50 protein-coding genes and 1 other RNA gene (1 of these 51 running past the window's edge) are annotated in these 57,671 nt (G+C 50.2%); 47 read left to right on the top strand and 4 right to left on the bottom strand.

Features of this window, described 5'->3' with window-relative positions:
- The 3 genes from PGL02S_RS19245 to PGL02S_RS19235 form a co-directional block, all read left to right on the top strand.
- Positions 1-261 carry the end of a 16S rRNA (uracil(1498)-N(3))-methyltransferase gene (locus tag PGL02S_RS19245; protein ID WP_006209010.1) on the top strand. It extends 510 nt beyond the left edge of the window, so 261 of the gene's 771 nt are visible here — the last part of the coding sequence; its start codon lies beyond the left edge, outside the window; it ends in the stop codon at positions 259-261.
- Positions 262-263: 2 nt separating this feature from the next.
- Positions 264-1,607, top strand: coding sequence for a tRNA (N(6)-L-threonylcarbamoyladenosine(37)-C(2))-methylthiotransferase MtaB (gene mtaB / locus PGL02S_RS19240; RefSeq protein ID WP_036644465.1), 1,344 nt, complete (start codon positions 264-266; stop codon positions 1,605-1,607).
- An 87-nt stretch (positions 1,608-1,694) separates the two neighbouring features.
- A complete protein-coding gene (locus tag PGL02S_RS19235; protein ID WP_006209012.1) occupies positions 1,695-2,150 on the top strand; it encodes an NUDIX hydrolase in 456 nt (151 codons plus the stop codon).
- Here the strand turns inward: PGL02S_RS19235 and PGL02S_RS19230 are convergent.
- Positions 2,147-3,118, bottom strand: a complete 972-nt coding sequence (locus PGL02S_RS19230) for a Na/Pi cotransporter family protein (protein WP_036644463.1) — start codon at positions 3,116-3,118, stop codon at positions 2,147-2,149. The two genes, PGL02S_RS19235 and PGL02S_RS19230, sit on opposite strands and share 4 nt — an antisense overlap.
- Positions 3,119-3,432: 314 nt before the next feature.
- Here PGL02S_RS19230 and PGL02S_RS19225 point away from each other — a divergent pair, with 314 nt between their 5' ends.
- The 30 genes from PGL02S_RS19225 to PGL02S_RS19080 all read left to right on the top strand — a co-directional run bounded on the left by PGL02S_RS19225 (position 3,433) and on the right by PGL02S_RS19080 (position 40,719).
- Positions 3,433-4,806 (top strand): class I SAM-dependent rRNA methyltransferase, encoded by a 1,374-nt coding sequence (locus PGL02S_RS19225; RefSeq protein ID WP_036644461.1) that lies wholly within the window; start codon positions 3,433-3,435, stop codon positions 4,804-4,806.
- 308 nt (positions 4,807-5,114) lie between these two features.
- Positions 5,115-8,645: a helicase-exonuclease AddAB subunit AddB gene (gene addB, locus PGL02S_RS19220; protein ID WP_036644460.1), complete on the top strand. Its 3,531-nt coding sequence runs from the start codon at positions 5,115-5,117 to the stop codon at positions 8,643-8,645.
- A gap of 5 nt (positions 8,646-8,650) precedes the next feature.
- On the top strand, positions 8,651-12,763 hold the full coding sequence (gene addA / locus PGL02S_RS19215) for a helicase-exonuclease AddAB subunit AddA (protein WP_036644590.1): 4,113 nt from the start codon (positions 8,651-8,653) through the stop codon (positions 12,761-12,763).
- A gap of 51 nt (positions 12,764-12,814) precedes the next feature.
- The gene (locus PGL02S_RS19210; protein ID WP_036644458.1) at positions 12,815-13,993 is read left to right on the top strand and encodes an exonuclease SbcCD subunit D; all 1,179 of its coding nucleotides are present in this window, start codon (positions 12,815-12,817) and stop codon (positions 13,991-13,993) included.
- Positions 13,994-17,443 carry an AAA family ATPase gene (locus PGL02S_RS19205; protein WP_036644456.1) on the top strand — a complete coding sequence of 1,150 codons (3,450 nt, stop codon included), beginning with the start codon at positions 13,994-13,996 and terminating at the stop codon, positions 17,441-17,443. It begins immediately after the preceding gene.
- Positions 17,444-17,725: 282 nt separating this feature from the next.
- The gene (locus tag PGL02S_RS19200; RefSeq protein WP_036644454.1) at positions 17,726-18,085 is read left to right on the top strand and encodes a histidine triad nucleotide-binding protein; all 360 of its coding nucleotides are present in this window, start codon (positions 17,726-17,728) and stop codon (positions 18,083-18,085) included.
- A gap of 184 nt (positions 18,086-18,269) precedes the next feature.
- Positions 18,270-18,443 (top strand): 30S ribosomal protein S21, encoded by a 174-nt coding sequence (rpsU, locus tag PGL02S_RS19195; RefSeq protein WP_005547957.1) that lies wholly within the window; start codon positions 18,270-18,272, stop codon positions 18,441-18,443.
- A 17-nt stretch (positions 18,444-18,460) separates the two neighbouring features.
- Entirely contained in the window at positions 18,461-18,901 is a 441-nt protein-coding gene (locus PGL02S_RS19190) for a GatB/YqeY domain-containing protein (protein ID WP_006209020.1), read from the top strand.
- 268 nt (positions 18,902-19,169) lie between these two features.
- Entirely contained in the window at positions 19,170-20,531 is a 1,362-nt protein-coding gene (locus tag PGL02S_RS19185; RefSeq protein ID WP_006209021.1) for an NfeD family protein, read from the top strand.
- Between the two features lie 96 nt (positions 20,532-20,627).
- Positions 20,628-21,635 carry a flotillin-like protein FloA gene (gene floA, locus PGL02S_RS19180; RefSeq protein WP_006209022.1) on the top strand — a complete coding sequence of 336 codons (1,008 nt, stop codon included), beginning with the start codon at positions 20,628-20,630 and terminating at the stop codon, positions 21,633-21,635.
- A 19-nt stretch (positions 21,636-21,654) separates the two neighbouring features.
- A complete protein-coding gene (locus tag PGL02S_RS19175; protein WP_036644451.1) occupies positions 21,655-22,245 on the top strand; it encodes a hypothetical protein in 591 nt (196 codons plus the stop codon).
- Positions 22,246-22,375: 130 nt separating this feature from the next.
- A complete protein-coding gene (yqfC, locus tag PGL02S_RS19170) occupies positions 22,376-22,669 on the top strand; it encodes a sporulation protein YqfC (RefSeq protein ID WP_006209024.1) in 294 nt (97 codons plus the stop codon).
- Positions 22,666-23,859 carry a sporulation protein YqfD gene (yqfD, locus tag PGL02S_RS19165; protein WP_036644449.1) on the top strand — a complete coding sequence of 398 codons (1,194 nt, stop codon included), beginning with the start codon at positions 22,666-22,668 and terminating at the stop codon, positions 23,857-23,859. Before yqfC ends, yqfD begins: the two co-directional genes overlap by 4 nt.
- Before the next feature lie 6 nt (positions 23,860-23,865).
- Positions 23,866-24,837 (top strand): PhoH family protein, encoded by a 972-nt coding sequence (locus PGL02S_RS19160; protein ID WP_006209026.1) that lies wholly within the window; start codon positions 23,866-23,868, stop codon positions 24,835-24,837.
- A 14-nt stretch (positions 24,838-24,851) separates the two neighbouring features.
- Positions 24,852-27,128 carry an HD family phosphohydrolase gene (locus PGL02S_RS19155; protein ID WP_036644448.1) on the top strand — a complete coding sequence of 759 codons (2,277 nt, stop codon included), beginning with the start codon at positions 24,852-24,854 and terminating at the stop codon, positions 27,126-27,128.
- Positions 27,129-27,152: 24 nt separating this feature from the next.
- On the top strand, positions 27,153-27,650 hold the full coding sequence (ybeY, locus tag PGL02S_RS19150) for an rRNA maturation RNase YbeY (RefSeq protein ID WP_036644446.1): 498 nt from the start codon (positions 27,153-27,155) through the stop codon (positions 27,648-27,650).
- On the top strand, positions 27,650-28,033 hold the full coding sequence (locus tag PGL02S_RS19145; RefSeq protein WP_036644444.1) for a diacylglycerol kinase family protein: 384 nt from the start codon (positions 27,650-27,652) through the stop codon (positions 28,031-28,033). The genes ybeY and PGL02S_RS19145 overlap by 1 nt, the downstream gene beginning before the upstream one ends.
- A 33-nt stretch (positions 28,034-28,066) precedes the next feature.
- Positions 28,067-28,480, top strand: coding sequence for a cytidine deaminase (cdd, locus tag PGL02S_RS19140; RefSeq protein WP_006209030.1), 414 nt, complete (start codon positions 28,067-28,069; stop codon positions 28,478-28,480).
- Positions 28,481-28,547: 67 nt separating this feature from the next.
- Positions 28,548-29,450 carry a GTPase Era gene (gene era, locus PGL02S_RS19135; RefSeq protein WP_036644442.1) on the top strand — a complete coding sequence of 301 codons (903 nt, stop codon included), beginning with the start codon at positions 28,548-28,550 and terminating at the stop codon, positions 29,448-29,450.
- Between the two features lie 138 nt (positions 29,451-29,588).
- A complete protein-coding gene (locus tag PGL02S_RS19130) occupies positions 29,589-29,729 on the top strand; it encodes a YqzL family protein (RefSeq protein WP_006209031.1) in 141 nt (46 codons plus the stop codon).
- Between the two features lie 36 nt (positions 29,730-29,765).
- Complete coding sequence (gene recO, locus PGL02S_RS19125) at positions 29,766-30,521, top strand: DNA repair protein RecO (RefSeq protein WP_036644439.1); 756 nt, start codon at positions 29,766-29,768, stop codon at positions 30,519-30,521.
- Between the two features lie 366 nt (positions 30,522-30,887).
- Positions 30,888-31,775 (top strand): glycine--tRNA ligase subunit alpha, encoded by an 888-nt coding sequence (glyQ, locus tag PGL02S_RS19120; protein WP_006209033.1) that lies wholly within the window; start codon positions 30,888-30,890, stop codon positions 31,773-31,775.
- Positions 31,768-33,843, top strand: a complete 2,076-nt coding sequence (gene glyS, locus PGL02S_RS19115) for a glycine--tRNA ligase subunit beta (protein ID WP_036644436.1) — start codon at positions 31,768-31,770, stop codon at positions 33,841-33,843. The genes glyQ and glyS overlap by 8 nt, the downstream gene beginning before the upstream one ends.
- A 233-nt stretch (positions 33,844-34,076) precedes the next feature.
- A complete protein-coding gene (locus PGL02S_RS19110) occupies positions 34,077-34,550 on the top strand; it encodes a YaiI/YqxD family protein (RefSeq protein ID WP_006209034.1) in 474 nt (157 codons plus the stop codon).
- A 41-nt stretch (positions 34,551-34,591) separates the two neighbouring features.
- Positions 34,592-36,409, top strand: a complete 1,818-nt coding sequence (gene dnaG, locus PGL02S_RS19105; RefSeq protein WP_006209035.1) for a DNA primase — start codon at positions 34,592-34,594, stop codon at positions 36,407-36,409.
- Positions 36,410-36,450: 41 nt separating this feature from the next.
- Complete coding sequence (gene rpoD / locus PGL02S_RS19100; protein WP_006209036.1) at positions 36,451-37,581, top strand: RNA polymerase sigma factor RpoD; 1,131 nt, start codon at positions 36,451-36,453, stop codon at positions 37,579-37,581.
- 266 nt (positions 37,582-37,847) lie between these two features.
- A complete protein-coding gene (locus tag PGL02S_RS19095) occupies positions 37,848-38,606 on the top strand; it encodes a tRNA (adenine(22)-N(1))-methyltransferase (RefSeq protein WP_036644433.1) in 759 nt (252 codons plus the stop codon).
- Positions 38,582-39,697 (top strand): Nif3-like dinuclear metal center hexameric protein, encoded by a 1,116-nt coding sequence (locus PGL02S_RS19090; RefSeq protein WP_036644431.1) that lies wholly within the window; start codon positions 38,582-38,584, stop codon positions 39,695-39,697. Before PGL02S_RS19095 ends, PGL02S_RS19090 begins: the two co-directional genes overlap by 25 nt.
- A gap of 130 nt (positions 39,698-39,827) precedes the next feature.
- Positions 39,828-40,232, top strand: an RNA gene (rnpB, locus tag PGL02S_RS19085) — RNase P RNA component class A.
- Positions 40,233-40,443: 211 nt separating this feature from the next.
- Positions 40,444-40,719 carry a hypothetical protein gene (locus tag PGL02S_RS19080; RefSeq protein ID WP_036644428.1) on the top strand — a complete coding sequence of 92 codons (276 nt, stop codon included), beginning with the start codon at positions 40,444-40,446 and terminating at the stop codon, positions 40,717-40,719.
- Positions 40,720-40,801: 82 nt separating this feature from the next.
- On the opposite strand, the gene PGL02S_RS19075 is transcribed toward PGL02S_RS19080, so the two are convergent.
- Positions 40,802-42,727 carry a S8 family peptidase gene (locus PGL02S_RS19075; protein ID WP_081742875.1) on the bottom strand — a complete coding sequence of 642 codons (1,926 nt, stop codon included), beginning with the start codon at positions 42,725-42,727 and terminating at the stop codon, positions 40,802-40,804.
- Positions 42,728-42,983: 256 nt separating this feature from the next.
- On the opposite strand from PGL02S_RS19075, the gene PGL02S_RS19070 reads away from it, so the two are divergent.
- The 6 genes from PGL02S_RS19070 to thiI all read left to right on the top strand — a co-directional run bounded on the left by PGL02S_RS19070 (position 42,984) and on the right by thiI (position 47,686).
- On the top strand, positions 42,984-43,490 hold the full coding sequence (locus tag PGL02S_RS19070) for a YpuI family protein (protein WP_006209041.1): 507 nt from the start codon (positions 42,984-42,986) through the stop codon (positions 43,488-43,490).
- A 138-nt stretch (positions 43,491-43,628) separates the two neighbouring features.
- Positions 43,629-43,853, top strand: coding sequence for a DUF1540 domain-containing protein (locus tag PGL02S_RS19065; protein ID WP_006209042.1), 225 nt, complete (start codon positions 43,629-43,631; stop codon positions 43,851-43,853).
- A 73-nt stretch (positions 43,854-43,926) separates the two neighbouring features.
- Positions 43,927-44,292 carry a hypothetical protein gene (locus PGL02S_RS19060; protein ID WP_006209043.1) on the top strand — a complete coding sequence of 122 codons (366 nt, stop codon included), beginning with the start codon at positions 43,927-43,929 and terminating at the stop codon, positions 44,290-44,292.
- Positions 44,293-44,432: 140 nt separating this feature from the next.
- Positions 44,433-45,119: a lytic transglycosylase domain-containing protein gene (locus PGL02S_RS19055; protein WP_036644586.1), complete on the top strand. Its 687-nt coding sequence runs from the start codon at positions 44,433-44,435 to the stop codon at positions 45,117-45,119.
- Positions 45,120-45,290: 171 nt separating this feature from the next.
- Positions 45,291-46,451: a cysteine desulfurase family protein gene (locus PGL02S_RS19050; protein WP_036644426.1), complete on the top strand. Its 1,161-nt coding sequence runs from the start codon at positions 45,291-45,293 to the stop codon at positions 46,449-46,451.
- Positions 46,448-47,686, top strand: a complete 1,239-nt coding sequence (thiI, locus tag PGL02S_RS19045) for a tRNA uracil 4-sulfurtransferase ThiI (RefSeq protein ID WP_036644423.1) — start codon at positions 46,448-46,450, stop codon at positions 47,684-47,686. Before PGL02S_RS19050 ends, thiI begins: the two co-directional genes overlap by 4 nt.
- A gap of 111 nt (positions 47,687-47,797) precedes the next feature.
- Here the strand turns inward: thiI and PGL02S_RS19040 are convergent, their stop codons facing one another.
- Complete coding sequence (locus PGL02S_RS19040; protein ID WP_036644421.1) at positions 47,798-48,490, bottom strand: TerC family protein; 693 nt, start codon at positions 48,488-48,490, stop codon at positions 47,798-47,800.
- 128 nt (positions 48,491-48,618) lie between these two features.
- On the opposite strand from PGL02S_RS19040, the gene PGL02S_RS19035 reads away from it, so the two are divergent.
- The 6 genes from PGL02S_RS19035 (at position 48,619) to PGL02S_RS19010 (ending at position 53,994) form a co-directional block, all read left to right on the top strand.
- Positions 48,619-49,281: a TerC family protein gene (locus tag PGL02S_RS19035; protein ID WP_036644419.1), complete on the top strand. Its 663-nt coding sequence runs from the start codon at positions 48,619-48,621 to the stop codon at positions 49,279-49,281.
- A gap of 251 nt (positions 49,282-49,532) precedes the next feature.
- Positions 49,533-50,045, top strand: coding sequence for a hypothetical protein (locus PGL02S_RS19030; protein ID WP_036644418.1), 513 nt, complete (start codon positions 49,533-49,535; stop codon positions 50,043-50,045).
- A 152-nt stretch (positions 50,046-50,197) separates the two neighbouring features.
- Entirely contained in the window at positions 50,198-52,039 is a 1,842-nt protein-coding gene (gene typA, locus PGL02S_RS19025; RefSeq protein ID WP_006209051.1) for a translational GTPase TypA, read from the top strand.
- Positions 52,040-52,079: 40 nt separating this feature from the next.
- On the top strand, positions 52,080-52,373 hold the full coding sequence (locus tag PGL02S_RS19020; protein WP_006209052.1) for a YlaH-like family protein: 294 nt from the start codon (positions 52,080-52,082) through the stop codon (positions 52,371-52,373).
- Between the two features lie 166 nt (positions 52,374-52,539).
- The gene (locus PGL02S_RS19015) at positions 52,540-53,637 is read left to right on the top strand and encodes an LCP family protein (RefSeq protein ID WP_036644416.1); all 1,098 of its coding nucleotides are present in this window, start codon (positions 52,540-52,542) and stop codon (positions 53,635-53,637) included.
- A gap of 36 nt (positions 53,638-53,673) precedes the next feature.
- A complete protein-coding gene (locus tag PGL02S_RS19010) occupies positions 53,674-53,994 on the top strand; it encodes a hypothetical protein (protein ID WP_218029251.1) in 321 nt (106 codons plus the stop codon).
- Positions 53,995-54,099: 105 nt separating this feature from the next.
- On the opposite strand, the gene PGL02S_RS19005 is transcribed toward PGL02S_RS19010, so the two are convergent.
- Positions 54,100-54,738 carry a YhcN/YlaJ family sporulation lipoprotein gene (locus PGL02S_RS19005; RefSeq protein WP_379431993.1) on the bottom strand — a complete coding sequence of 213 codons (639 nt, stop codon included), beginning with the start codon at positions 54,736-54,738 and terminating at the stop codon, positions 54,100-54,102.
- A gap of 138 nt (positions 54,739-54,876) precedes the next feature.
- Between PGL02S_RS19005 and PGL02S_RS19000 the strand changes: the two genes are divergently transcribed.
- Together PGL02S_RS19000 and PGL02S_RS18995 are read left to right on the top strand one after the other, a co-directional pair.
- Complete coding sequence (locus PGL02S_RS19000) at positions 54,877-56,208, top strand: PhoH family protein (RefSeq protein ID WP_036644409.1); 1,332 nt, start codon at positions 54,877-54,879, stop codon at positions 56,206-56,208.
- 194 nt (positions 56,209-56,402) lie between these two features.
- Positions 56,403-57,665 carry an extracellular solute-binding protein gene (locus tag PGL02S_RS18995; RefSeq protein WP_036644406.1) on the top strand — a complete coding sequence of 421 codons (1,263 nt, stop codon included), beginning with the start codon at positions 56,403-56,405 and terminating at the stop codon, positions 57,663-57,665.
- Positions 57,666-57,671 lie beyond the last annotated feature (6 nt).

Below are 57,671 nucleotides of genomic sequence, written 5' to 3'. Positions count from 1 at the left end.
TATGAGAAAGAGCATGGTTCCCAGTTAAGGGACGTGCTCAAGCCATTTGTAGAGCAGGCGCTGCCGGAGTCCGGCTCCCAAGCCTGCTTGCTGCTGGTCGTTGGGCCTGAGGGCGGATTTACGGAAGAGGAATGCCGGGCTGCCGAGGATGCGGGAGCCGTGTCCGTCGGACTGGGAAGGCGGATTCTCCGCTGCGAGACTGCCGGCATGACCGCGCTTGCCTGCGCACTATACGAATCTGGAGAAATGGGGGGCGTTTGAACATGCCATCCGTAGCGTTTTATACGTTGGGTTGCAAAGTCAATTTTTACGATACCGAGGCCATCTGGCAATACTTCAAAAATGAAGGCTACGACCAGGTGGACTTCGAACAAACCGCTGATGTTTATTTGATTAACACTTGCCACGTTACCAATACAGGGGATAAAAAGAGCCGTCAAATGATCAGACGCGCGGTTCGCCGCAATCCTGAAGCCATCGTGGCTGTAACGGGCTGTTATGCCCAAACCTCGCCTGCCGAGATTTTGGATATTCCAGGCGTGGATCTTGTAATCGGAAACCAGGATCGCGATAAAATCATGGATTTCATTCAGGATATTGAAAAAACGCGCCAGCCGATTAATGCCGTGCGTAATATTATGAAGACCAGAGTGTTCGAGGAGATGGACGTTCCGGATTTTGCCGAGCGTACACGTGCATTCCTGAAAATTCAGGACGGATGCAACAACTTCTGTACGTTCTGCATTATTCCTTGGTCCCGCGGACTGTCGCGCAGCCGGGATCCGAAGAGCATTATCCAGCAAGCTCATCAGCTGGTAGGGGCAGGATATAAAGAAATCGTGTTGACCGGTATTCACACGGGCGGATACGGCGACGATCTCGAGGAATACCGATTGTCCGACCTGTTGTGGGACCTTGACCGGGTTGACGGTCTGGAACGCATTCGCATCAGCTCCATTGAAGCCAGCCAGATCGATGAGAAGATGCTGGACGTTCTGAACCGTTCCAGTAAAATGTGCCGTCACCTCCATATTCCGCTGCAAGCTGGAGATGATACGGTGCTGAAACGGATGCGCCGTAAATATACGACGGAAGAGTTCTATAACAAGATGGGCTTGATCCGCCAAGCGATGCCGGATGTCGGCATTACCACCGACGTCATCGTTGGATTTCCAGGAGAAACGGATGAGATGTTCCGCAACGGCTATGATCTGATGAAGGCCATTCAATTCTCCGAGATGCACGTGTTCCCTTATTCCAAGCGTACCGGTACGCCGGCAGCACGCATGGAGGATCAGGTGGACGAGGAAGTGAAGAACACCCGTGTCCATGATCTGATCGACTTGTCGGAGCAGCTGCAGCTTGCTTATGCGGAGCAGTTTGTAGGCAAGATTCTGGACGTGATACCGGAGCGGGAATACAAGGGTGCTCCCAAAGGCGGAAAGATGCAGGGTTACAGCGATAACTACCTCCAGCTCATATTCAATGGCTCGTCTGATCTCGAAGGCAAATTGTGCCGCGTAAAAGTGACCAAAGCCGGTGTAAATGAATGCGAGGGCGAACTCCTCAGCGTCATGGATCATGGACTTAAGGCAGCTGCCCAGTAATTCCAATAGCGGCCATACCAGACAAGGATTTCATTTCCTAGCCATTTGGAAGTGGAATCCTTGTTGTACATGAAGGAGGAACAGGACATGACATATACACAAATTTCCGCAGGCGGCGTTGTATACCGTCATTATGAAGGGGCGCTTCAGATCCAGCTCATATTGGACCGTTACGGAAAAACCTCGCTTCCCAAAGGCAAGATGGAAGCAGGTGAAACCGTCGAGCAGACGGCACTCCGAGAAATATGCGAGGAGACAGGTATAGTCGGATCCATCACCTCTCCAGTGGACATCATTGCATATAAATACCATCATCCCGAATTAGGCCAGGTGGACAAGGAAGTTCACTACTACCTGGTAAAGGCAGAAAAGGGTGTTTTGAAACCCCAGGTCGAAGAAATTAACGGGGTGGATTGGTTTGAGCCTCTTACCGCATGGAGGAAGCAGCGCAGTAACGGTTACAACAATAATGATGTTATCCTTCGCAAAGCGCTTACGCTACTTGATATCAGCATTCCTGTAGACGAAGATATTCAGATTTAGGTCTGAGCCCGTTTGTTCCAGAATGGCAGATAGCACAGCGGAAGCGCGATAAGAGAGCAAACGACATTAAACAAGGTTTGTGCATGGGCGATCTGACCAGCCGGGTCTGCGGCAAACCAGCCCGATACCATCGTTAAACCTGCAATCAAGGGCGTAAAGAGAAGAACCCCGCCGATATTGAGACTCATGTGGGACCAAGCCACAAATCGACCGGCCCGGGTGCTGCCAAGCGCAGCTATTAAAGCTGTCACGCAGGTCCCCACATTAGAGCCCAGCACGATGGCGACGCCAATCTCGGGAGGCAGCGCTCCGCTGGCTGCAAGGCCCATTGCCATGGCGATGACTGCAGCACTGCTGTGCATGAGCGCGGTCAGCAGCGTACCGGCGGCAATGCCCCAGAGGACGCTTCGCGAAGCATGGTCGAGAAACCATTGGAACACGCCAAGGCTTTGAAGGGTGGGGCCGATGGATTGCATGAATTGAATGGCGAGCAGCACAAGCGAGAATCCGGCAACCGCCAAGCAGAGAAACTGACTGCGGATCAGCTTCTCTTTTAATTTGTCATAGCTGGAAGGTACGCGTTCGCTGACGAGTACAGCTCCAATCCATAACATCAGGGAGAGGACAAGGAGGGGCATGGCTGCCTGTCCGATTTGAAGACTGATGAGCTCCGTGGTAACCGTTGTGCCGATGTTGGTGCCTAGAATGATGCCCAGGGTTCCGGCAAAACTCAACAGGCCGGCATTCGCGAATCCTATCGCTAGTACGGTTACAGCGGTGCTGCTCTGGAGCAGTGCTGTTACCGCAGTGCTGGCGATCATGCCCTTGATGGGTGTGGATGTCGCTTGGTGGAGCCACTTATGCAACAGGGGACCGGCCCAGCGCTGGAGGGCTACCTCCATGACCTTCATACCGAACAGGAACAGAACAAGACCATAACAGATGGGAAACCAGAGTGAGGATAGCATGATGTTCTCCTTTTCTGAGGAATAAAGTGTGAGATAATAACGTCGGCCGCGGCGGAAGGACTTGACCGGATCTCTTCGGTAAGACCTCCATCGGTGCTTTTCTTAAGATTATGGAATTTATAACAGTTCACCGAAGCTGAGCGAATTCGATAATCGCAAGAAAAACATCCTTTACACGCTGTCTGTCTTATGGAAAAGTCTGTCTTACGCAAAAAACACGTCGGTAGACGCTTTTCTTATTACGTATATGACCCCTGGCGGACATGCATGCCTATAGATATGGCGCAGGGGATAACTTAAGGAGTGAACATACAGTGCCATCGGTTATTTTGGAGCGCAGTCGAAAAAAGAGATTGGAGCAGGGGCATCCCTGGGTTTATAAAAGCGAGATTGCCTCAGTTGAGGGAGAGCCGAAACCGGGGGATCTGGTTTCTGTGTTAAACCACCAAGGGCGGTTTCTTGCCTCGGGTTATTACAATCCGCAGTCTCAAATCACGGTACGCACCGTTTCCTACGAGCCGGTTGAGTTGATGAATCGGACTTTTTTTGCCGCCCGTTTTCAGGAGTGCCTGAAGCACCGGGAACGGTTTATCGGGGAAGAGAACGCCTACCGGCTGGTATACGGAGAAGCCGATTTTTTACCCGGTTTGATTGTAGACCGTTTCGCTGACGTGCTGGTTGTGCAGCTGCTGACGCTGGGTATGGATCGCTGCCGTGAAGAGATTGTGAGTGCGCTGGTTGAGGTTATGCAGCCAAAAGGGATCTATGAGCGGAGCGACGTATCCGTTCGTGAGCTGGAGGGACTTGAGCTGCGCAAAGGGGTCCTCTACGGAGAGTGTCCGCGCCACGTAACCGTGACGGAGAACGGCCTCAAGATTAAGGTTGATATCGAAGAGGGACAGAAGACGGGATATTTCTTTGACCAGCGTGAGAATCGGGCTTCCATTAAACCGTTAATGACCGGCTGGGGAAGCCGCAGCGGAATTGCGCTTCAAGCAGTGGAATCGGGTGGTGAGCTGAAGAAGGTGCCTGTGAACAAGAGTGGAAAAGAAGTTACTTTTCCATATTGGGACGGAGCCACGGTGCTTGAATGCTTTTCCCATACGGGCAGCTTCACCCTGCATGCTTGCCAATATGGCGCCAAGAAAGTTACCTGCCTCGATATTTCGGAGCATGCAATAGACAGTGCCAGAGAGAATGTCGAACTGAACGGATTTCAGGATCGGGTGGAGTTCGTCGTGGATGATGCCTTCCAATATTTGCGGAACCAGGTAAAAGGACTGGATGAACGTGAACAGCGGGCCAAAGGGGATCAGAAGGTAGACACCTCCAAACCCCTGACAGCAGGAGGCGGCCGTTCCTGGGATGTGGTAATTCTGGATCCACCGGCATTTGCCAAAACCAAGTCAGCCGTCAAAGGGGCTTGCCGCGGATACAAGGACATCAATTTGCATGGCATGAAACTGGTGAACGAGGGCGGTTATTTGGTTACGGCTAGCTGCTCGTACCATATGCGGCCGGATTTGTTCCTGGAGACGATCCAGGATGCGGCCCAAGATGCAGGCAAAATTCTGAGATTGGTGGAATGGCGTGCCGCTGGTAAAGATCACCCCCAAATCCTTGGGGTGGACGAGGGGCATTATTTGAAATTCGCTGTGTTTGAAGTGCGCAGCAAATCAAGACTATAGAGTGCTGCCGAATCGTATGGATAAGAAGGATCTTCCAAGTGGTGGGTAAACCATGAGGGGAGGTCCTTTTTCTTATGCACACAATATTTTGGAATGGCAATGAAATCCAAACGTATGTTCCATCAAACCGCACTTATGTTATACTAGGAATCAGCATCTTTTTTGATAGAGTGCTAACAATTACAATGGATTTTACATCCTTTTTGGTCAAATAAATCATAGATTCAAGGGTATGATTTCATCGGAACGATATCGTGTTCTCTGGTGAAGGAGTACCCTTTGGCAGACACTGTGGAAGGGGGCATAGCATGAGCGTTCAATTTGTGATCGGAAGGTCAGGCAGCGGCAAGAGCACATTGATCCGTCAAGAGATGATGGATCAACTGGAGCGGGATCCCAGGGGGAATCCGATGATTCTGATCGTTCCGGAGCAGGGGTCCTATGAAGCCGAACACGCACTCGTGAATGCGGGAGGCATACGGGGCATGATGCGTGCGCAAGTGCTCAGTTTCCGCCGATTGGCCTACCGGGTCATGCAGGAGACTGGCGGAGCAGCGAAAGTGGCGATCAGTGAAGAAGGAAAACGCATGCTGATGTATAAAATTTTGCGGAGGCGCAAAGAAGAACTGCAGCTATTCGGCGCCTCAGGCGAGCAGCTCGGTTTTGTCGGTAAGCTGAGTGAGCTCTACACGGAAATGAAGCGATACTGCATTGACGCTTCCTGTGTGGAGGAGCAGCTGAGCCAGATGATGTCGGGCTCCGGAAATTCTCCGATGCTTCGCCGAAAGCTGGAAGATATCGTAACTGTATTCCGTGATTTCGAACTCGAGATATCGCGGCTGTACACGGATGAGGAAGACACACTCGCCTCACTGGCGGAGGGCGTGGCGGACTCAGAATACATCAAGCGTGCCGACATCTGGATCGATGGCTTCCATGGCTTTACCCCGCAGGAGTATCGGGTGCTCGGGGAGCTTATCCATCATGCCAATCACGTCACGATAGCTCTGACACTCGACAAACCTTATATGGATGGGGCTGTTCCACATGAGCTGGATTTGTTTCATCCTACCGCGGTGACGTACATAAAGCTGAAAGGAATTGCCGATGAGTTGGGAATGGATGCGGAACACCATATGCTGCATCCTGAAGTGCCGCCGCGGTTTCAGGATTCCCCGGTGCTGGCGCATCTTGAGCGCGGTTATGACCGGAAGAAGCGCTGGACGGGAGCTTATGGAGACGGGAATCATGAGGACAAGGAGAACGGCCGCAGAGAAGGGCTGCTTCTTCATGCTGCCAGCCATCGCCGGGCCGAAATCGAAGGGGCACTTCGAGAGATGCTGCGCTTGGCGCAGGAGGAAGGAGCGAGATTCCGGGAGATGGCGGTATTCGTCCGGAATATGGGAGATTATGAGCATCTGGTAGGCCCGTTATTCAAGGAATACGATATTCCTTATTTTCTGGATCAGAAGCGGAGCGAACTGCACCATCCGTTAGTTGAATTCATTCGCTCGGCTCTGGATGTCATTGGGCGAAGATGGCGTTATGAGGATGTGTTCCGCTGCGTGAAGACGGATTTGCTGCTTCCGCTGGACGGCTCCCTGAACCGGGAGGATATGGACCGGTTGGAGAATCATGTGCTCGCTTCCGGGATTCATGGTTACCGCTGGACGGATGGCCGTCCGTGGAAGGGGATTCCAAGTCTCTCTCTAGAGGATGGAGAAAACGAGGTGCTCAATCTCGACGGCATGCAGGCTATTGAATACGCAAGAAGGGTCATCGCAGAGCCGCTTCATGCGTTCGAGAAACGGATGAAAAAGGCTGCGACCGCCATGGATCAGAGTACGGCAGTTTATCGCCTTCTGGAGGAGTGCGATGTACCTGAGAAGCTGGAGCTGCTCAGCCGGGCCGCGTTGGACGCAGGACGTCCAGAGGAAGCCAGGGAGCATCGCCAGGTATGGGGAGCCGTGCTTGACCTGCTTGACCAGATTGTGGAGATGATGGGTGCAGAGAAGCTGAGCACGGAATTGTTTACAGGGGTGCTGGATACGGGTCTCACTGAAATGAAGATGGCCCTTGTACCACCCTCTCTGGATCAGGTGCTTATCGGAAGCATGGACCGGACACGAACGGGCGGGGTGAAGTATGCTTTTCTGCTCGGCATTAACGATGGCGTTCTTCCAGCCCAGTTTCAGGATGACGGCATTTTGACAGAGCCGGAGCGGCTCCATCTCGAAGATCGCGGGTTGGAGCTTGCCCCGAGTATATCCCGCAGACTGCTGGATGAGCGCTTCCTGATCTACAACGCGCTTACTTCAGCCAGCGAGCAGCTGTGGGTCAGCTATCCTGCTGCAGATGATGAAGGCAAGACGTTATTGCCTTCCGAGGTGATCCGTCATCTGAAGCTGATGTTCCAGATCGACGAGACACCCCTGTATCCAAGGCCGCATGCCGGGCAATCGGTTCCCGAACAGGAGCGTTATGCGGCCCGCCCGGACAAGACGCTTGCATATTTAACGGGCAGGCTTCGCGACTGGAGGAATGGAGAGGACATTCCGCACATTTGGTGGCATATGTACAATTGGTTTGCTCAGAAGCCGGAATTTCGGCCGCGTCTGGAATCGATGCTCTCTTCATTGTCCTATCGGAATGAAGCGCAGCCTCTTAAGGAAGAGACCAGCAGGCAATTGTATGGAACGAAGCTGCGGACAAGCGTATCCCGGATGGAGCGGTTTGTAGCCTGTCCATTTTCACATTTTGCATCACATGGATTAAAGCTGAGAGAGCGGCAGCTGTACCGACTGCAGGCTCCTGACATCGGACAGCTGTTCCATGCTGCCTTGAGCAGCATGGCAGTGAAGTTTCAATCGGAGCATCGAAGCTGGGGAGACCTGTCGGCAGATGAGTGTCTGCGTGAGGCGGAGGCTACCGTGGATCGGCTCGCTCCGATGCTGCAGGGCGAAATCTTGTTGAGCTCCAAACGGTATGGATATATCTCCCGGAAGCTGAAGAATATCGTGGGCAGAGCTTCCGTTATTTTGGGTGAACAAGCCCGGCGCGGCAAATTCGAGCCGATCGGCCTTGAGCTTGACTTCGGTCCCGGCAAACCGCTGCCGCCGCTGACGTTTGAACTGCTTAACGGGGTGAAGATGGAGGTTGTCGGTCGTATTGACCGGGTGGATATGGCACGTGGCGAGCATGGGATCATGCTTCGGGTCATTGATTATAAATCCAGCCAGAAGGATCTGCGATTGCATGAGGTCTATTACGGATTGTCCTTGCAGATGCTGACCTATCTGGACGTGCTGCTGACGTTTGCGGAGGATTGGCTTGGCGAACAGGCATTGCCTGCAGGAACGCTGTATTTCCACGTTCATGATCCGGTATTGCAATCCGCAAACGGCATGACGCCGGAACAGGCGGCAGAGGAACTGCTCAAGCGCTACAAAATGAAAGGTCTGCTGCTTGCAGACCGTGAAGCCGTTTCCCTCATGGATTCATCCCTTGAAAAAGGCCATTCGGCTATTCTGCCCGTTGCCGTCAAAACAGACGGCAGCTTCTACAGCAGCGCAGCCGTTGCGACGCCGGATCAGTGGGAGACTTTGTTATCCGCAGTGCGGGAAAATATGCTGACGATCGGCTCCAGAATTACCGGCGGCGATGTAGCGATTGAACCTTACCGAATCCAGCAGGAAACAGCTTGCACGTACTGTTCCTACCGGCCGGTGTGTCAGTTCGACGATGCGATTGAGGGCAGCGACTACCAGCTGCTGGGCAAGCCGGGACGCGATCAGGTCTGGGATCTGCTGGGACATTCGAAGGGAGGAGAGAGTCGGTGAGGGAGATGATAGCAAAGCCTGAGGGCAGCATGTGGAGTGATGACCAATGGAAGGCCATTGCACTTTCGGGTGATGACATCCTGGTTGCAGCCGCAGCAGGCTCAGGAAAAACCGCCGTGCTCGTTGAGCGGATCATTCGCAAAATCCTTGACGACACCACAGGGTTCAGTGTGGACCGGCTGCTTGTGGCTACCTTTACCAAGGCAGCGGCAGCCGAAATGCGCGGTCGGATTCGGGAAGCGCTTGAACGCGAGCTGGACCGTGACCCGGACAACGAGCATATCCGGCGCCAGCTCGCTTTACTCGGCAGGGCGTCGATTACAACGCTGCACTCCTTCTGCATGGAAGTCATCCGCCGGTATTATCAGCTGATCCCGCTGGATCCGGGGTTCCGCATTCTGAATGAACATGAGGCGGATTTGATGCGGCAGGATATGTTGGAGGAGCTGTTCGAAGAGAAGTATGGTGAAGTAGAGCAGGACCAGGGCAGTACGTTTCTCCGTTTGGCTGATTGGTTCAGCGGGGAGAGAACGGACGATGCACTGTATCGTCTCGTTCAGCGCCTCTACGATTTCTCGCGCAGTCATTCATGGCCGGCAAGCTGGCTGCGAGACACAGCGGCAAGCTTCCAGGTAGCGGATACCGAGGCGCTCGGACAAACAGCGTGGGTTCAGAGTGTATTGGCTGATGCACGTTTAGCATTGAACGGAGCTGCAGGCCTGCTATTGCAAGCGAAAACCATCGCTATGCAGCCCGGGGGGCCAGCACCGTATGTGGATAATCTGAATGAGGATTTGTCGCTGGTGGCCTCTTTGCTTGAAGCCATCGATTCTTCACCGTGGGAATCGTTATACGGTATTTTTCGCGAGGTTTCTTTTGGCAAGCTGAAATCGGTCAGGAAGGACGATGTCCTGCCTGAGCTGCAGGAACGGGTCAAGGAACTTCGGGACCATGTGAAGAAGACCGTAAATGAGCTGAAAAGCGCCTTGTTCGGCCGACCGGCATCAGAATTTCTGCAGGAGCTGCATACGGCTGCGCCGCTGATGCAGGAACTGGCCGAGACGGTTGTTTCCTTTGGCGAGCGATACCGGGAGGCCAAGGCATCAAAAGGCTTGGTCGACTTTAACGATCTGGAGCATTACTGCCTACATATTCTTCGCCATCCGGATTCCGTGCCGGGTCATATGATGCCCTCCGATGCGGCGATGGAATATCGCGAGCAGTTTGACGAAGTGCTGCTGGACGAATATCAGGATACAAACAGTGTGCAGGAAGATATCGTACGATTGATATCCAGAGAAGCGCCGGGAAATCGGTTTATGGTTGGAGACGTCAAGCAGAGCATCTACCGTTTCCGCCTGGCAGAGCCGGGACTTTTTCTTGATAAATACAAAAAATTCTCCTCGGACGTCAACACGTCCCTTGTGGGCATGCGGATTGATCTGGCTCGAAATTTTCGAAGCCGGATGGAAGTTGTGAATGCTGTTAATGTGCTGTTTCGACAGATCATGAATGAATCCGTAGCGGAGATCGCCTATGACGAGCGCGCGGAGCTGATATCCGGCGCTTCCTTTCCCGAACGCGAGGATACAGGGGGCATGAGTCCTTATACGCCGGAATTGCTTCTCATCGACCGTCTCGGAAAGGGTGCGGAGGAACCGTCCGAAGAATCGGCTTCGGAAGAGGACGGGGGCATGATGGAGGTTGAGGTGCTTGAGATGGAAACCGCCCAACTGGAAGCTCGTGCCATTGCCCGCAGAATCCGTGAGATGACCGGCGAAAGCGGAAAGCCGCTCATGGTTTACGATAAGGCACTGAAATCGATGCGGCCCGCCGGGTATGGAGATATGGTCATTTTGCTGCGTTCTGCCATGGTATGGGCGTCTCTAATCATTGAGGAGCTGCGACAGGAGGGAATTCCGGCGTTCGGCGAGCAGAACAAAGGATACTTTCAGGCAACCGAAGTGGAGATTATCTTATCGCTGCTGCAGGTAATCGATAACCCTCGGCAGGATATTCCTCTGGCATCGGTTCTGCGATCGCCCATTCTCGGTTTATCGGAGGAAGAGATGGCACAGGTCCGCCTGTGCGCCAAAGGTACTTATTACGATGCGCTTAAGGCAGCTGCTGCGTTAGGTGGACTGGCGCCGGTATTGGATTCAGAACGTTCATTAGGTCTCGTTGACGGGAAGTGGACTCCGGGCACAGAGCTGGAAAGTATGGCAGAAGCGGCGGCAGGCCATGAGCTGGTTGCAGGCAGCTCTTCAAGTGCTTCGATGCGGATGAACGGCCCGAATGTTGAAATATCAACGGAGCTGGGCACAAAACTGGGGTTGTTCATGGACCGGCTGCGGCGCTGGCGTCAGGAGGCCCGTCAGGGGAGCCTGAGCGAGCTGATCTGGGGGATCTACAGCGAGACCGGTTACTTGGATTGGATCGGCGGTTTGCCGGGAGGCAAGCAGCGTCAGGGAAATCTGACAGCCTTGTATGACCGTGCGGTGCAGTATGAGCAGGATACTTCCTCAAGGGGACTCTTTCGTTTTCTTACCTTTGTTTCAAGGCTTCGGGAGCGGGGGGGAGATCTTGGGACTGCCGGCGGAACGGACAGCCAAGGAAACGCTGTACGTCTGATGACCATTCACAAGAGCAAAGGGCTGGAATTCCCGGTCGTTTTTGTGGCGGGGTTGTCCAAGAATTTCAACCAGCAGGATTTGAACTCGCCCTTCCTCATGCATAAGGAGCTTGGATTTGGACCGAAATTTGTAGATGAGGGCATGCGGGTCAGTTACCCCACCCTGCCTAATCTGGCAATCCGCCGCAGATCGCAGCTGGAGCTGCTGGCCGAAGAGATGCGAGTGCTCTACGTTGCGCTCACACGACCGAAGGAGAAGATGATCCTGGTCGGTACGGTGAAGGATTTGCCGAAAAAAGTGTCTGCATGGGCGCAGGCCGATCATAATCCCGAGCTGCTGCTGCCGGATTATGTCCTTGCCCGAGGCCGGAGTTATTTGGACTGGATCGGTCCTGCCGTGATCCGGCACCCTTCCGCGACCTTGCTCCGTGAAATGGCAGGGTTGCCCGTAGAGGGGAATTTGGGTGTGCTGGCTGAGGATCAATCAGAGTGGTTGTTTTCGATAGAGACACCGGAATCTTTGGCGCAGGGCATGAGTGGAATTGCGGATGATGTACAAGCAGACAGTCTGGATCGAAAGAACAAATTAAAAGCTCTTCACAAGCTTGAGCCGGTAGAACTGGATTCAGCGACGGCGCAGCAGGAGGAGGCTGTGTCCGATCACCAGCGGGAAGCCATTGACCGGCGCTTGTCTTGGAGCTATCGCTATGAAGCGGTCAGTCAAATTTCCGCCAAAACGTCTGTGACGGAGATGAAGAAACTCTTGACGCTTCAGGACAGTCCCTCCTTGGATCTGATAGAGGAGCAGGCCGTGAAACGCCAGAGCCAGGAAGATATAGGACTTGGCGCTTCCTTCACACTGAACCTGAGGCGGCCAAAATTCATGGAGTCTGCGAAGCTGACACCAGCCGAGCGGGGAACGGTCTACCATACGATTATGCAGCACTTGCCCCTTCAACGATTGGGGGGAGCTGCTGAACAGATTTCCGAGATTGAACAAACCATCCGCTATCTTGTGGAGAAGGAAATCATAACCGGAGAGCAGGCTGCCGTCGTGGAGCCGGCGGAAATCAGCAGCCTTTTTGATTGTGCAGTTGGGAAGCAGCTTTTGGAAGCAGAAGATACATGGCGTGAAATGCCGTTCTCCTATGCACTGCCTGCAGCGGAAGCCTATCAAGGGCTTGCTTTTATAGACCAAATCGCGGAACAGACGGCGAGCGATCACCCGCATGTTCAACTGCTTCAGGACGAGACGGTGCTGATCCAGGGGGTTGTAGACTGCTTATTCCGGCACAATGGAAGACTTGTGCTGCTGGATTATAAAACGGATCGGGTGCTGGAGCACCGCGGCGGCATTCCGGCTTTGGCGGAACAGTACCGTTTTCAACTGGATTTGTATGCAAAGGCGCTGGAAGACATTTTAGGCGAGCCTGTATATGAGAAATGGCTGTACTTTTTTGATGGGGGACAGGCCGTTCAGGTTTAACCCATTGTAGTGAGTTTGAGTTTGTTGGAAGTTTGGGAGAGGAGATTTGCGATGCGTATTTTGCACACCGGAGACTGGCACTTGGGGCGAACGCTTGAAGGACGGAGCCGGCTGGCGGAGCAGGAGCACTTTCTGGATGAGGTGGTTGAGCTGGCTAAGGATCAGAAGGCAGACCTGATCCTTATGGCGGGAGATGTCTATGATTCCGTAAATCCGCCTGCGGCAGCGGAGCAGCTGTTTTATGATGCGGCAGCCAGGCTGACAGAGGGAGGCCGCCCGATGGTGGTCATTGCCGGCAATCATGATCAGCCGGAGCGTGTGGCATCCATCACGCCGCTTGTTTCGACCAGGGGCATTACCCTCATTGGAACTCCTATCGCCAATGCCGTGACTGTTTCGGCGGCACGTACGGGAGAAACAGCCAAGATAGCCGCTCTTCCCTATCCCTCGGAGGCGCGGTTGAATGAACTGCTCTCGGTGGATGGGGACGAGGACCAGCTCCGCCGTGCTTATAGCGAAAGAGTAGGGAAACTGATGAGGATGATGGCACGGGAGTTTTCCCCGCAGACGATTAACCTGGCTATGAGCCATATTTATGTTCTTGGCGGCGTTGAGAGCGATTCTGAACGACCGATACAGGTTGGCGGAGCTTATACGGTCGATCCGTCCGCACTCTCTGTCGGCGCAGCCTATACGGCGCTGGGTCATTTGCATCGCTCTCAGGCTGTGAAAGGGGAGGGGATCATCCGCTACAGCGGTTCACCGCTGGCTTACAGCTTCTCGGAAGCTGGGCAGGCCAAATCTGTGACGATGGTTGACGTGTCGCCAGGTGGAGTCCCCGTGATTGAGGAGCTGTTTCTAAGCAGCGGTCGTTCGCTAGTTCGCTGGAAGGCAAAGGGCGGCTTGGAGGAAGTTTATCAGTGGCTTGATGAGGGTCGTGATCCAGATGCCTTTATCGATCTGGAGGTATCCTTGACGGAGGCCATGGGGCTTGCGGACATCCAGCGCCTGCGCAAGAGCAGGGACGGGATTGTTCACATTCGCCCGGTATATCCGGAGATGGAGGCGCTGGAGCTGGAGAATGAGCGTTCCCGACTGCCGCTACCAGATCTGTTCCGCAAGTTCTATCAGCGGCAAACCGGCGGGGCGGAGCCCGAGGACCATCTGGTTGATTTGTTCCTGGAGCTTGTAGAGGAAGAGGAACCCGACGGGACGGAGGTGAAAGCGTAGATGAAACCGATTCTGTTGAAGTTATCCGGTTTGCAGAGCTACCGCAGTACGCAGGAAATTGATTTTGAAACGTTGTGTGAAACCGGACTTTTCGGGATATTCGGTCCGACTGGAAGCGGGAAATCCACACTGCTAGATGCCATTACACTGGCTATGTACGGGAAAGTGGAGCGCGCGGTTAACGGCACCCAGGGAATCATGAACCATTCGGAGGACAGCTTGTCTGTCTCCTTTACGTTTGAGCTTTCTTCTGCTGCCGGGCTGGAGCGATACCGGGTAGAGCGGAGATTTAAACGAGTGAATGAGCTCTCCATCAGCAATACGATCAGCCGTTTTATCCAAGTTACACCCGAAGGGGAGCAAGTGATGGCGGATAAGCTGGCCGACGTCACCCGCTGCGTAGAAGAGAAAATCGGATTGAAGATGGACGATTTTACCCGTGCGGTCGTGCTCCCTCAAGGGAAATTCGCCGAATTCCTATCCCTGAAGGGCAGCGATCGCAGGCAGATGCTCCAGCGGCTGTTTCATTTGGAGAGGTACGGAGATCAGCTTGCCATGAAGCTCAGCCGCCGGGTGAAGGATACGGACGGTGCCCTGAAATCCATAGAAGCGGAGCAGCAAGGGCTGGGCAGCGCGGGCAAAGAGGCTTTGGCAGAAGCGAAAACAGCGCTGGAAGATGCTAAGAAACTCGCTGTATCCTCCCGCAGCCGTCTCCAGGCCACAATTGAGGCGCATGAAGCTCTGGGAAAAATTCGCGAGCTGGACATGGAGAAGCAACGGTTGTTGGGCAAGCTGGATGAATTGTCTGCTCAAGAGGAAGAGATTAAGCGGCTGGAGCACCGGCTGGAACTGACGGGAGCAGCTGCCGCTGTCCTCCCTGCGCTTGAGACGTGGCGTGATACCGGCAAAACGTGGGAAACTCGGCTCAGGCATGCCGAGGGGCTCACCAAGCAGGCTGCAGCAGCTCAGCAGGCTGCTGAACAGGCGGGCACAGCAGATGAAGCTGCCCAGGCAGCGCTCATCGCAGAGGAGCCAAAGCTCGTGCTGCGTGAGCAGCAGCTCGAGCAAGCTGTCTTATTGCAGCAAGAGCGGGATGTTTTGTCCAACGAGTTGGCCCGGTTGGATGTACAGCGAGCGGATGCCCGCAAAGAATTCGAGACGGTGGGCGCGCAGCTCCAGAAGGAGCAGGAGCTACTTGAACGAGGACGCAGACGGCGGGAGGAGCTGCAGGATAAGCTCAAAGGGCTTGAGACCCGCTCAGGTGAGCGTCAGGCGCTTCATGCGGCGATGCAGAAGGTTCAGGCACTGGGGGCAGCCCGTAAGCATAAGGAAAAGGCAGAACACGAACTGAAGCAGCAGGAGATCAAACTCAAGGAGCAAGAGTTAAGGCTCAGTATGCTGCAGAAGCAGGAAGTGGAACTGCAGCAGCGATACATAAAGCTCTCGGCACATGCCGGCAATCTGCAGCGTTCTGCCGCTGAAGTTGCGGCGTTTGCCGACCGGACGGCAGTTGCGGCCAGCCAGGTAAACCAGGCGATGAATCAATTGCTTCGTGAAAAGCAGCTTCATGATTTGTCCATGTCGCTGGCTCTTGAGCTACAGGAGGGTAAGCCTTGTCCCGTATGCGGAAGCGAGCATCACCCTCTTCCTGCGGCAGCTTCGGAGCCGTCTGATACGACCTCTGACGAGAACCTGGATAGACTGTCACGGATTGTACATCAGATACAGGAAATCCGATTGACCCTGCGGGGGCAGCTTAACGAAGCGGAATCTCTGGTGAGTCATTTGAATGCCCAGACGGAGCCGTTCGCTGGAAGCGAACTCCTTCTCGAGGGCCCTCGTGAGGAGCAGGACGAAGCATGGGTGGAAGCTGCAGCCTCAGGAGTGCCTGTTGTTGAAACACCGTACGATGTGGAGAGGCTTGCTTCAGACACTGCATGGCTGGTGCAAAGAGCGGAAGCACAGGCAGCTGCCATTGGGCAGTGCCGAATGGAAGCGTCCAAGGCTCAGCAGAGCCTCCACGCTTGCCAACAGGAGCTCATGAAGCAGAATGCTGCGGCTGAGAATGGTCAGACGATAGTGAACCAACTGCGCGATCAGCTTGCAGGCTTGGAAGCCGAAACTGCCGACATTCAAAGTTTATGGCAGGAGGACAACCCGGCATTTCCTTTGGAAGAGACGGCTGATCGTTTTCAGCTCATGCAGCAAAAGGATTCGGAGTCCGAGTCCATTAGGGAAGGGCTTGAACGAAGCGTTCCCTTCATTGAGGAGAAGCAGCAGGCGGTCCTCCGCCTGGAGCAGAAGCTTCGTGAGCTGGAGAAGCTGCTGATTCAGTGGGATGCCCAGCGTGAGGGCAAAGCTGAAGTGTTGAAAGACAAGAAAGAGCGCCTTCAGGCATGGATTGGGGAACGATCCGCTGAAGAGCTGTTGAGCGAATGCCGATCCAGATTGAAGCTTCTGAAGGAATCCGCTGAGCAGGCCAGAGGCAAGCGCAGAAAGGCCGATGAGGCGGCGCAGCTTGCAGCCAAAGAAGCAGCTCTTGCAGAACAGGCTGCAAACGCCGCACAGGAGCTGTATCTTGCTGCCAAGCTTGCATGGGAGAAGCAACTGGAAGCCTCGCCGTTTGTTACGGAGGCAGCCGTTATGGAAGCCTGCTTATCCGAGAGCGAAACCGAACGATGTGCCCAGCTGGTGAAGGCGCATCGTGAGGGACAACGAGAATGGACGCTAAGGCTGCGGGACGTCGAGCAGAAGCTCGGCACCGATCCATTCCGTCAAGAGGAATGGGAACGAAGCTCTGCCGAGCTTCAGGCGGCTCGTACGGCCGATGAGGAGGCCGTACGGGCGAAAGCCAGAGCGGAGCGGGACCTGGAAGATTTGGAGAAGCGACATATCCGGTTTATGGAATTGGAAGAGCTGCGCCTTGGCCTTCAACGGGAAAGCGAGCGCTTGTCCAAACTGCAGTCCTGCTTGCGAGGCAATGCATTCGTGGAATACATTGCGGAAGAGCAGCTGATGCAGGTGAGCCAGTCTGCTTCCCAGCGTCTTCGCTTCTTGACCAAGCAGCGCTACTCGCTTGAGGTGGATTCCGGGGGAGGCTTTGTCATTCGGGATGACGCCAACGGCGGCGTAAGGCGGCCGGTATCCACGCTATCCGGCGGTGAGACATTCTTAACCTCGCTGGCCTTGGCTTTGGCGCTTTCAGCGCAGATTCAGCTTCGGGGGCAGTATCCGCTCCAGTTCTTCTTCCTTGATGAAGGCTTTGGCACCCTGGATCCGGAACTGCTGGAGACGGTTATCACCGCTCTGGAGCGGCTTCATAACGATAAGCTTACCGTCGGCATCATCAGCCACGTGCCAGAGCTTCGGGCGCGTCTGCCGCGGAAGCTGGTCGTGCGGCCTGCGGAGCAGGCTGGAGAAGGATCGCAGCTTGCGATCGAATCGCTGTAGCAGCCAGAGCAGTCGATGTGATATATATCACGGAAACAGCAACAAGGCACTGTTATAGTACAGTTAAGCCGACATATACAAGAAGCACCGGGCAGGCGCTTGATCATGGGGGATTCCTAACTTTTCCCTTGCTCTCATGATGAAGCGCCTCCTTACTGGACAGCTGCGTTCCAGGGGTGCTTCTCTTTTTTTTGCCTGCTGCTGATAAAGTCATTTATTGGACGCATGGTCCATTTTCTTATATGATAAAAGCGTGAGAACGTATGAAAGGGGTAACCGTGCATGGATTGTCTTTTTTGTAAAATTGTAGAGGGTGAGCTTCCTTCGACGAAAGTACTCGAGAATGATAAGGTGCTTGTATTTCAAAATATTAACCCGGAAGCACCTGTTCATGTATTGATCATTCCCAAGAAGCATATCGCATCCATGAACGATATTCAGGATGAGGATTCGCAGCTGATTGGTGAGATGCACCAAGCAGCAAAAGAAGCTGCGGCCAAGCTTGGCATTGCAGAGAGCGGTTATCGGATGATTAACAACTGCGGACCTGATGGAGAACAATCGGTGTTCCATGTACATTATCATCTGATGGGCGGCCGTCGTTTAGGTGCATTGACAGGCATTTCACCCGCTCATACATAGCATCTGGAATAAAGAGAACGATATCAACCTCGCAGTGTTTGACCTCTGCGGGGTTGTTCCAATTGTTGAGACTATTGTAAATTAGGCGCCCAAGGTTGACACCCTATTTCGGTTTGCCCTATAATGAAGTTTGATGAACCGTGTTAATGCTCTTGGACGGTCTGGTCGGAGGGAGGGAAAACTGGTGTCTGAAACTAAAGTTCGCAAAAACGAGACAATTGATGCTGCACTTCGTCGCTTCAAGCGTTCCATTGCTAAAGATGGCGTATTGGCTGAAGTGAAGAAACGCAAGCATTATGAAAAGCCAAGCGTAAAGCGCAAGAAAAAGTCCGAGGCTGCTCGTAAGAGAAAGTTTTAGGAGGATCTGAAAAAAGCATGAATCTTAGCGAACGATTGAACGAAGATATGAAGCAAGCGATGAAGAGTAAGGACAAGTTCAAACTCTCAACGATTCGAATGGTTCGTTCGACGATAAAAAATCTTGAAATAGATTTGAAACGAAGTTTGGATGACAACGAAGTGCTTGATATTTTTAGTCGTGAAATCAAACAGCGCAAAGATGCCCTCCAAGAATTTGAAAAAGCGGGACGCGACGATCTTGCCGCCGATGCAAAAGCAGAAATTGAGCTCCTTAGCGCCTACCTCCCGGAACAGCTTACTGAAGAAGAAATTAAAGTCATTGTACAGCAGACCATCCAGGAAACCGGTGCTTCTTCAAAAGCCGAGATGGGTAAAGTGATGAGCGCTCTCATGCCAAAAGTTAAAGGGCGTGCAGACGGAAAGCTTGTTAATCAAGTAGTTCAACAATTTCTGTAACAACATAAGTGAAACACCCCTTGTTTTTCAAGGGGTGTTTTTTCTTACTCTGTGGCTAAACCGCTTACTTTGTTAGAAATGCTGTTTACTTAATCGATGGTTTTTTCCAACGATGGGCATACTTTTTGAAACGAAATCGTTTCTGATTCGTAATAACTACCATATGAGGGCAAGTAAATACATATGCTTATGCTTAAGGCAGGTCGCTGAACTCATTTTGTTGAATTAGGGGATGGATGGCTTAATAATTCGAAAAGGAGGGAGAAAGATGAAGGGACAGATCTGGATGCGAAGGTTCCTGACTTTGACGGCAGCCGCGGTTATGATACTGATATCCATCGGGATGTATTTTGGTCCGACAAAGCCTGCAGTGGCGGCTAACGTCGGGTCGGTCTATGTCATTCCGGTTAAACAGCAGATCGAGCGGGGTTTAACCAGTTTCATGGAACGCGGGTTTAAGGAAGCCGAACAAATGTCGGCCGGGCTCATTGTTCTGGAGATTGATACGCCTGGCGGACTGGTCGATCAGGCTGGGAAAATCGCCACCTTGATGAAGGACAGCAATATTCCTATTGTAGCCTACATTACAGGGGATGCTGCATCGGCTGGCAGCTATATCGCGCTGAACGCAGATAAGATTGCTATGTCGGATGGCAGCATGATAGGTGCAGCCTATATGGTCGATTCCAGAGGAAACCGAATTGAAGATGCCAAGCTGGTTTCCTGGTGGAAGAGCAAGATGGCTGGTGCTGCTGAAGCAAGCGGGCGAAACAAGAATATCGCCATGGGCATGGCTGACATTAATCTGAAGGTTGATATGCCTGAGATCGGATTGACAAAACAACCCGGTGATATTATTTCATTGACGCCAGATGAAGCACTCAAGACGGGTTATGCGGATACGCTTGCAAACAGCACCGAAGAGGTTATCGCGTGGATGGATTATTCCACTCAGGATGTATTCCGGATGGAGCCGACTTTCTCGGAAAAGCTGGCTACCTTCCTAACACACCCTGGGGTAATGACACTGCTGTTATTCATTGGTATCGCAGGTGTTATTATCGAAGTCATTGTACCGGGCTTCGGCGTACCTGGAATTCTCGGCGTGGCCTCATTTGTACTGTATTTCTTCGGTAATCAGGTAGCCGGTTTTGCCGGATGGGAGACCTGGCTGCTGTTTATTATCGGCATTGTGATGCTGGCCTTGGAACTGTTTGTGCCAAGTTTCGGCATACTGGGCATTATTGGATCAGCCAGTTTGATCGCCGGTGTCGTGCTGGCGGCCTACAGCACATCGCATGTCGCATTGTCCCTTGGTATTGCCGCCGCCTCGGCTCTTGTAGCTGTAATCGTTGTCGCTCTCGTATTCAAGGAACGCGGGATATGGCGGAAGTTCATACTTAGTGACAGCTTATCGAGGGAGCAGGGATATGTTCCGAATGAAGACCGGGATGTATTAATCGGTCTCATTGGAACTTCAATTACGCCGCTCCGTCCAGCTGGAACGATGGAACTCGAGGGAAGACGTCTGGATGTGGTCACGCTGGGAGGATTCATTGACTCCGGTCGCCCGGTCCGAGTGATCAAGACAGACGGTACTAGAATTGTGGTAGAGGAAGAAAAAGGGTGAACCTCGTCACGTAATTGTGTAGTATGAAAAGGGCAAGTGTTTTAATCGGTTCCAGGATATGATGAAAATATTTTTCAAATGGAGGGTGAAGTAAGTATGGCATTGGATGGTTCTTTGATAACGATTCTGTTGATCGTGGTTGTCGCGATCATCGTACTTAGTGTGTTTTTCAGTTTCTTCCCGTTAATGCTCTGGATCTCGGCGATTGCTTCCGGCGTTCGCGTAGGGATTATAACATTGGTGGCTATGCGCCTGCGGCGTGTAACGCCAAGCCGAATTGTGAATCCGCTGATTAAAGCGACAAAAGCAGGTCTTGGTTTAAATATCAATCAGCTGGAAAGTCACTATTTGGCAGGCGGTAATGTAGACAGGGTTGTAAATGCCCTGATTGCAGCTCAACGTGCCAATATTCCACTTGAATTTGAACGTGCAGCCGCAATTGATCTTGCGGGACGCGATGTTCTGCAGGCTGTTCAGATGAGTGTTAACCCGCGTGTCATTGAGACGCCAATCGTTGCCGCTGTTGCAAAAGACGGGATTGAAGTCAAAGTTAAAGCTCGTGTAACCGTGCGTGCCAACATTGACCGTTTGGTCGGGGGCGCCGGGGAAGAAACGATCATCGCTCGTGTAGGTGAAGGTATCGTTACAACCGTCGGTTCGAGTAACTCTCATAAAGATGTTTTGGAAAATCCGGATCTGATCTCCAGAACGGTACTGTCCAAGGGCTTGGATGCCGGTACCGCATTTGAAATCCTGTCCATCGATATCGCGGATGTGGACGTAGGCAAGAACATCGGTGCTTATTTGCAGACCGAACAGGCTGAAGCCGACAAGCGTATTGCACAGGCGAAGGCGGAAGAACGACGCGCGATGGCAGTTGCGCAGGAACAAGAGATGAAGGCTCGCGTCGTAGAGATGAGGGCGCGCGTTGTGGAATCGGAATCCCAAGTTCCGCTGGCCATGGCTGAAGCCCTTCGCAGCGGTCAACTCGGCGTCATGGATTACATGAACCTGAAAAACATCGAAGCCGACACGCAAATGAGGGGATCCTTCGGCAAGATGGGCGAGAACAATGATAATCCGGGAGACAACAAAAACAAGTAAATGATGAGGTGGGCCTATAGTGAGCTGGTTAATTGAAAATTTTTACATTGTAGCTGTTATAGGCTTCTTCATCATCTCCGCCCTCGGAAGGCGCGGCAAGAACCCTGAGGAGGGGAAAACCACCCGTATGCCAACATTCGGTGGCGAGGGAGAACGTCCTGCAAGACCGGGACAGCAGAGGCAGCAGGATCCGCAGCAGCGGCCTGAAACAAGGCGGGTACAGACATCTCCGGAAGTCTCCCGTCCAGCACCTGCTCATGAAACCTCCCGTTTTGACAGGATCGATGAAGAAGAACCGGGGACTGGGAACGGATACTCTCTTGAACATCAAGAGATTGATCGAATGAGACGTGACCAGGAGATGAATCGTCAATCCGATAGCATGGATCATAGGATGCGCATGATGCAATCGGATCTGGACCGGATACATTCCGAGTTGAACAGGATGACCACCGCACTACCGGAAACCGTTGTCGAAATTCGAGACGAAGATCGTGAACAGTCTGACGGCAGTCGATCGAATTTTGCAGAACAGGCACGAAATGGTATTGTATGGTCAGAAATATTAGGAACCCCGCGTGCCAAACGCCAGATGAATCCTCGTCGATAAGTAGATTAATAGATAGTGGGAGACCGCCTCGTCAAGATTTTTTTGACGGGGCGGTCTTTTTACTTTTGATCTCATAAAACAGCTACTTGGGGCATAAGGTGTACAGTACAGGAAGGGGGAAAGTCTCCATATGTCCCGCATCAGCCGCAAGCTGCAGAAATGGACCCAAGAAATGCTTGATTTGCCACAGGACCTGTTATTTGATTTGCCGCGGTTGACCCTGATCGGCAATAAAGAGCTGCATATCGAGAACCATCGCGGAGTCCGGCATTTTTCAGAGGAACGACTTGTGTTGTCTTTGACGCAGGGTTCTTTGGAGATTTCAGGGGCCGGTCTTGCGATTCAGGCAATCCAGAGTAATGAAGTGACCATCATTGGAACCATTCATAATATCCAATACATAGGAACGGGGGAGAAACCGTGAAGATTCCGACAATGATTAACCTTCGAGGATATTTGACGCTTGCTGTTCGCGGTGAGCATGTGGAAGCATTCATCAATTCGTTGGCGGAGGCGGGGATTCCCGTTTGGGACGTTACACCGACAGGGGCGCATTCAGCGGAGCTTAAACTGCTGCTGAAGGATTTTAGAGGGCTCCGTCCGCTGTTAAAACGGACAGGCTGCCGCACGCGCATCAAGGAGCGCTGCGGTTACCCCTTTAAGGCTCGGCGTCTGTTGAAACGCAAAGCGTTTGTGTTTGGCATTGTTTTGTTTTTTACCATATTGCTGACCCTTTCCTCGATGATATGGAATGTTGAGGTAGAGGGGAATGAGACCATTGCTTCGGAAGATGTGCTGGATGCAGCCAAGCAGGAAGGGATTTATCCTTTTCAATGGATTTTTAAGCTGGAATCATTGGACAAGCTGTCCGGGAATATGACGGCCCGCCTTCCGGGAACCTCATGGGTGGGAGTGGAACGTAACGGGACACGCATACGTATACAGATTGTAGAAGCTGCCGTGCCGGAGAAGCCGCCTCTTCAGAGCCCAAGGCATCTTATCAGTACACAGGATGCTGTCATTACCCACATATATGCTGAGAAGGGGGTCCCCAAAGTAGGGATCAACTCCCGGGTGAAGAAGGGGGACGTCCTGATTTCCGGTGTCCTCGGGGATGAGGAGAACTCGGAGAGAGTGGTGGCCAATGGAGAAGTGAGGGGGCTTGTATGGCATGAGTACAACATTGAGGTCCCCTTGGTTAAGACTCATAAGGTCTATACGGGCGAAGGGAAAAAACGATCTTATATCGTATTTGGAGATCGGGCCGTCCAGCTGTGGGGTTATGGCGAAATTCCATTTTCGCAACAGGAAACGTTGACCTATTATGATCCCCTCACATGGAGAACGCGCGTGCTTCCGCTGGGCTGGATGACAGAAAAAATTATGGAGGTCACGGAGGTTCAGCATACCATCACGGAGGAAGAAGCGAAAAATGAGGGTATCGAGGGGGCACAGCGGGATATTTTAGCGAAATACGGAGCGAAATCAAGGTTCGTAAGCCAAAAAATTTTGCATGATAAGAAAGAGAATGGTAAAGTTTATATGAAAGTGCTTTTTGAGGTGGAAGAGACCATCGCGAAAGAACTTCCCATAGTATACAATCAAGGAGAATGAGGCTATTTGTCACAGCAAACGACCAGCATTCAAATTTTACTGCAAAGCGCGTCAGAAGGTCTGTCTTTGTTCGGACCACAAGATACGTTTCTTAAATTAATTGAAAAAGAAATTCCCGCAACCATCGATTCACGGGAAGCGGTCATCACGATTCGGGGAGAACACCGAAATGTGGAGAGTCTCCAGCAGCTGTTTGAAGTGCTGCTTCAGCTTGTCCGGAACGGTTACATGCTGACTGAACGCGATATTCTGTATGCTGTAGAACTCGCTAAGGAATTGAGGGCGGACCAACTGCTTGATCTATACAAGGGCGAGATCACGACAACTTTCAAGGGTAAGCCTATTCGAGTAAAAACCATCGGTCAGAAGCACTATGTGACCACGATTAAGAAACGGGATGTCGTATTTGGCATCGGCCCTGCAGGAACCGGGAAAACCTATCTGGCGGTCGTGCTGGCCGTTGCAGCGATTAAGGAAGGCTCCGTGAAACGGATTATTCTGACAAGGCCTGCAGTCGAGGCAGGAGAGAGCTTGGGCTTTCTGCCAGGAGATCTGCAGGAGAAGGTGGATCCTTATCTCAGACCCCTGTACGATGCGTTATATGATGTGATGGGTCCGGATCAAACCGCCAAGGCACTTGAGCGGGGATTGATTGAAATTGCGCCGCTTGCCTACATGCGCGGACGGACGCTGGACGATTCATTTATTATTTTGGATGAAGCGCAGAACACAACACCGGAGCAGATGAAGATGTTTCTGACACGGCTCGGATTTGGCTCGAAGATGGTCATTACAGGGGACGTGACCCAGATTGACCTGCCGCGTGGCAAGAAATCAGGACTTATCGAAGCTAAAAGGATTTTGAGCGATATTGAGGAAGTCGGATTTGTTTACTTTGCTGAACAGGATGTTGTACGGCACTCTTTAGTTCAAAAAATCATCGTCGCTTATGATAAAGCAGCAGAAAACCAAGATTAAAGGGGATTGTCGCAATGGCCTCCAAAGAACCATCGACGGACAAGTCCATATGGGGTAAAAACAGCGGATGGAAATATAGCGTGGCAACACGCTATATTCTGTTTTTGCTGCTTGCGTTGCTCTTTTATATCAGTCTAGCATCGAAGCTTTTGCCGGAGCGGTATGACATTCAGGTCAATACGAAGAGTGAGAAGAACATCGTGTCGCCTGTACAAATAGAGGACAGCAAGGCTACATTGAAGGCACAAGAGGCTGCCGCAGAGAGCGTCCAGCCCATATACCCTCTTGTTCCTTTGCGAAATGACGTGCTGGTTACCCAAATTCTTGATCGCATTGAGCGCCTGAATCAAGATGTGGATATCAGCTCATCAGAAAAAGTCGGGATTTATCGCAATGAAATTCCGAGAATGGCAAAAGAGTTCGTGCAAAATTTTGTTTCGGCCAACAGCACAAATGAAGCTTATTCCAAAGAGCTGCTCGACGAGATGCAGCGTGTGATCGAGGAACAAACCTACCGCATCCCTGAGGAGACTTTTATTAAGCTGCCAAGGTTGAATTCTGAAGACATTATCGAGATGAAATCCGTTGCCCGGGAAATCGTATCCCGGCTGATGCTGAACGAAATCTTTGATGCGCAGACAGCACGCGCAAGGGTTGCGGAGATGGTAAGTACAAGTCGGTTGGATGATCGGACTTCAAGAGAAGTTGTTCAGGAGCTGTCGCGTCTTGCGATCACGCCTAACAAATTTCTTGACGAGGTAGCAACGAAGGAAGCAAGGGTTGAGAAACGCGAGAATACCCCGCCTGTATTCATTAAACAAGGGGATATCCTCGTGGCCAAGGGTCAGCTCATCACACCGGAACTTTATGAGCTGCTTGGCAAGAATGGATTGCTTAAGGATGAAGTGAATTACTGGCCGGAGCTGGGTGTTTTGCTGCTGTCCGCTCTGCTATCGCTTGGCATACTGATGTTCATCCGACAATCGGATCCCGGCAAATTCAAATACAACAATTCGCAGCTGTTAATGCTGCTTCTCGTGTACGTGATCACCTTGATCACCATGCATTTGACCGCTTTCCTGCAAAGTGATTCCCAGATCTATGTAGGATATCTTGCGCCCGTTGCGATCGGCGCGATTCTGGTAACCTTGCTGCTGGAAACCTCGCTTGCCTATTTCAGTGTCATTATCTTCAGTATCATGGCGAGTGTGATATTGAATGTGCGAGGGGAACTGTTTGACTTCCAATTCGGTTTATTCGCAGCCGTAACTTCATGTGTAGCGATCTTCTCTATCCACCGTGCGAGCCAGCGGTCAACGATGCTGAAGGGCGGTATTATGGCTTCTCTCTTCGGAGCGCTGATCGTGTTTATCATGTTGTTAATCAATAACGATACCTGGACCACGACAGAAACGCTGTATTCAATAGGCTTTGCTATTGCGGGCGGGCTGTTGACAGCTATCCTCGTCATCGGGCTTATGCCGTTCTTCGAAGTCACCTTCGGCATCCTGTCGGCATTAAAGCTCGTAGAATTGTCGAATCCGAATCATCCGCTGCTGCGCAAATTGCTGACAGAGACACCAGGCACTTACCATCACAGCGTAATGGTCGGCAATTTGTCGGAAGCTGCAGCGGAAGCGATTGGCGCCAATGGTCTCCTCTGCCGTGTCGGTTCCTACTATCATGATATCGGGAAGACCAAGCGGCCGATCTATTTTATCGAGAACCAGAACAATATGGAGAACCCGCATGATTCCATTGAGCCGAAGCTGAGCAAATCCATTATCGTTGCTCATGCAAGGGATGGCGTGGAAATGTTGAAGGAGTACAAGCTTCCCAAGCCGATACGAGATATCGCAGAGCAGCATCATGGCACGACATTTTTACATTATTTTTATCATAAAGCGGTCCGTCAGGCTGAAGAGCAGGGCATTGAACCGGATTTCACGGAAGATGATTTCAGATATCATGGGCCGAAGGCTCAGTCCAAGGAGTCTGCCATCGTCGGTATTGCCGACAGCGTGGAGGCAGCCGTTCGCTCGCTGCGCAAACCGACGGTGGAGCAGGTTGAATCGATGATCGAGAAGATCATCAAGGGCCGCTTGGACGACCATCAGTTTAATGATTGTGATTTAACGATGAAGGAACTGGATATTATCGCCAAGACATTGAAGGAAACGGTGATGGGAATTTTCCATTCCCGGATCGAATATCCGGAAGATGTGAAGCGGCCTAAACCGCCGGCACCATCAACGGATGAAACTGCTTCAGGGACAACGGCAACCAGTTAGGAACAAGAGAAGGAGCGTTTAAGAATGAGCCTGCAGCTGGCATGGAATAATGAACAAGAGGAATTTCACATTGGCGAGGAGTTTATCGCTGTGCTTGAAGCGATCCTTCAGAAGGCAGGAGAGGCCGAGGGAGTAACGGATGGAGAGGTGGATCTGACCTTTGTTGATGATGGACAGATTCATGAATTGAACCGGGAATATCGGGGAATTGACCGCCCAACCGATGTGCTGTCCTTTGCCATGAATGAGATTACAAACGACGAGCTCGAAATCATTTATGAGCTTGACGAAGGTGAGGAGCTGGAGAGTGTCCCGGATGTTCTGGGTGACATTATCATCTCGGTCCAGCGTGCAAAGCTGCAAAGCGAAGAATACGGTCACTCTCTTGAACGGGAGCTGGGTTTTCTGTTCGTTCACGGATTTCTGCATTTGCTCGGGTATGATCATCAGGATGAAGCGAGCGAAGCCGTAATGATGGGCAAACAGGAGGCTGTGCTTGCCGAAGTAGGATTGACAAGATAGTGAAACCGCACAGACAATCGTTATATAAGGCATTTGGTTGTGCCTTACGGGGCATCGTCACGGCTGTGAAAACGGAACGCAATATGAAAATACACATGGCTGCTGCCTTGATCGTACTCATCGCAGCAGCTTTGCTGCACTTGGACCGGATGAGCTGGTTATTTCTGATATTGGCCATCGCCATTGTATTCATTGCAGAACTGATAAATACCGCAATCGAGGCCGTAGTCGATTTAATCTCGCCACAAAAACATGTTTTAGCCCGATTGGCTAAGGATACCGCAGCCGGTGCAGCGTTAGTTGCAGCGGCGTTTGCCGTCATGGTCGGTTTACTGGTGTTCTATCAACCGGTTTGGGAATGGATACAATCAATGACAAATTGATATCAACAAGTTGATCTATAGGAGGAACTATACATGGATGCAGGATTATTAATGCAGGAAGCAATCAAGGCACGCACGCGGGCTTACATACCCTACTCGAAGTTTGGTGTGGGCGCAGCTCTTCTGGATGCGCATGGAGAGGTACACCATGGCTGCAACGTGGAGAACGCTGCCTATGGTCCCACCAATTGTGCAGAGCGTACGGCATTATTCCGGGCGATTGCGGATGGTCATGAAGCAGGGAGCTTCCAGGCAATTGCCATTGTTGCTGATACAGAAGGCCCCTGCTCACCTTGCGGTGTATGCCGCCAAGTATTGGTGGAGCTGTGCAAGCCGGATATGAAAGTGATTATGGGGAATCTGAAAGGCGATATACAGGAGACCACCGTCAGTGAGCTGCTGCCGGGAGCATTTGGCCCCTGGGATCTGAACAAAGAGCAAGCTTGAGTGAATTAGTGGAATTAATTAAAAAGAATACAACAAGTTGATACAGGAACAGTAGCGGAGGAATGTTATGCAGAAAAAACAATTTAAATCCGGATTCGTGGCTATTATCGGAAGACCGAACGTAGGCAAATCGACCCTGATGAATCAAGTGATTGGTCAGAAGATTGCGATTATGTCGGACAAGCCGCAAACGACGAGAAACAAAATTCATGGAGTGTACACAACCAATGATTCACAGGTAGTCTTTCTGGATACGCCGGGTATTCACAAGCGCCAATCCAAGCTTGGGGATTATATGAATCAGACTGCATTGGGCACATTAGGCGAGGTTGAAGCAGCTCTGTTTCTTGTTGATGCTTCTGAAGGAATCGGCGGAGGGGATCGTTACATTGCGGAGCAGCTGCAAAAGCTCAAGACTCCGATTATCCTGGTGATGAACAAAATCGATAAAATCGAGCCGACTGCCCTGCTGCCCCTTATTGAGCAGTATCGCAAGCTCCATGATTTTGCCGAGATCGTTCCGATTTCTGCGAAACTCGGCAGCAATGTGAATACGCTGCTTGATCAGATTCAGAAATACCTGCCGCCAGGCCCGCAGTATTATCCGGAGGATCAGGTAACGGACCATCCGGAGCAGTTTGTGTGCGCAGAGCTGATCCGCGAAAAGATTTTGCATATGACCCGGGAAGAGGTGCCCCACTCCATCGCTGTTACCATTGAAGATATGCGGGTGGAGGAGAACGGAACTGTGTACATTTCAGCCGTTATTTTTGTGGAGCGTGATTCGCAGAAGGGCATTATCATCGGAAAGCAGGGCGCTTTGCTCAAGGAAGTAGGCAGACAAGCCCGTCAGGATATTCAAAGACTGCTCGGATCCAAGATTTTCTTGGAACTCTGGGTTAAAGTTAAAAAAGATTGGCGTAATCAAGATCGTGTCCTTCGTGATCTCGGATTTCACCGTGGGGAGTAATCCATCCGGTGTCCAAATCTAACGGGAAATCATACGCAGTGCCGCCTGCCAACAATTGCATTTCATAAAACGGCTCCAGACGCACATCCTAATTTCCGTAGATGCGAAACGTCATTTCCGAAGAGAGGATGAATACGAATGCGAGATTTTTCGTGGAAGTATTTTGCGATGACAGGAGATGTCGATGCATATTTGCTGTATAAGGAAGCCGAAAGTGAATCGGTTCTTGCAGCAGCATCCGTTGAAGAAGAGGCGGCCCCGCATGAAGAAGACGAGTAATCATTGGTTGCTCCAGGAATGGTTGGGGGAAAACGCATGCTATATCGGGCGGAAGGGATTGTCATCCGCAGCATGGACTACGGCGAAGGGAACAAAATCATTACACTTTGCACCAAAGAATCGGGCAAGGTAGGTGTGCTGGTCAGAGGAGCAAAAAAGGTGAAAAGCCGGCATGCTGCTCTGACACAGTTGTTTACCTATGGAGAGTATGTTTTCTTCCGTAATGGTACAGGGCTCGGTAATTTGAATGCTGGTGAAATTATGGAGTCTCATCATAGGCTCCGCGAAGATCTTGTCAAAGCTGCCTATGCTTCTTATGCCTGCGAGCTCTTGGATCGGGTGCTGCAGGATGAGGAGACAGGCGCTTTTTGGTTTCATCAGCTGAAGGCTTGTATGGAAGCTCTTCAAGAGGATAAGGATCCCCAAATTATCATAAATCTCTATGAGATGAAAATCCTTCAGGCCGCAGGCTATGGGCCTGAGCTGGATGTGTGCATATCATGCAATCAGACTAGAAAAGATGAAGATATGCTGGTGAGCCCTCGCCTTGGCGGAGTGCTGTGCCGATACTGCAAGCATTTGGATCCGCCGGCGATGTCCGTTACACCGAGAACCCTGAAGCTGCTGCGTCTGTTCGGAAGGTTGGACCTGCGACGGCTTGGCAATGTGGATGTGAAGAATGAGACCAAGGCCGAGCTCAAAACGGTCATGCGAGCCTTAATGGATATGCAGCTCGGACTGCGTCTGAAATCGCAAAACTTTTTGGACCAGATGGACAAGTACAACATTTGACGTAAGGTATAGAATGAGGTATGATATTTATCAGTTTATTAGTTTTTTGAATACTGACATGCATTGAACGGGAAAGTAGTGAATTATCGATCCGTTGTATAGCGAGCCGGGGATGGTGAGAGCCTGGTGGGAGAGATTCATGAAGAGGCACCCGGGAGCATGATGAACCGATAAAGTGGGTTTTGCTTATTGGCTGGTTTGAAGCATGACAGCGAATGAGCAGTGCCAAGTAGGGTGGAACCGCGGGAAGCTACAGCTCTCGTCCCTATGTCTGTACAACAGGCGTAGGGCGAGAGCTTTTTGTTGTACAGAGAATTGTTATCGTGATGGAATGTATTGAAAAAGAAAGCAAAGGAGCTAAAAATCATGAATTTCCAGCAGATGATTTTGACGCTGCAGCAGTTTTGGGCAGAGCAGAATTGCATCATCGTGCAGCCGTACGACACCGAGAAAGGTGCCGGTACGATGAACCCGATGACCTATTTGCGTTCGATCGGACCCGAGCCGTGGAATGTGGCGTATGTAGAACCTTCCCGCCGCCCTGCTGACGGCCGCTACGGTGAGAACCCGAACCGTCTATACCAGCATCACCAATTTCAGGTCATTCTCAAACCTTCGCCGGATAATATCCAGGAGCTGTATCTGGAGAGTTTGAAGCGTCTTGGAATCAATCCCCTTGATCACGACATCCGTTTTGTTGAAGATAACTGGGAAGCACCAACTCTGGGCGCATGGGGTCTTGGCTGGGAAGTATGGCTTGATGGTATGGAAATTACCCAGTTTACGTACTTCCAGCAGGTTGGCGGCATTGACGCAAATCCGGTAGCTGTTGAGATTACTTACGGTATGGAGCGCCTTGCATCCTACATCCAGGACAAAGAGAACGTGTTCGATCTGGAATGGGTAAACGGCATCACATACGGGGACGTATTCCATCAACCGGAGTTTGAGCATTCGAAATACACGTTCGAAGTATCGGACGTCAAAATGCTGTTCACGTTGTTTAACATGTATGAAGAAGAAGCCAACAAAGCCATGAATCAGAATCTGGTGTTCCCGGCTTACGACTATGTGCTGAAGTGCTCCCATACCTTTAACCTGCTCGATGCCAGAGGCGCGATCAGTGTAACGGAGAGAACGGGATACATCATGCGCGTGCGCAACCTGGCTCGTCAGGTGGCAGCTACGTATTTGGAGGAGCGCGAGAAGCTGGGCTTCCCGCTGATTAAGAAAGGGGGCGCAGACCATGTCTAAGGATTTATTGTTTGAAATCGGACTGGAAGAAGTCCCGGCCCGATTTCTGCGCGCTGCTATGGAACAGCTTCAGGACAGAATGGTCAAATGGCTGGATGCTTCCAGGATCGGGCATGGAGATGTAACGGCGTATGCTACACCGCGTCGCTTGGCGGTATGGGTACAGGATGTTGCAGATAAGCAGGAGGACGTTAGCGAGGAAGTCAAAGGGCCTTCCCGCAAAATCGCGCTGGATGAGAGCGGTCAATGGAGTAAGGCGGCTCTCGGTTTTGCAAGAAGCCAGGGCATTGCCCCCGAGAGCTTCACCTTTAAGGAGCTTGGCGGAGTGGAGTATATCTACGTTACGAAGAATAGTGTCGGCGTTGATACGAAGTCTATTTTGTCCGAAGGTCTTCATGGCATTTTGACCTCGATGACGTTCCCGAAGAATATGCGCTGGGGAGCGCACGAATTTAAATTTGTCCGTCCGATTAAGTGGATGGTGGCTATGCTGGGCAGCGAAACGGTTGATCTGGAAATAACGGGCGTGAAATCTGGCAATGTGACTCGCGGACATCGTTTCCTTGGCAGCGAAGCAGTTATTCCGGAAGCGTCCGCTTACCGTGAAGTGCTCCGCGAACAGCATGTCATTGTTGACGTGAATGAACGCCAGGGAATGATTGTGTCGCAAATTCAGGCGCTGGCCCAGGAAAAAGACTGGAATATCGCCATTAAGGACGATCTCCTGGAAGAGGTGTTGTTCCTGGTTGAAACCCCGACCGTGCTGTATGGAACTTTCGACTCCTCGTTCCTGCATATTCCGCAGGACGTGTTAATTACTTCAATGCGTGAGCACCAGCGTTATTTCCCGGTTCTGGATAAGCAGGGACAATTGCTGCCATTCTTCGTAACCGTACGCAGCGGAGACAGCCGTTCGCTGGATGTCATTGCAAGAGGTAACGAGAAGGTACTGCGTGCCCGTCTGTCGGATGCGAAATTCTTCTATGAGGAAGATCAGAAACTTCAGATCAAAGACGCCTTATCAAAGCTTGAAAGCATTGTATTCCATGAAGAGCTGGGCACCATTGGCGATAAAGTTCGCAGAATCCGCCGAATTTCCGATCAACTGTCAACGAAACTCAGCATTTCCGCGGATGCAGCCGATTCCGTGAGTCGTGCAGCCGATATTTGTAAATTCGACCTGGTCACCCAGATGGTGTATGAGTTCCCTGAGCTGCAGGGCGTGATGGGTGAAGATTACGCGCGAAAAGCCGGTGAGAAAGAAGAGGTGGCAAAAGCGGTATTTGAGCATTACCAGCCTCGTTTTGCCGGCGATTCGGTACCATCTACTCAGGTAGGGTCCATCGTCAGTATCGCTGACAAAATCGATACGATTGTGGGCTGCTTCTCCATCGGCATTATTCCGACGGGCTCCCAGGATCCATACGCGCTGCGCCGGCAGGCAGCAGGAATTGTACAGATCATTCTGGAGCACAAACTTCCGATTACGTTATCGGATGTGTTCGGCATTGCGCTGGAGATTCATGAGAATATTCGTGCACTGAAGCGCTCGACAGACGAAATTGCTAAGGACCTTCAGGAGTTCTTCGGGCTTCGCGTGAAGAAACTTCTGTCCGAGGATCAGCGTTACGATGTGGTGGATGCAGTCATTACAGCCGGATTTGATCATGTGGTATCCGTTGTTTCAAGAGGCCATGCGCTGATGAATGCAGTGGAGGGCGTGCAGGATTTCAAAACAACGGTAGAATCCTTCAACCGGGTCAGCAATTTGGCTGCCAAGGCCGGCAAGGCTGCAGTCAATCCGGAACTGTTCAACGAAGCGGAAGAAGGTACCCTGTATGAAGCCTGGAACGCCGTCCGCGAAGATTACAAAGCAGCGCTCGAAGCTGCCGACGGGGAACGTTCATTGTCCTTGCTGAGTGGACTAAAAGAACCGATTACCGGGTTCTTTGATTCCGTTATGGTTATGGCAGAGGACGAAGCTGTACGTGCCAATCGTCTTGCGCTTCTGTCCGGAATTGATGGCGATTTGAAGCAGTATGCTGATTTTACAAAATTGGTGTGGTAGATAGTGACAGTATGATTTTGCAAATGGTATAATGTATTGTTCAGTGAAAGCGACAGCCCGTGGTTAAGCGCGGGATGCCGCTTTCGCTGTGCATAAGAGTCCATCGGCAGGGATCAAGCAAGTAGGGGTCATTGTTTATTATCAGAAGCAGGATTTTAATCTGCCAAAGACGTATATAATAATATACAGCATAAGGATTATTCCAAGATTAAAGATAGAGCCGGTGAATGTGAATGAACGATAGCATCTGCATTACGATCGTGGTTGACGGTGATGCGTGTCCAGTCAAGAAGGAAATCGCAGAGACTGCTCGTACGTTCCATGTGCCTGTACTGCTTGTTTCTTCCTACGATCATCTGTTACAAGCTGAAGAGGGTGTTACGACGATCCAGGTGGATCGGAGCGATCAAAGTGCCGACCTCTACATTGCCAACCACATATCCAGGGGGGATATCGTGGTGACTCAGGATTATGGACTGGCTGCACTGGCGCTTGCCAAATCATGCCATGTGATTTCCTTTCGCGGGCGTATTTTCGATAATACGGATATCGATTTCATGCTGGATACCCGTCATCATCAGGCTAAGGCAAGAAAGCAAGGCAGGTATGGCAAAGGGCCCAAGAAGCTGCTTGAGGAAGACCGAAGGTTTTTTCAACATAAACTGACAAAACTTTTGCATGAATTGCAGGAGAATGTCCACCCGTAGCGAATACTATTTACGTGCCAAAAGAGATGAAGGTGGTTTGGATGAGTACCGGACAAGGCAATATTCCGGATGATGTCATCGAGGAAGTTCTGGCCAAGAGCGATATCGTGGACACGGTCAGCAAATACGTGCATCTTACCAAACAGGGGAAATACCTGAAGGGCTTGTGCCCGTTTCATTCAGAGAAGACTCCTTCCTTTACGGTTACACCGGAACGCCAAATCTTTTACTGCTATGGCTGCGGTAAGGGCGGAAACGCCATTAAATTCAGAATGGAAATCGAAGGATTTTCTTTTCCCGAAGCCGTCAAGACAATGGCAGAAGAGAATGATATCTCGTTACCGGAAGGTCAAGGGGTTCCCGTAATTCCTCGTAATCCGGAAAAAGAACGTTTGATTGAAGCTAATGAGCTCAGTGCCAAGCTGTACCATTTCCTGTTAAAGAATACGGAGCACGGTACAGAAGCCATGAAGTATTTACGTTCCCGTGGAATGAACGACAAAGTGATTGACCAGTTTCAGATCGGTTATGCTCCAGATCGTTGGGACACACTGGTCCAGTTCCTAAGCAAGCGATCCTTTGACTTGAAAGAGATGGAGAAGGGCGGGTTATTATCCGCAAGACATGAACAAGAGGGCTATCTCGACCGTTTTCGCGGACGAATCATGTTTCCGATACATGACCGCAACGGCAAAGTGATTGCATTCGCTGGCAGAATACTGGGGGACGGTCAACCGAAGTATCTAAATTCCCCGGAGACACTTCTATTTAATAAGAGCCGCATATTGTACAACCTACACCAGGCGAAAACATCCATACGCAAATCGCGTCAAATTCTGTTATTCGAAGGTTACGGTGATGTAATTTCGTCATGGGAAGCAGGACTGCAGAGCGGCGTGGCAACGATGGGGACCTCTCTAACGGAAAACCAAGTAGCTATCATGAAATCGATGGCTGATGAAGTTGTTGTTATCTACGATGGCGACAAGGCTGGTATGGCCGCTGCGTTGAAAGTTATTCCAATGCTGGAAGGCGTTGGTCTCAGAGTGCGAATCGCATTGGTCAACGAAGGAATGGACCCGGATGATTATATCCGGAAGTTCGGAGCCGAGCGTTTCAGGCATGTGGTTGAAACGGCCGTTTCAACAACAAAATTTAAACTTATATATCTGAAGAAAAACCATATACTGCTAGAAGAAGATGGTAAGATTGCGTATGCCAAAGAAGCATTGCCGATTATCGCAGTACTGAATTCCTCAACCGAACGGGAAGTTTACTTGAGGGAATTGTCCTCTGAGCTGCATCTTTCCTACGAGAGTCTGAAGCAGGATTGCAATCTGCTTCGGCAGTCTATGCAAAAAAAGATGGAGAATGGGGATAATAAGGAAAAAAGGTGGAATAATGGTAGGCATAAAAAAGGGCGCCAGTCCGCCCCGACACTTCTGCCTGCTTACCATGCTGCAGAGCGGCGGCTGCTGTCGCTGATGCTGCAGGATGCGGAGGCAGCGCGATACGTAGGCGATCGCCTGGGAGAAGCGTTTAATATCGAAGATCATGCGGCAATCGCTGCTTATCTATATGCTTTTTACGCACAAGGAAAATCTCCGGATATCAGCCGTTTCATGTCATCGCTCCAGGATGACCGTTTGGAAATGACCGTCAGCTCCATCATGATGATGGAAGCACCAGCCGAGTGGAATGTCCAAGTGCTGGATGATTGCATACGCGAGGTACTGAAATTTCCGCAGCAGAGAGAGATCGACCAGAAAAAAGAAGAAATGATAAAAGCGGAGCGCTCAGGTGATTTTATGAGAGCCGCACAAATTGCAAGTGAGATTATCGCCCTAGAAAGACAATGAAGACCGCACATTGCTGTTTCTAGGGAGGAGGGAGTCGAAAGATGGCGAATGATCAGCATACTGAACTAGAAACGGAATTTACGCTGGATCAAGTCAAGGATCAGTTGATTGAACAGGGTAAAAAGAGATCCGTATTGAGCTATAAAGATATTATGGAGAAATTATCGCCTTTCGACCAGGACACGGAGCAGATGGAAGAGTTTTATGAACAGCTTGCCGACCTTGGAATCGATGTGGTAAATGAGAATGACGATGAGGGAACTCATCGGCAATCGGAAGACTCCGAATCCCGCGAGAATGAGGATTTTGGGTTTGACGATGATCTCTCATTGCCACCGGGGATCAAGATTAACGATCCTGTTCGTATGTACCTTAAGGAGATTGGTCGGGTTCCGCTGTTGTCTGCTGATGATGAGATTGAACTTGCGAACCGGATTGAGCAAGGGGACGAGGAAGCGAAGCGCCGTCTTGCCGAGGCCAACCTTCGCCTCGTTGTAAGTATCGCGAAGCGTTATGTCGGGCGTGGCATGCTGTTCCTGGATTTGATCCAGGAGGGCAACATGGGCTTGATTAAAGCCGTGGAGAAGTTCGACTATAAAAAAGGGTTTAAATTCAGTACGTATGCCACCTGGTGGATTCGTCAAGCCATTACGCGTGCGATTGCAGACCAGGCTCGTACCATTCGCATTCCTGTTCATATGGTGGAAACCATCAACAAACTGATTCGTGTATCCAGACAACTTCTGCAAGAGCTTGGACGTGAGCCTTCGCCGGAGGAAATTGCTGCAGAGATGGAACTCAGTGTTGAGAAAGTCCGAGAAATCATGAAGATTGCCCAGGAGCCGGTTTCGCTTGAGACGCCAATCGGGGAAGAGGATGATTCCCATCTGGGCGATTTCATCGAGGACCAGGAAGCACTCGCGCCTGCCGACGCAGCGGCATATGAGCTGCTTAAGGAACAACTCGAGGATGTGCTTGATACACTGACCGAGCGCGAGGAGAATGTACTCCGTCTTCGCTTTGGTCTTGATGACGGCCGCACCAGAACGCTTGAAGAGGTTGGTAAAGTGTTCGGTGTTACACGCGAGCGTATCCGGCAGATCGAGGCCAAGGCGCTTCGTAAACTTCGTCACCCAAGCCGCAGCAAGCGCTTGAAGGATTTTCTCGAATAGCTTAATCCACGGACCTTCTGCAGTAACAGCAGCAGGTCCTTTTTTTCGAAGTTCAGCAGCGCGGCGCAACGGTTTCTTGGTTTTGGTATTTATTCCTGTATTTGTTTTATTGGTCTTTATTTTAGCTCTTTTCCAAACCCATTGCAAATGACACGGCACTGAATTATTTCGCTCATTTTGCCGGTTTGCAGTTTGGCATCGTGTCTGTTAGGGTAATGAATAGATTGTGATTCGGATGAAAATATGGAATGGTAAGGTGTGTCATTGTGAAATTATCAAAGAGATTATCGCAAATTTTGGAGCAGATCCCACGCGGCAGCAGGCTTGCAGATATCGGTTCCGATCATGCATTGCTTCCTGTGGCTGCTGTGGAAAGCGGAGCCGCGATCAAAGCGATCGCGGGTGAAGTGAATCCGGGACCTTACGACGCTGCCGTAAAGCAGGTTATGGAATCAGGAATGACCGAGGTGATCAGTGTACGGAGAGGAGACGGCTTGGATGTACTCTCAGCAGGTGAGGCTGATGTCATTACAATCGCGGGCATGGGCGGCAGCTTGATTGCCGCTATTTTGGACCGCGGCGAGGACAAGCTGGCCGGCGTGAACAGGCTGATCCTGCAGCCGAATGTCGGAGAGGACATTTTGCGTAAATGGCTGTACTCCCACGCTTGGGTGCTGATTGAGGAGTTCATTCTGGAGGAAGACGGCAAAATCTATGAGGTACTGGTTACGGAGCCCGCAGAATTGATGAATCTGACGAATGAGCAGGTGTATTCGGAAAGAACGATCGCTATGGGTGTTGAGTTGAATTTGGACTGGCTGCTGCGTATGGGACCTTGGCTGACAAAGACTCCGAATCCCGTATTCCACGATAAGTGGAAAGCCGAGATAGAGAAGATGAACTACATACTTCAATCGCTTTCGCGTTCGGATCAGGACTCGGCAGTCGGCAAGGCTAACGAGATTCGATCGGATATTGAATTTATTCAGGAGGTGCTGGCATGCTTGCCAAAGGACAAACGGTAATCCAATACATGGAGCAATTAGCCCCGAAGCATGTAGCCGAACCCGATGATCGGATCGGGCTGCAGCTCGGAACATTGCAGAAGGATATTCGGACGGTGCTCGTAGCACTGGATGTCAATGATGAAGTCGTGGATGAGGCTATCGAACTTGGTGCCGATCTCATTATCGCGCACCATGCTATAATATATCGTCCATTGAAACAGCTGCAGACAGACACGCCGATGGGCAAAGTATACGAAAAGCTGATTAAGCATGATATTGCCGTGTATGTGAGTCATACAAATCTCGACGTGACCGAAGGCGGCATGAATGATTGGATGGCTGAAGCATTGGGCATAGAGAACACGTCACCCATCCATGATATGCATAACGAGCAGCTGTCGAAGCTGGTGGTATTTGTACCGAAGAGCCATCATCAGGAGGTATTGGATGCCGTTCTGGGTGCAGGTGCAGGCTGGATCGGAAATTACAGCCACTGCAGCTTCAATATCGAGGGTTTTGGTACTTATGTGCCAAGAGAAGGCAGCAGTCCGTTTCAGGGCAAGGAAGGTCAAATGGAGCGGGCTAACGAGGTTCGAATTGAGACGATTGTTCCTCATACGATCCGGAACAAGGTCGTTGCGGCGATGCTTAAAGCGCATCCTTACGAAGAGGTGGCCTATGACTTGTATTCCATGGATCTGAAGGGAAGATCCCTCGGCCTTGGCCGAATTGGCAAGCTGAAGGAGCCCCTGACGCTGGCTGAGCTGGTGGAAGTGGTAAAGGAGAAGCTGGATGTCCCTCACGTTCGTGTCGTAGGGGAACTCGACCGCACCATACGGAAGGCGGCGGTCATCGGAGGTTCCGGAGGGCGCTATATGATGAAAGCTCTGTTCCGCGGCGCGGATGTGCTGGTTACAGGCGATGTGGATTATCATACGGCGCAGGATGCACTGGCTGCGGGACTTACCATTATTGATCCTGGGCATAATGCCGAGAAAATAATGAAGGTTAAGGTTGCCGAATGGATGGAGCAGAAGCTGCAGGAGCATAAGTATGACACTCGGGTCGTGGCTTCCCTTATTAATACGGAGCCGTTTCGGTTTATGTAGGTAAACGTCGTTATGTACAGGTTAGTGCTTGGAAGTTAATCCCCGCGAGCGAAACATGTATAAGCTGCTGTAAAAGTTTACAGGGTTGTGTATGGCTGCAAATCAAGCTATAATATATAATGTTGTCCGGAAAGTTTGACAGACAATCGCTGGCGGTGCAAGCCGCGAGAGGAAAGTCCGGGCTCCATAGGGCAGGGTGCTGGATAACGTCCAGTCAGCGCGAGTTGAAGGATAGTGCCACAGAAATGGACCGCCGATGACCGCTTCATTGCGGCACAGGCAAGGATGGAACCGAGGTGTAAGAGACCCCGAGGAACGCTGGTGACTTCGTTCCTGGTAAACCCCACCTGGAGCAAGACCTAATGGGACGCAGTTTCCTTCGAGGAGACAGCCTTAGCCCGAGGCGCGTCCGGGTTGGTCGCTTGAGTCGATTAGTAATGATCGGCCTAGATAGATGATTGTCGCTTATGGTGGCAGGGTAGTTCCCGCTATGACCACGAAGAGCACAGAACCCGGCTTACGGAAAACTTTCCCAACTGAACAACGGTTTATTTATATCTAATCCGTAAAGGTACAAACGCGTATTTTCTTACCGCTCCGTGTTGAGGAGTGTAAAGAGAATGCGCGTTTTTTCTTGATTCCGCGAAAATTAAAGGGGATGAATTGCCTCTCAAGGACAATCGTCCATACCAAATAGCCCCTTGAATAATAAGCTATAAGCATCAACGGAAAGGAGTTGCAAAAATATGTCTTGTCATAACGAAAATCCATGTCCTGTGTCGCCGATTATGTGCGAACCGATTGTAGTTGTTAGAGACCACTTTATACCGCAAATCGTACCTGTTATTCATCCAATTAAAGTGGTGGATAAAGTACACTGTGTGCCGGTGGAGAAACATGTATACACGTACAGCGAGGAAGAGGTAGTAACAGGCCCTGGAGGCTACGGCGGCGTTACCGTATCCAGCAAGCGGTCGAAGAAAGCGGCTGTACGCACTAGCCGTTCCCGCCGCAAGAAATAATATCGGAAGAAACTGTTGAACGGATAGAGAAATAAAGCAGCCAACGCTTGATGGGCGGAAGCTGCTTTATTCTTTATATTTATTATCGGTTAGACCCGTTTATTTTGCGAAGCTCGTGTTCCAGATTGCGTAACGCATGACCTGGCCATAACTGCAGAGGAACTTCCGAGGTGCCAACGGCCTTCAGAGATTGGAAAATATCGATCTGACCATGACCGTAATACTTATCCTTTCCCTTATCGCCAAGATCTACGGATTGTTTGATCATAGCATCCATAACTTCTTGATTTGTCAGGTCCGGGTTAAGAGAACGGATGAGCCCTGCCATGGCAGCTGCATGAGGACTGGCCATTGAGGTTCCGGAAAGAGCGGCGTACTGATTGCCTGGAAACGTACTGGCGATATTGGTTCCGGGGGCCGATACATCAATGTAGTCGCCGTAGTTGGAGTATTCCGCCCTCTTTTGATTCGAGTCCGTCGCTGCGACAGCAAGCACCTCAGGATAGGCAGCAGGATAACCAGGGCGCTCTGTGTTGTCATTGCCCGAGGCGGCAACCAGGACAACATCGCGATCATAGGCGTATTTTACAGCATCGTGTAAGAATTGAGAGTCTGCGTAGTTGCCAAGGCTCATATTTATGACTTTCGCTCCGTGATCTGTCGCCCAGATAATGCCCTCTGCTACAGCATAGGTTGTGCCGGAACCCGAGCTGTCAAGCGCTTTAACCGGCATGATTTTATTGTACCAGCTAACCCCGGCGACCCCTTCACCGTTGTTCACCAGAGCGCCGATAATGCCTGCCACATGCGTTCCGTGTCCGACATCGTCCAGCGGCTGCTGGTCATTGTCCACAATGTTGTAGCCTTCCACCAGCTGTCCATTCAAATCGGTATGCGTAAGATCGACTCCGGTGTCTATCACGGCGATGACAACATCCTCACTCCCTTTGGATAAATCCCAGCCGCGATTTGTCTCAATGACAGGCAAATTCCACTGATATTGGGAAAACAGCAGATCATTCGGAATATTGACCTGCGCATTTGCGCCATCCGGCAAGGCATCCGAGGACATCCGCGATTGAGGCAGACGGTCATTGGTTAAGTAAATATAGTGTGGCTCGGTATATTTGGTGTCCCAGTTCTTCTGGAAGTAGGCACGAAGATGTTGGTAGTCCATATTCTTGGACCGAAAAATATAAGCATAGCCAAGTTTCCTAGGGGTATCGCACGAAATCTCATTCCCGATGTGCTGAAGCTGCTGCTTTGTCGGTTCAGCCTGAAAAGACACAACGATTTCATTTTCGTAAAAATGGCTGGCCTTCTCATTATCATGACCGGTCTTGACGGTAATGTCAGAGAGTGTATCGGCATGAATGGATTCCACCCGGAACCTTCCTTCCTTCGGGTACGGGATCAAGCGCAGATTGCGCTTCTGGTGATTGCTGACCTCTTGAAGCACAGCCTGGTTAACCAGAGCGGCTGCACCATATTTTCCATCCTGGGATGGCTCCGCTACAACAAAATAAGGCTGCCCAGCAGCAGTGAATTTTGGTGAATCATACGCTTCGCCATGTTTGATCTTCTGCTGTGCCATCTGAAAATGGTGGGCAATCAGATCCTTATCCTTTTTACTCATCTTGGGAAGCTGACCTTGTATATCGGTCATTTTATTCTGCTTCAGGTTGTACCACCGAATTTGCTGAAAATGCTTGTGTGTTTTTTGCTCTTTCAGCGTATAGGCTTTAATTTGTCCGGCATTTCGTAAAGACTCGTTCTTCAGCATCTTGCTTAAGTGACCCCTTGCATCGAGCCGGTTTAATTTATCCGTAGCCTTGATGTCGCTTAACATGGTAAAGTTCTTGGCTTTATTCTCCTGCTGAGGCTGCAAAGGCTGTGATGGTTCGGCAGTTGGAGCCGGCTGCTTCGAACCCGGGGTGAACAGGGAGATCAGGAGCACGCCAAGAATAGACGCGGCACCGATGATGCTCCACATGGTACGTGACTTCACAAATTTTCCTCCTCGCCGTATTACGTATTTTAATTAGTCTTAGCGTGGGGAGTGAGAATCTATTTTATGCGTTCTCGAGGCATTGTGAAATTTAGGGTTGAATGGGAAAAATGATTTGTACTAAAAATAACCTTGTAAGTGTATTCATGATAGGGATTTCGTTATCCCAAAATTTGTGTTAGGATAGTACATATTAAAACGACCGTCAGGCAAAATGACCTGTATGGTCACGACCATTTAAGGGGGATCTATCGTAATGCCAGCAGACAATCTTCAGAAATTGTGCTCCGAATCCAGAGAAAAGTTGAAATCTGCTATTTCGATTATGGAAACATTTTTGAATGAACATGCTTTATCTCAATTGGTAACAGAACAGGACGAGGAAACCGTTCATTTTTACAAAGGATTTCTGTCAGATGTTCGCCATTTGCTTGTGTTTTCAGAAGTTTCCTATGAGAAGCTTGGTGTTGTACAGCGTCGCCCTAATTTTGATATCGATTTTGCCGAGAAGGCTTTGTATAACTTGTATCACCGCTGCGTGAATAGTTTTTTCTATCCGAAAAACGAAAGTTATTCGGAAGATGGCCGGTATGCTTACACCGGACAGGATGCCATCCGTTTTCGGAAGAAGCCGGTTCGACCAGCACGTGACGTCATTATGAATATTACCAAAATTTATGAAGAGCTTCGCGATGATCTTGCCTACTACGAAAGTGATTATTTAACGGAGCGCCGTATGCAATCCGAGAAAAGTCACGCTTAATACAAACAAGGAAAGAACAAGAGATGCCATACATTGGCATCTCTTTTTTGCGTGGTGACTCCTTAACACCAACTGACAATCATTCTTGTGCATACCAGCAGTTAACTCAGGAAAAAATGTTGACGAGGTGATGCTAAAATGGCCAACGAAGCCAAACCATTAGTTAAGTGCAGTGTAAGCAATTGCCATTACTGGGGAGAACAAAATTTATGTCACGCCGAGATGATTATGATCGAAATCGACCGTCATGCAAACGTAAAACTCAATGAGGAGTATGGAGCAGAGCCTTATGTGGACGATCACCAGGATGTTGCCGACAAGTCCTCAGAGACCTGCTGCCTTACCTTTAAGCCAAAGGGTTAAACGGAATGCCCGGAGTGCCGGATATTCTCCGGAAGCCGCTTATTAGAGATTGAAGGAAATGGAGGAGTTAGCAATGGATGATAAACACCGCGACAACAAGATAAAGATTGTGGATAGCAATCGGAACAGAGTGGACTTCCCTCGTAAAGATCACCGTGAGGAATACGCCGCTGAGGTTGCCCCGCCAATGGAAACGTCTGTGCGCAGCGTGGACGAGGATGATGCAACAGGCTTGTCTGCAGGCCGCACGGCAGGATATGTCGGCTTGGTAATGGGTATTGCCTCCCTGTTTATGTGGTCGGTGATTCTGGGCCCCATCGCAACGGTTGTTGGTTATTATGCTTATAGTAAAGGCAGCAAAACAACGGGGGCATGGTCAATGGGTCTTGGCATATTGGCAACGCTCAGTTATTTTATCCTGATTCCTTTCAGCAGATAAATCATTTTATATGGGCGGGTCATCCATCAAAAAGGGTGATCCGCAATTTTTTTGTCGAAGGGGTATAGCAGATTGTTCCAATTCCATGGTAAAATGAAAGGACAAGTTTGAAATTTTTGCGGGAGAAAGTGAGCCATATGATGCAGATCGATTCGATATCATGGAAGCAAATGACGGATGTACCACAGGTAAATACGAATTCCACCGGATCGGCAGCCGGTTTTGTGGATGTATTAAGCAGCCTGATTCAAGAAGAAGCCTCGTCCCAGCCGGTAGAGCGCTCCATTACGCAGCTTGCCCCTGGTGTTACCTTTAAGGATGGACTGCTGTGGCAGCAGCTTGGTGCCGTCCAGGAATCCAATTCGTATTATCCTGTAGAGGGAGCGCTGAATGACACGGGAGCGACCAAGCCCACGACATTTGAAGAATTAATTACATCAGCGGGGGAACGATATGGTGTGCCCGTATCACTGATCAAGGCGGTTATAGACGCGGAATCTTCTTTTGACCCGAATGCAGTATCGTCTGCAGGAGCAAAGGGATTGATGCAACTCATGGATGGGACGGCAAGGGGACTTGGGGTCAGCAACCCATTTGATCCGGCTCAGAATATTGAAGGTGGCACCAAATATTTATCCAATCTGATTCAGCGATTCGGCGGAGAATTGGCGATGGTGCTTGCAGCCTACAATGCAGGTCCGACACGAGTTGCAGGTTTGGGCGCGTCCAGTGATGAGGAGCTTATGTCGATGATACATATGTTACCTGAGGAAACCCAGGCTTATGTTGGAAAAGTGATGGATGCACAGTCGAAATACAGTTTATAATCCCGCTTCGGGATGAATAGTAAACCTGATAGAGATCAAACGATAAGCATGACTTCGTCCGATTGAGATGGAGTGCGGCTTTACCGTTTGGTCTTTTTGTGTAAATATAAAGGTCTGGAATGATATGATTTACAACATGCGATGGCGTAAGAATGGAAAGGGGAAATAACCTTGATATATTGGGATCACGCTGCAACGACCCCTCCTTTTGATGAAGTAGTGGATACGATGTCCGAAGTGATGAAGAAACATTACGCGAACCCGTCTGCTCTTCACCGCTCAGGGGAGGCAGCCGCTAAACTTCTGAGAAGGGCAAGGGAGGTCTGCGCAGCATCACTTGATGTTCTGCCATCAGAGCTCGTATTTACGTCTGGTGCAACGGAAGGCAATAACATGGCTATTAAAGGGTCCGCGATGCAGTACAGCAGCCGGGGGCGCCATATCATCACAACGGGAACAGAGCATCCTTCGGTTTATGAATGCTGCAAACAGCTGGAATCGCTTGGCTGGGAAGTAACCTATCTTCCAGTCGATGCTGCTGGTGTGGTTGATCTTGATGTCTTGAAGGAAGCTGTTCGTAAAGATACCGTACTTGTCAGCATCATGCATGTGAATAATGAGTCTGGCGCCATCCAGCCACTGGCTGATATTGGTCGGATCGTGAAGGAAGTGAATTCGCGCACACTCTTTCATGTCGATGGCGTGCAGGGATTTGGCAAGCTGCCCGTAGCCATCTCCGAGTGGCAAGCGGATTTGTACAGCTTGTCCGCCCACAAATTCAACGGTCCAAGAGGGATGGGGGTCCTGTACGTTAAGCAAGGGGTTCAGCTCTTTCCGTTGATATCTGGTGGATCACAGGAAAATGGACTGCGGGCAGGAACGGAGAATGTCGCAGGTGCGGTTGCCATGTCGAAGGCCATGCGGCTATCCCAAGAGAGACAACCTGAGCTCTACGCCCGGATGATGGAACTGAGGGAGCTTCTGTTCCAGGGTATACGCAAAATACCCGGTTTGGTGTTAAACAGCAATGAGTTAGGCGCGCCGCATATTATTCATTTTTCCTATCCGGGTCTAAGACCGGAGGTGATGGTTCATGCCCTGGAAGAGATGGGAATGCTTATATCAACCAAATCCGCCTGTTCTTCCAAATTAAGCGAGCCCAGTCGGGTCTTGCTTGCTATGGGTAAAAGCATGGAGGTAGCTTCTTCCGGAATCCGCATCAGTCTCGGTAAAGAGCATCAGCTCGGCGATGCGGCTCGATTCGTGGAGGTTTTGGCTAATGCGTGCAGTAAACTGCGTCCCATTATAGAAAGAGAGGGTAACCGAAGATGACTTATGATATGCTGCTGCTTCGCTTTGGCGAATTTACCCTAAAAGGCAAAAACCGCAACCGATTCGAGAAATCGGTGTTAAATCATATTCGAAACGTGCTTAAACCGTATCCAGGAGCCAAAATTTTGAAGGAATACGGTCGTTTGTATATTGAGCTGAACGGAGAACCTCCCGAGATTCTGATCCATGCCCTCAAGAAGGTGTTTGGGCTTGTTTCGATCAGCCCTGTTCGTGTATGTCCATCCGAGCTTGACCCCATTATTGCTACAGCAGTTGAGTTTGTAGGACAGAAGGAATTAACCGATACAACAACCTTCAAGGTCAATGCCAGAAGAGTATGGAAGCAGTTCCCCCATTCCTCACAAGAGATGAATCATCTGGTCGGTTCCCCTCTGCTGCGCACCTATCCTCAGCTTAAAGTAAAGGTGAAGAAGCCGGATATTGAGCTGCGCGTGGAAATTCGTGAGAATGAGACGTACCTCTATTATGAAGTCATTCCAGGGGCAGGCGGGTATCCGCTCGGCACAAACGGCAAGGCCATGCTGCTCCTCTCTGGTGGGATTGACAGTCCTGTAGCCGGTTGGTCGGCCATGCGCAGGGGCCTCGAAATTGAATGCGTTCATTTCTACAGCTTCCCTTACACGAGCCAGCTGGCCAAGGAAAAAGTAATGGAATTGACAAGACTGTTATCCGGTTATACCGGCAAAATCAAGCTACATCTCGTACCATTCACCGATGTGCAAACTTCTTTTGTCGGCATTGGGCAGGATAATCTGATTATTACCTTCATGCGCAGGGCGATGCTTCGTATTGCTTCCTCGCTCGCTGAGCGTGAAGGGGCCTTGGCCATTGTGACCGGGGACAGTCTCGGACAAGTAGCCAGTCAGACACTGCCCAGCATGAATGTCATTGGCAGAGCAACCGAATTGCCTCTGCTTCGGCCGCTTGTCATGATGGATAAGAATGATATCATTAATATCGCAATGGACATCGGTACGTTTGAGACGTCGATTTTACCGTATGAGGACTGCTGCACGTTATTTGTGCCTAAATCTCCAACTACGAATCCGAACCTGAACATTATCGAGAAAGTGGAGGCCTCGTTAACTCGGCTCCCTGCTCTGCTTCAGGCTGCGGTTGAAGGCACGGAGACTGTCATCATTACGCCTGACAGCAAGATCGGTACGATGGCTGAGAAGAATGAAGAGTTCACAGTAAACGAAGACTGGTTCTAGATTTTATCCAGAATCAGGTTATATTCGTATATAAACGCAGATGAAACAAAAGTTGAAAAACACCCCAAGGCTGATCCCCTGGGGTGTTTTGTTCGTACAGTAGGATATTGATTAGGAGAGGGTGGAGGACTGACGCCGCTGCACAGATCGTTTCTTCAGATGCCCTGCCGTCAGTACGCCCACAATAATGGCCGCAATGAACAGGTATTTAATGATCAGATGTCCTTCAAAGTAGCCGAGGAAATGCTTCTCATCGGTAATCATGGAGGATGCCGTGAATGCAAGTACAGCAGAGCCTACATAAATGATCCAAGGGAACCGGTTGATCAATTTGATAAACAAGGTACTGCCCCACACCACGATGGGAACGCTGATGAGAAGACCCACGGTAACAAGAATCATATTGTGCTTGGCTGCTCCTGCAACAGCAATTACGTTGTCCAGCCCCATGGCGGCATCGGCAACAATAATGGTGCGAATCGCGGCTCCAAGGCTTTTACCAGCTTTTATATTGTCGTGATCATTGTTGTCGTCCGTCATCAATTTGTAGGCAATCCCGATCAGGAGTACGCCTCCAACGAGCAGAAGCCAAGGGATATTGAGCAGCCATACAACAAGAATGGTGGCTATGATACGAAGAATAACCGCTCCGGCCGTACCGTAGATGATTGCTTTTTTCTGGGTTTCCTTCGGAAGGTTGCGTGCCGCAAGGCCGATCACAATGGCATTGTCTCCGGCTAAGATCAAATCCAGAAACACAATGTTGATTAGTGCGAGAAAAAATTCAGCGGTTGTGGTTTCCATGAATGTCACTCCTCTTAAAATACGGTTCCACAATAAACAAAGTGGATTTATTATAGGCCTATTTTTCCCGATGTGCAAGCATAGCTTGGACAATTACCACATATGTGTAGAGTGGGGGTGTTGTTCTTGTGGAGACGATTGTTTTGTTGGGACAGATATTGCTGATTAACCTTGTACTCAGTGGTGATAACGCCCTGGTCATAGCGATGGCCAGCAGGGACCTTCCTGAATTGCACCGCAAACGGGCGGTCTGGATCGGAACGGGCGCAGCGGTTCTTCTGAGGTGCATTCTGACTTTTGCTGCGGTTCTGCTGCTCAAAATCCCGTTTTTGCAAGCTGGCGGTGCACTGCTCCTGATCTGGATCGCCATAAAACTAATGACACAAAAAGAGCATGAGGATGTTGCCATGTCCCGATCCTTGACGATATGGGCAGCGGTCAATACCATTCTGGTTGCTGATTTTGTGATGAGCCTGGACAATGTGCTGGCTATTGCGGGCCTGGCAAATGGTGACCTTGCCCTGATTGTCATCGGCATCCTGTTAAGCATTCCCATTGTTGTATGGGGAAGCGGGCTGATCTCTAAGCTGCTTCATCATTTCCCCGTGCTGCTCTACATAGGAGCCGGTATTCTAGCATTTACGGCAGGCGAAATGCTCATACAAGACTCGCGCGTCGGTCTGCTTCTGGCTTCCTGGATGCCGTATGCCCATAACGCGCTGCCAATCGTCATTGCAGGGGCTGTCGTTCTGATTGGAGGACTGCAGACGATAAGGCGGCCGGGGACATAATCCGGTTCATAACATATGGAACGGGTGAGACTCCGGTAATAAAATAGGAAACTGGAAACAAAAGGATGGACTGCATCGGCAGCCATCTTTTTTTGTTTGCTTAAGGCATATGCTGCAGGGCGATGCTATTTTTGAGTGGAACAAACTCAAGATATGGTTTTTTTTGTCGGTTTGGGCTAAAATTAACGTAACCACTTATTTTATAAACCGCTATTTTGGGTGATACATATTAATGAGGAGAGGGTGATCAAATGTCCTCCAGAAAAGATTTGGCGCTGGGTATATTCATCGTTGTCGCTGGAGTCGTTATTTTGCTCGGCAAGCTGGGTGTGTTTGGATTTTTAGGCAGAACATTATGGCCGCTGGTTCTGCTGCTGCCGGGTATTTTTCTGCATATCATGTTTTTTGGTCGCCGTGCCTCTGCCGCCATCCTCATACCGGGCGGTATTCTAACGGTTTACGGGATCCTGTTCTTCATATGCAATATTGGAGGATGGGGACTGATGGCTTCATTATGGCCTGTGTTGATTCTTGGCGTTGCCGTTGGCCTGTATGAGTATTATCTGTATGAGACTCCGCGTCCCGGTGCTGCACTGCCTGTTGCGCTTGGACTTACGCTGCTCTCTATTCTGATTTTTATATTCACCTGGCTAGAGACCGGGGGATTCTATCTTATTGCCCTGATCTTAATTGCTGCAGGCATTTGGATGATCCTCGGCCGTAATCGCTCTAGACGGAATAATAAATGGAGCAGAGGCTGGTAATTGGTAAGAGATAAATGTTACTGGAAGTTTTCTGAAAAGACTTGATTTTCCCGCTCGTTTACCTATATTATAGGAAGTATGTTGAAGCGTCGGCATGTCGTCCGGCGCTTTCTTTGTGGCTCATTCGAATAGAAGGGATTTGAGATATATTTATGCAATCAAGAGATCAGATTCGCAACATTGCCATTATTGCTCACGTTGACCATGGCAAAACAACACTTGTAGACCAACTGCTGCAGCAGTCCGGTATTTTTCGGGAGCATGAGACGCTGCAGGAGCGCGCGATGGACTCCAATGATTTGGAGCGCGAACGCGGAATTACCATTCTAGCCAAAAATACGGCTATTACGTATAAAGATTTCTTGATTAACATTGTGGATACACCTGGACACGCCGATTTCGGCGGTGAAGTAGAGCGTATTATGAAAATGGTCGACGGCGTTCTGCTCGTGGTTGACGCTTATGAGGGCTGTATGCCTCAGACCAAGTTTGTATTAGGCAAAGCGCTTGCACATAACTTGACGCCAATCGTTGTAGTTAACAAAATCGACCGCCCAGCGGCTCGCCCCGCTGAAGTTATTGATGAAGTCCTGGACCTGTTCATCGAGCTTGGAGCGAACGACGACCAATTGGACTTCCCTGTTGTATATGCATCAGCCTTGAACGGTACTTCAAGTTTGGATGCCGATAAGCAGGATGATAACATGCTTGCTCTTTACGAAACCATTATTGACCATATTCCTTCCCCTACCGAAAAAGTGGACGAGCCTCTTCAGTTCCTCGTAACCTTGATGGATTACAATGAATATCTTGGCCGCATCGCCGTTGGTCGTGTGAACCGCGGGATTATTAAGCAAGGTCAGCCGGTAACCGTTATGCTTCGCGACGGTTCCACCAAGAATGCCCGTATCGAGAAACTGTTCGGTTTCCAAGGACTGAAGCGGATTGAAGTTGCTGAAGCAGGAGCAGGAGACATTGTGGCGATCGCGGGAATTAAAGATATTAATATCGGAGAAACCATTGCCGATCCCCAACATCCCGAGGCACTTCCAGTTCTTAAAATTGACGAACCTACTCTGCAAATGACGTTCCTTGTAAACAACAGTCCTTTTGCCGGACGCGAGGGTAAATGGGTAACATCCCGTAAACTGCGTGACCGTCTCTTCAAAGAGCTGGAAACAGACGTAAGTTTGAGAGTGGATGAAACCGACAGCCCGGATGCGTACATCGTTTCAGGTCGCGGTGAGCTTCACCTCGGTATTCTGATTGAGAATATGCGTCGCGAAGGCTACGAGCTTCAAGTGTCCAAGCCTGAGGTTATCGTCAGAGAAATCGACGGTGCCAAAATGGAGCCGATCGAACGTCTGATGATCGACGTGCCTGAAGAAAGCACAGGCGCTGTAATGGAGAGCCTCGGTGCTCGCAAGGCCGAGATGGTGAACATGGTGAACAACGGCAACGGACAAGTGCGTCTGGAGTTCCTGATTCCGGCCCGCGGCCTTATCGGTTACCGTACACACTTCTTGACGCTGACTCGCGGTTACGGCATCATGAACCACGCATTCGACAGCTATGGACCGCTTATCGGCGGCCAAGTCGGCGGACGTCACCAAGGCGTTCTGGTTTCTACGGAGAACGGCTCTACAACGTTCTACGGGATGATGTCGGTTGAGGATCGCGGAACCCTGTTCCTGGAGCCGGGTACTGAAATTTATGAGGGCATGATCGTCGGGGAACATACCCGCGATAACGATATCGTTGTAAATATCTGTAAAGAGAAGCAATTGACCAACGTTCGTTCGGCAACTAAGGATGATACGGTTAAATTGAAAACACCGGTCATCTTCTCATTGGAACAGGCTCTGGAGTACTTGAATGATGACGAGTATTGCGAGATTACACCGAAGTCCGTTCGTCTTCGCAAGAAGATCCTGAACAAGAGTGAGCGCGAGCGTGCAGAAAAACATCGTAAAATGGCGCAAGCAAATCTATAATAGATAGAGATCTACTTGTCCATAAAGGAGTGAACCTATCATGCAAGAATGGTTTGCCTCGCACCCGCTCATCTCCTATATTGTCATTTTTGTGCTGATCACCTACGTTTACAACAAGGTATTCCGTGTAAAGCAGAAGCTTCCTTTATTAAAGGAAATTCTGCTGTATATCTTGATGGCCTTGGGTTCGGCGATACTGCTTGTGTTTCAGATCGACAAGCTGCCGATTATCCAATGTTTGTTAGTAGCTGTGGCATTGATGCTGATGGTGCGTATTCGTTACTTTGTCGAAGATCGTCAGAAGAAGAAGTCCCAGGCTGAGCCTAAGTCTTAGGCCTTGTAGAAATTTAGCAGCTATGGCAACAACTATACGGCAACTTTTTGTCAGTCCCCATCGTTTATAAGAGAGAGAAGTCAACAACCATGGTCCGGTAAATGCTTCGATATTTGAAGCGTTTATCGGACATTCATCTAATTTGAATGAAATCAGGTGTTATGATATGAATTCTAATCATACCAATCTCCCTCCGAGAGCCAAAAGTGGGGGGAAGGGCAAGAAACAGCCAGTGCCAAAAAAGAAAAAAAGTCCATGGAAATCATTTTTTAAATTTGTTCTTATCGTACTGTTAATCGCAGTCTTGGCAGCAGCAGGTTATGCCGGATACCTGTTCGTCAAGGGGAATCAGGTTATTGAAAAAAGCGGGATCGACAAGCCTGTAGCACCTGGACAATCCGCAAAAGAAAAGCCGCTCACCGTGCTTCTCTTGGGTACGGATCATCGGCCGGAGACCGGAACTTATTTGACGGATGTGGTAATGGTGGCCACCATGCATCCGGAAACCAATTCGTCAACGCTGGTATCACTCCCTCGGGATACGCTGATTGAACTTGAAGGATATAAGTCATCCAAACTCAACGCTTATTATCCAAGGTTTAAAGCAGCATACAATGCAGCTGAGAAGAAGGAGCCGGGCAGCGGTATTCCGGCTGAAGAAGAAATGAAAGTGATGATGAGTAAATATCTTGGCGTTAATATCGACTATGTGACGGTTATCGATTTTCAGGGCTTCCGTGATGTTGTGGATACGTTCGGCGGTGTAGACGTTAACGTTCAATACAATATGTGCCATCGGGATTCGGTGGATGGAACTGATATTAACCTGACGGTGGGTCCGCAGAAGCTTGATGGCAAGAAGGCGCTAGATTATGTACGTTACCGCAAATCTATGAACTGTAGTCCGAAGACCAAGGAATCCAACGACTTTGATCGCAACGCTCGTCAAAGCGAGGTGCTGCATTCCCTGCTCGACAGGATGAAATCGTTCGGTGGCGTTACGAAGGTTGGCAATGCGCTAGATGCGGTTAGTGACAATATGACCACCGATTTCGAGCAGCAGCAGATCCGAGATTTGCTTATGACTTATTATGATATTGGAAAAGAAGATGTTAAATTTATGCCAATAACCGGTGAGTGGAGAAGTCCTAACGTCTACATTAATAACGATGAACTGGATGCAGCAAGACAAGCACTGCAAGACGAACTTGCTGGCAAACACAATGCACAGGGGACAGAAGCGGATTCTAAAGCAACTCCGTGACAATTGAAGGCAAGTTTTATCGTATGGTATAATACAATGTATCAGATGGAGATCATTGTACAGGAGGCCGAAGGAATGCCCTACCTCATGATGCATACGACACACCCATTGATCCACCAGAATCGGCAGACTGATGAGGATGCCCATGCGTTTGTGCGGGCAGAATCCATCCGCAGATGGGAATCATGCAGATGCCATCCTTCTGATTCCATGTCCCAGATGACAGGTTCATTCGGCATGGATGTCAAATTTACACCAAATTCGGCACAGCACTCCGAATACGATACGGGTCATGTCTCCGATGCAGCAGCATTGCTGGTTCGAGGCGTTGTTATGACCATGAAAAAAGCCCAGTGAGCATTCACTGGGCTTTTTTGTATGAAATTTGGAGACGCTTGACGGACAAACTCGGCTTATGACGGATGAACCACCAATCCAAAGACGATTCATCGTCAGACACTGCTATTTCTTGTGCTGAGGTTTGGCTGGCGCATGGTGGTTATTCGGTTTTACCGTCTGAGCTCCGACATCCTCCGCACTACCGTCTCTTGGCGTTACATCTTTAGGCAGCTGAGGGATGATGCGGCCTACGATGTCTGCAAGCTCGCTGGCAACGCCTGAGACTGGATGACCTTGCTGGATATGGCGGCCAAGTTCAGCAATGCGGTTCGAAACGTCCAGATCAGCGGTAACCAGTGCGTTGGCACCTGCTGGATCCTTTTGAAGGGCTTCAGCGACTGTGTATTTGATGCTTCCGACTTCTGCACGATCTAAATCTCCATCCACATTAAGACCAACAACAGCGGTTTTACCCATGACTACACAGTTTGCGTTTTTCACGCCGGGCACACTTTCAGCAAGTGATTTCAGGTGATTTGCGGTAGTGGTATCAACTTTCCCGTTGTTGTCATTCACGTTACCGACTTGCCCTGAATTGGTGTTATTCGGAGTTGTACCGTCTACATTGTTAGTGGTATAACCTCTGTTCCCATTCATGTTGTTAACATTGTTCACTGTGGTTCCATTGGTTTTATTACGAGGAGAGGGTGATGCATTGTGATTTGGGGTCCCGCAGCCTGCGAGCAAAAACACCGTTAGCATGATGGATAGAGCAGCTCTCATGGATTGATCTGTCCTTTCGTAGTAGAGTTCACTAAATTACTCCAGTCGCTAAGCTTATTATGTCCGGGACGGAAAGGTTTATGTGTGTACCTGATGAAGAAGCAGTGGAGGGATAAGATGAAAAAAATATTTGTGCTGGATACGAACGTACTGCTGCATGATCCTCAATCGATCTATGCATTCGAGGAGCATGAAGTCATCATTCCTGCGGTGGTTCTTGAAGAGATTGACTCCAAAAAGCGAAATGCCGATGAGATTGGCCGTAATGCCAGAACGGTCTCCCGTTTGCTTGACGGGTTAAGAGAACAGGGGCACCTGCATGATGGGGTTCACCTGGAGAATGGCGGGACATTGAAGGTTGAGCTGAATCATCGGAGCTTTGTCAAGGTACAGGAGTTATTTAGCGAGGCATCCAACGACAACCGCATTCTGGCTGTCGCGTTGAATTATAAATTGGAGGAGGATCCAAAGGACGCTGGAAGACCCGTCGTGCTGGTCAGTAAGGATGTGCTCGTTCGAATCAAGGCGGATGTGCTCGGATTAACGACACAGGACTATTTATCAGACCGGACGGCGGATCCAAGTGAATTGTATTCCGGATTCTCCACATTAAAGGTGCATCCTTCGGTCATCGATGAATTTTACAGTTACCGTTATCTGCCTATTAAACCTCTTCAATTGTCCTACACGCTGTACCCGCATGAATTTGTTATCCTGAAGGACGAGATGGGTTCAGGGAAGTCTGCGCTGCTTCATGTAAATGAAGACGCAACAAGATTGGAGCCCCTTCATCTAAGCAATGAACCTGTATGGGGCATCAGCGCACGAAATGCCCAGCAGCGCATGGCGATTGAATTGCTTCTGAATGACGACATTCCACTTGTCACCATAACGGGGAAAGCCGGAACGGGCAAAACGCTGTTGGCATTGGCAGCGGGTCTGTCCAAGGTCGAGGATGAACATAAATACAAGAAACTTCTGATCGCACGCCCGGTCGTCCCCATGGGAAAGGATATCGGTTATTTGCCTGGTGAGAAGGACGAGAAATTAAGACCTTGGATGCAGCCGATATATGACAATCTCGAGTACCTGTTCGATACAAAAAAATCGGGAGATATCGATAAAATACTGATGGGGCTGGGCAGCATCCAGGTGGAGGCATTAACTTATATCAGGGGCCGCTCGATTCCGGGTCAATTCATCATTGTGGATGAGGCCCAGAACTTGTCCCGCCATGAGGTCAAAACGATTGTCTCCCGTGCTGGAGAAGGGAGCAAGGTCATCCTGATGGGGGATCCGGAACAGATTGATCACCCATATCTGGATGCAGTGAGCAATGGCCTGACTTATGTGGTAGAACGTTTCAAACAAGAGAGTTTAAGCGGTCATATTACGCTGACAAAAGGGGAACGTTCCAAGCTGGCGCAGCTGGCAGCGGATCTGTTGTAATCCTTATATTTCCCGAGAAATGATGATGAAGAATAATCATAATGATATGGGCTGCCTATGATCAGCGGGCAGTCCTATTTGTCTTCGGTTTTTAACAAAATATGGACTAGATAAATATTAAAAAAGATAGGACAAGAGCACTAGAAGTTTGGTAAAATAAGGGCATGTGCCTGCAGAAGGAGTGAAGATGGGATATGAAGCGGAAAAAATATTGGTTCCTGTTCGCCATTTTACTGTTGTCCTTATCCAGTTTATCTCCCAGTTTTGACTTCACTCACAATACAAGAAGAGAACCGCCGGGGGATGAGCCGATCCCTCCACAGCAAAGGCCGGATATTCCGGATCGTGATCTGGGTCCTGTTAAAGTCGGAGTTCAGTTGAACGGTGATGAGATGCGGCAGCTTAAAGCGATCAATGAGCGGTTTAAGGAGGAGACGGGGGCGGAGATCGAAATCGTTCCTCTGGAAACCAATGAAGAGCAGCTAGAGTCTTTTTTGCTTCAGATGACCCTTGGAGAAGGGCCCGACGTTTTATTGATGGATACACACTATATTAAAGCGCTTGCAATGAACGGCTATTTATTGCCGATTGATGCATCGCAAGCGGTCATGCCTGGCGGCGATACCTTGAGCGGTCTTCTGCCGCCGCTGCAGTGGAACGGATATCAATGGGGGATGCCATTTGATATAGATCCCTATGTGATGACCTGGCAGGCCAAAGAGAAGGACGGTACTGTATTCAAAATGCCGGAGAGCCGTAAGGCGTGGCAGGAATTTTTTGAGCTACATAAAGAAACCCCTGTGATCTCATTTGATCCGAATGATCCATATGCGTTCGGTGCAGCAGTCCACTTGTTGGAAGGTGATCCTTCCAAGCCGGAGCAAGAGGTGCTGGATATGCTGATTCACAACAGGAAGCAAATGATGGAAACGAACCAAGTCGAGGAGGATACTCCGAGGAACACTGAGGAACCGTCTTCTCCATCCTCTGGGAAGGGGGAGGCACCGGTGGTCATTGAACCCTATTCTAGCTTTTCAGACAAGGATACCGAAGGTTTATCTCTTGCCCTTGCGATGGGAAAGACCCATTTGAACACACCTGTCGTCCGGACGAGAAGTTTTGCGGTAGCCGCGCACACGGAATCCCCCGCCTTAGCGATGAAATGGATTACCTATATGACAGATAAAGATATTCAGCATGAATGGAGTAAAGACGTCGGAACTTTGCCGGTTGTTTCGGAGCTGTATGTTACGGGTGCAGCCTTAAGAGATCGGGGCATCTGGCAAAAAGCGGCCGTGCCGGCTCAAGTGCTGCTCTCCCGGAATGAAGCGGCTGCTCTGGAATTCGGGGATGCGGAAGGTTTTCTTACCTATTCCGAGTCGGCACGCCGATTGCTGCTTGGGGAAATGACGAGGGAAGAATATATGAGGTTGTACAGGTCTGATCAACACGAATAATTAAAA

The organism is Paenibacillus glucanolyticus NBRC 15330 (assembly GCF_004000885.1).
Classification (GTDB): Bacteria; Bacillota; Bacilli; order Paenibacillales; family Paenibacillaceae; genus Paenibacillus_AQ; species Paenibacillus_AQ glucanolyticus.
This window is presented reverse-complemented; position numbering and strand designations above follow the sequence as displayed.

What these genes read in the sequence shown, in the direction of transcription:
- PGL02S_RS19060 (WP_006209043.1), top strand. Translation starts at nt 43,927, where the DNA reads ATGGATGATAAACACCGCGACAACAAGATAAAGATTGTGGATAGCAAT.
- PGL02S_RS19110 (WP_006209034.1), top strand. Translation starts at nt 34,077, where the DNA reads ATGAACGATAGCATCTGCATTACGATCGTGGTTGACGGTGATGCGTGT.
- glyQ (WP_006209033.1), top strand. Translation starts at nt 30,888, where the DNA reads ATGAATTTCCAGCAGATGATTTTGACGCTGCAGCAGTTTTGGGCAGAG.
- recO (WP_036644439.1), top strand. Translation starts at nt 29,766, where the DNA reads ATGCTATATCGGGCGGAAGGGATTGTCATCCGCAGCATGGACTACGGC.
- PGL02S_RS19185 (WP_006209021.1), top strand. Translation starts at nt 19,170, where the DNA reads ATGAAGGGACAGATCTGGATGCGAAGGTTCCTGACTTTGACGGCAGCC.
- rpoD (WP_006209036.1), top strand. Translation starts at nt 36,451, where the DNA reads ATGGCGAATGATCAGCATACTGAACTAGAAACGGAATTTACGCTGGAT.
- PGL02S_RS19200 (WP_036644454.1), top strand. Translation starts at nt 17,726, where the DNA reads ATGGATTGTCTTTTTTGTAAAATTGTAGAGGGTGAGCTTCCTTCGACG.
- PGL02S_RS19210 (WP_036644458.1), top strand. Translation starts at nt 12,815, where the DNA reads ATGCGTATTTTGCACACCGGAGACTGGCACTTGGGGCGAACGCTTGAA.
- PGL02S_RS19190 (WP_006209020.1), top strand. Translation starts at nt 18,461, where the DNA reads ATGAATCTTAGCGAACGATTGAACGAAGATATGAAGCAAGCGATGAAG.
- PGL02S_RS19130 (WP_006209031.1), top strand. Translation starts at nt 29,589, where the DNA reads ATGCGAGATTTTTCGTGGAAGTATTTTGCGATGACAGGAGATGTCGAT.
- PGL02S_RS19015 (WP_036644416.1), top strand. Translation starts at nt 52,540, where the DNA reads ATGAATTCTAATCATACCAATCTCCCTCCGAGAGCCAAAAGTGGGGGG.
- PGL02S_RS19090 (WP_036644431.1), top strand. Translation starts at nt 38,582, where the DNA reads ATGCTTGCCAAAGGACAAACGGTAATCCAATACATGGAGCAATTAGCC.
- PGL02S_RS19005 (WP_379431993.1), bottom strand. Translation starts at nt 54,738, where the DNA reads ATGCTAACGGTGTTTTTGCTCGCAGGCTGCGGGACCCCAAATCACAAT.
- floA (WP_006209022.1), top strand. Translation starts at nt 20,628, where the DNA reads ATGGCATTGGATGGTTCTTTGATAACGATTCTGTTGATCGTGGTTGTC.
- PGL02S_RS19030 (WP_036644418.1), top strand. Translation starts at nt 49,533, where the DNA reads ATGTCCTCCAGAAAAGATTTGGCGCTGGGTATATTCATCGTTGTCGCT.
- era (WP_036644442.1), top strand. Translation starts at nt 28,548, where the DNA reads ATGCAGAAAAAACAATTTAAATCCGGATTCGTGGCTATTATCGGAAGA.
- ybeY (WP_036644446.1), top strand. Translation starts at nt 27,153, where the DNA reads ATGAGCCTGCAGCTGGCATGGAATAATGAACAAGAGGAATTTCACATT.
- PGL02S_RS19040 (WP_036644421.1), bottom strand. Translation starts at nt 48,490, where the DNA reads ATGGAAACCACAACCGCTGAATTTTTTCTCGCACTAATCAACATTGTG.
- PGL02S_RS19155 (WP_036644448.1), top strand. Translation starts at nt 24,852, where the DNA reads ATGGCCTCCAAAGAACCATCGACGGACAAGTCCATATGGGGTAAAAAC.
- typA (WP_006209051.1), top strand. Translation starts at nt 50,198, where the DNA reads ATGCAATCAAGAGATCAGATTCGCAACATTGCCATTATTGCTCACGTT.
- PGL02S_RS19235 (WP_006209012.1), top strand. Translation starts at nt 1,695, where the DNA reads ATGACATATACACAAATTTCCGCAGGCGGCGTTGTATACCGTCATTAT.
- dnaG (WP_006209035.1), top strand. Translation starts at nt 34,592, where the DNA reads ATGAGTACCGGACAAGGCAATATTCCGGATGATGTCATCGAGGAAGTT.
- PGL02S_RS19065 (WP_006209042.1), top strand. Translation starts at nt 43,629, where the DNA reads ATGGCCAACGAAGCCAAACCATTAGTTAAGTGCAGTGTAAGCAATTGC.
- PGL02S_RS18995 (WP_036644406.1), top strand. Translation starts at nt 56,403, where the DNA reads ATGAAGCGGAAAAAATATTGGTTCCTGTTCGCCATTTTACTGTTGTCC.
- addB (WP_036644460.1), top strand. Translation starts at nt 5,115, where the DNA reads ATGAGCGTTCAATTTGTGATCGGAAGGTCAGGCAGCGGCAAGAGCACA.
- glyS (WP_036644436.1), top strand. Translation starts at nt 31,768, where the DNA reads ATGTCTAAGGATTTATTGTTTGAAATCGGACTGGAAGAAGTCCCGGCC.
- PGL02S_RS19010 (WP_218029251.1), top strand. Translation starts at nt 53,674, where the DNA reads ATGTATCAGATGGAGATCATTGTACAGGAGGCCGAAGGAATGCCCTAC.
- thiI (WP_036644423.1), top strand. Translation starts at nt 46,448, where the DNA reads ATGACTTATGATATGCTGCTGCTTCGCTTTGGCGAATTTACCCTAAAA.
- mtaB (WP_036644465.1), top strand. Translation starts at nt 264, where the DNA reads ATGCCATCCGTAGCGTTTTATACGTTGGGTTGCAAAGTCAATTTTTAC.
- addA (WP_036644590.1), top strand. Translation starts at nt 8,651, where the DNA reads ATGATAGCAAAGCCTGAGGGCAGCATGTGGAGTGATGACCAATGGAAG.
- PGL02S_RS19205 (WP_036644456.1), top strand. Translation starts at nt 13,994, where the DNA reads ATGAAACCGATTCTGTTGAAGTTATCCGGTTTGCAGAGCTACCGCAGT.
- PGL02S_RS19000 (WP_036644409.1), top strand. Translation starts at nt 54,877, where the DNA reads ATGAAAAAAATATTTGTGCTGGATACGAACGTACTGCTGCATGATCCT.
- PGL02S_RS19055 (WP_036644586.1), top strand. Translation starts at nt 44,433, where the DNA reads ATGCAGATCGATTCGATATCATGGAAGCAAATGACGGATGTACCACAG.
- yqfC (WP_006209024.1), top strand. Translation starts at nt 22,376, where the DNA reads ATGTCCCGCATCAGCCGCAAGCTGCAGAAATGGACCCAAGAAATGCTT.
- PGL02S_RS19070 (WP_006209041.1), top strand. Translation starts at nt 42,984, where the DNA reads ATGCCAGCAGACAATCTTCAGAAATTGTGCTCCGAATCCAGAGAAAAG.
- PGL02S_RS19080 (WP_036644428.1), top strand. Translation starts at nt 40,444, where the DNA reads ATGTCTTGTCATAACGAAAATCCATGTCCTGTGTCGCCGATTATGTGC.
- cdd (WP_006209030.1), top strand. Translation starts at nt 28,067, where the DNA reads ATGGATGCAGGATTATTAATGCAGGAAGCAATCAAGGCACGCACGCGG.
- PGL02S_RS19230 (WP_036644463.1), bottom strand. Translation starts at nt 3,118, where the DNA reads ATGCTATCCTCACTCTGGTTTCCCATCTGTTATGGTCTTGTTCTGTTC.
- PGL02S_RS19020 (WP_006209052.1), top strand. Translation starts at nt 52,080, where the DNA reads ATGCAAGAATGGTTTGCCTCGCACCCGCTCATCTCCTATATTGTCATT.